At 37.5% G+C, this 57,671-nt stretch carries 57 protein-coding genes (1 of these 57 running past the window's edge); 27 read left to right on the plus strand and 30 right to left on the minus strand.

Annotated features, from left to right (window positions below; all coding sequences use genetic code 11):
- Positions 1–384: 384 nt before the first annotated feature.
- Positions 385–600, minus strand: a complete 216-nt coding sequence (locus tag HJG58_RS09740; protein ID WP_170248726.1) for a hypothetical protein — start codon at positions 598–600, stop codon at positions 385–387.
- A gap of 194 nt (positions 601–794) precedes the next feature.
- Positions 795–1,259, minus strand: a complete 465-nt coding sequence (locus tag HJG58_RS09745) for a MarR family winged helix-turn-helix transcriptional regulator (RefSeq protein ID WP_170248727.1) — start codon at positions 1,257–1,259, stop codon at positions 795–797.
- A gap of 751 nt (positions 1,260–2,010) precedes the next feature.
- Here HJG58_RS09745 and HJG58_RS09750 point away from each other — a divergent pair.
- Entirely contained in the window at positions 2,011–2,514 is a 504-nt protein-coding gene (locus HJG58_RS09750; protein ID WP_170248728.1) for a peptidase associated/transthyretin-like domain-containing protein, read from the plus strand.
- A gap of 60 nt (positions 2,515–2,574) precedes the next feature.
- Here the strand turns inward: HJG58_RS09750 and HJG58_RS09755 are convergent, their stop codons facing one another.
- The 4 genes from HJG58_RS09755 to HJG58_RS09770 all read right to left on the minus strand — a co-directional run bounded on the left by HJG58_RS09755 (position 2,575) and on the right by HJG58_RS09770 (position 9,270).
- Positions 2,575–4,293, minus strand: coding sequence for a fructose-specific PTS transporter subunit EIIC (locus tag HJG58_RS09755; RefSeq protein WP_170248729.1), 1,719 nt, complete (start codon positions 4,291–4,293; stop codon positions 2,575–2,577).
- Complete coding sequence (pfkB, locus tag HJG58_RS09760; protein WP_170248730.1) at positions 4,280–5,227, minus strand: 1-phosphofructokinase; 948 nt, start codon at positions 5,225–5,227, stop codon at positions 4,280–4,282. The genes HJG58_RS09755 and pfkB overlap by 14 nt, the downstream gene beginning before the upstream one ends.
- A gap of 15 nt (positions 5,228–5,242) precedes the next feature.
- Positions 5,243–8,095 (minus strand): phosphoenolpyruvate--protein phosphotransferase, encoded by a 2,853-nt coding sequence (gene ptsP, locus HJG58_RS09765; RefSeq protein ID WP_170248731.1) that lies wholly within the window; start codon positions 8,093–8,095, stop codon positions 5,243–5,245.
- Between the two features lie 314 nt (positions 8,096–8,409).
- Positions 8,410–9,270: an alpha/beta hydrolase family protein gene (locus tag HJG58_RS09770; protein WP_170248732.1), complete on the minus strand. Its 861-nt coding sequence runs from the start codon at positions 9,268–9,270 to the stop codon at positions 8,410–8,412.
- 143 nt (positions 9,271–9,413) lie between these two features.
- On the opposite strand from HJG58_RS09770, the gene HJG58_RS09775 reads away from it, so the two are divergent.
- Positions 9,414–9,899, plus strand: a complete 486-nt coding sequence (locus HJG58_RS09775; protein WP_170248733.1) for a hypothetical protein — start codon at positions 9,414–9,416, stop codon at positions 9,897–9,899.
- On the opposite strand, the gene HJG58_RS09780 is transcribed toward HJG58_RS09775, so the two are convergent.
- From HJG58_RS09780 to brnQ, 3 genes are all read right to left on the minus strand, one after another.
- A complete protein-coding gene (locus HJG58_RS09780; RefSeq protein ID WP_005068965.1) occupies positions 9,896–10,150 on the minus strand; it encodes a hypothetical protein in 255 nt (84 codons plus the stop codon). The two genes, HJG58_RS09775 and HJG58_RS09780, sit on opposite strands and share 4 nt — an antisense overlap.
- Positions 10,151–10,409: 259 nt before the next feature.
- Positions 10,410–10,829 carry a GlcG/HbpS family heme-binding protein gene (locus tag HJG58_RS09785; RefSeq protein WP_170248734.1) on the minus strand — a complete coding sequence of 140 codons (420 nt, stop codon included), beginning with the start codon at positions 10,827–10,829 and terminating at the stop codon, positions 10,410–10,412.
- A 189-nt stretch (positions 10,830–11,018) separates the two neighbouring features.
- A complete protein-coding gene (gene brnQ / locus HJG58_RS09790; RefSeq protein ID WP_170248735.1) occupies positions 11,019–12,320 on the minus strand; it encodes a branched-chain amino acid transport system II carrier protein in 1,302 nt (433 codons plus the stop codon).
- 352 nt (positions 12,321–12,672) lie between these two features.
- Here brnQ and map point away from each other — a divergent pair, with 352 nt between their 5' ends.
- The gene (map, locus tag HJG58_RS09795) at positions 12,673–13,467 is read left to right on the plus strand and encodes a type I methionyl aminopeptidase (RefSeq protein ID WP_170248736.1); all 795 of its coding nucleotides are present in this window, start codon (positions 12,673–12,675) and stop codon (positions 13,465–13,467) included.
- A gap of 48 nt (positions 13,468–13,515) precedes the next feature.
- On the opposite strand, the gene HJG58_RS09800 is transcribed toward map, so the two are convergent.
- Positions 13,516–14,415 carry a LysR family transcriptional regulator gene (locus tag HJG58_RS09800; protein ID WP_170248737.1) on the minus strand — a complete coding sequence of 300 codons (900 nt, stop codon included), beginning with the start codon at positions 14,413–14,415 and terminating at the stop codon, positions 13,516–13,518.
- A 242-nt stretch (positions 14,416–14,657) separates the two neighbouring features.
- Between HJG58_RS09800 and HJG58_RS09805 the strand changes: the two genes are divergently transcribed.
- A complete protein-coding gene (locus HJG58_RS09805) occupies positions 14,658–14,981 on the plus strand; it encodes a hypothetical protein (RefSeq protein ID WP_125740062.1) in 324 nt (107 codons plus the stop codon).
- A gap of 47 nt (positions 14,982–15,028) precedes the next feature.
- On the opposite strand, the gene grxD is transcribed toward HJG58_RS09805, so the two are convergent.
- Entirely contained in the window at positions 15,029–15,370 is a 342-nt protein-coding gene (gene grxD, locus HJG58_RS09810; RefSeq protein WP_002120913.1) for a Grx4 family monothiol glutaredoxin, read from the minus strand.
- A gap of 227 nt (positions 15,371–15,597) precedes the next feature.
- Between grxD and HJG58_RS09815 the strand changes: the two genes are divergently transcribed.
- Positions 15,598–16,806 (plus strand): aspartate aminotransferase family protein, encoded by a 1,209-nt coding sequence (locus HJG58_RS09815; protein WP_170248738.1) that lies wholly within the window; start codon positions 15,598–15,600, stop codon positions 16,804–16,806.
- 57 nt (positions 16,807–16,863) lie between these two features.
- Here the strand turns inward: HJG58_RS09815 and HJG58_RS09820 are convergent, their stop codons facing one another.
- The 3 genes from HJG58_RS09820 to HJG58_RS09830 all read right to left on the minus strand — a co-directional run bounded on the left by HJG58_RS09820 (position 16,864) and on the right by HJG58_RS09830 (position 18,462).
- Entirely contained in the window at positions 16,864–17,295 is a 432-nt protein-coding gene (locus HJG58_RS09820) for a CBS domain-containing protein (protein WP_170248739.1), read from the minus strand.
- 147 nt (positions 17,296–17,442) lie between these two features.
- Positions 17,443–17,817, minus strand: a complete 375-nt coding sequence (locus HJG58_RS09825) for a DUF2750 domain-containing protein (protein WP_025470625.1) — start codon at positions 17,815–17,817, stop codon at positions 17,443–17,445.
- A gap of 411 nt (positions 17,818–18,228) precedes the next feature.
- The gene (locus HJG58_RS09830) at positions 18,229–18,462 is read right to left on the minus strand and encodes an SEL1-like repeat protein (RefSeq protein ID WP_002121063.1); all 234 of its coding nucleotides are present in this window, start codon (positions 18,460–18,462) and stop codon (positions 18,229–18,231) included.
- Positions 18,463–18,678: 216 nt separating this feature from the next.
- Between HJG58_RS09830 and HJG58_RS09835 the strand changes: the two genes are divergently transcribed.
- The 5 genes from HJG58_RS09835 to HJG58_RS09855 all read left to right on the plus strand — a co-directional run bounded on the left by HJG58_RS09835 (position 18,679) and on the right by HJG58_RS09855 (position 22,376).
- Positions 18,679–19,038 (plus strand): hypothetical protein, encoded by a 360-nt coding sequence (locus HJG58_RS09835; RefSeq protein WP_170248740.1) that lies wholly within the window; start codon positions 18,679–18,681, stop codon positions 19,036–19,038.
- A gap of 99 nt (positions 19,039–19,137) precedes the next feature.
- Complete coding sequence (locus HJG58_RS09840; protein ID WP_002120920.1) at positions 19,138–19,464, plus strand: hypothetical protein; 327 nt, start codon at positions 19,138–19,140, stop codon at positions 19,462–19,464.
- Positions 19,465–19,584: 120 nt separating this feature from the next.
- A complete protein-coding gene (ftsY, locus tag HJG58_RS09845) occupies positions 19,585–20,697 on the plus strand; it encodes a signal recognition particle-docking protein FtsY (protein ID WP_170248741.1) in 1,113 nt (370 codons plus the stop codon).
- Between the two features lie 189 nt (positions 20,698–20,886).
- Positions 20,887–21,483 (plus strand): nitroreductase family protein, encoded by a 597-nt coding sequence (locus HJG58_RS09850; protein ID WP_031948528.1) that lies wholly within the window; start codon positions 20,887–20,889, stop codon positions 21,481–21,483.
- Positions 21,484–21,704: 221 nt separating this feature from the next.
- Positions 21,705–22,376, plus strand: coding sequence for a YccT family protein (locus HJG58_RS09855; protein WP_086265578.1), 672 nt, complete (start codon positions 21,705–21,707; stop codon positions 22,374–22,376).
- 64 nt (positions 22,377–22,440) lie between these two features.
- Here the strand turns inward: HJG58_RS09855 and HJG58_RS09860 are convergent, their stop codons facing one another.
- The 8 genes from HJG58_RS09860 to HJG58_RS09895 form a co-directional block, all read right to left on the minus strand.
- Positions 22,441–22,740 carry a cyd operon YbgE family protein gene (locus tag HJG58_RS09860; protein WP_004791954.1) on the minus strand — a complete coding sequence of 100 codons (300 nt, stop codon included), beginning with the start codon at positions 22,738–22,740 and terminating at the stop codon, positions 22,441–22,443.
- Positions 22,741–22,842, minus strand: a complete 102-nt coding sequence (gene cydX / locus HJG58_RS09865; RefSeq protein ID WP_002120988.1) for a cytochrome bd-I oxidase subunit CydX — start codon at positions 22,840–22,842, stop codon at positions 22,741–22,743.
- A 10-nt stretch (positions 22,843–22,852) separates the two neighbouring features.
- Positions 22,853–23,998 carry a cytochrome d ubiquinol oxidase subunit II gene (gene cydB / locus HJG58_RS09870; RefSeq protein WP_170248742.1) on the minus strand — a complete coding sequence of 382 codons (1,146 nt, stop codon included), beginning with the start codon at positions 23,996–23,998 and terminating at the stop codon, positions 22,853–22,855.
- Positions 23,995–25,581, minus strand: coding sequence for a cytochrome ubiquinol oxidase subunit I (locus HJG58_RS09875; RefSeq protein WP_170248743.1), 1,587 nt, complete (start codon positions 25,579–25,581; stop codon positions 23,995–23,997). Before HJG58_RS09875 ends, cydB begins: the two co-directional genes overlap by 4 nt.
- On the minus strand, positions 25,581–25,775 hold the full coding sequence (gene cydP, locus HJG58_RS09880; RefSeq protein WP_005073962.1) for a cytochrome oxidase putative small subunit CydP: 195 nt from the start codon (positions 25,773–25,775) through the stop codon (positions 25,581–25,583). Before cydP ends, HJG58_RS09875 begins: the two co-directional genes overlap by 1 nt.
- Positions 25,776–26,153: 378 nt before the next feature.
- Positions 26,154–26,762 carry an OB-fold-containig protein gene (locus tag HJG58_RS09885; RefSeq protein ID WP_002121106.1) on the minus strand — a complete coding sequence of 203 codons (609 nt, stop codon included), beginning with the start codon at positions 26,760–26,762 and terminating at the stop codon, positions 26,154–26,156.
- A gap of 25 nt (positions 26,763–26,787) precedes the next feature.
- Complete coding sequence (locus tag HJG58_RS09890; RefSeq protein WP_002121079.1) at positions 26,788–27,096, minus strand: Rieske (2Fe-2S) protein; 309 nt, start codon at positions 27,094–27,096, stop codon at positions 26,788–26,790.
- A 16-nt stretch (positions 27,097–27,112) separates the two neighbouring features.
- A complete protein-coding gene (locus tag HJG58_RS09895; RefSeq protein ID WP_017480985.1) occupies positions 27,113–28,117 on the minus strand; it encodes an adenosine kinase in 1,005 nt (334 codons plus the stop codon).
- A gap of 380 nt (positions 28,118–28,497) precedes the next feature.
- Here HJG58_RS09895 and HJG58_RS09900 point away from each other — a divergent pair, with 380 nt between their 5' ends.
- Together HJG58_RS09900 and HJG58_RS09905 are read left to right on the plus strand one after the other, a co-directional pair.
- The gene (locus HJG58_RS09900; protein WP_216076554.1) at positions 28,498–31,437 is read left to right on the plus strand and encodes an insulinase family protein; all 2,940 of its coding nucleotides are present in this window, start codon (positions 28,498–28,500) and stop codon (positions 31,435–31,437) included.
- Positions 31,438–31,457: 20 nt separating this feature from the next.
- A complete protein-coding gene (locus HJG58_RS09905; RefSeq protein ID WP_068557099.1) occupies positions 31,458–32,609 on the plus strand; it encodes a phospholipase A in 1,152 nt (383 codons plus the stop codon).
- Positions 32,610–32,647: 38 nt separating this feature from the next.
- Here the strand turns inward: HJG58_RS09905 and HJG58_RS09910 are convergent, their stop codons facing one another.
- The 3 genes from HJG58_RS09910 to ilvA all read right to left on the minus strand — a co-directional run bounded on the left by HJG58_RS09910 (position 32,648) and on the right by ilvA (position 36,345).
- On the minus strand, positions 32,648–33,985 hold the full coding sequence (locus HJG58_RS09910) for a TrkH family potassium uptake protein (protein ID WP_086265572.1): 1,338 nt from the start codon (positions 33,983–33,985) through the stop codon (positions 32,648–32,650).
- Between the two features lie 18 nt (positions 33,986–34,003).
- Positions 34,004–34,654, minus strand: a complete 651-nt coding sequence (locus HJG58_RS09915) for a potassium channel family protein (protein WP_033847250.1) — start codon at positions 34,652–34,654, stop codon at positions 34,004–34,006.
- A gap of 143 nt (positions 34,655–34,797) precedes the next feature.
- Entirely contained in the window at positions 34,798–36,345 is a 1,548-nt protein-coding gene (gene ilvA / locus HJG58_RS09920) for a threonine ammonia-lyase, biosynthetic (protein WP_170248744.1), read from the minus strand.
- Positions 36,346–36,446: 101 nt separating this feature from the next.
- Between ilvA and rpiA the strand changes: the two genes are divergently transcribed.
- The gene (gene rpiA, locus HJG58_RS09925) at positions 36,447–37,118 is read left to right on the plus strand and encodes a ribose-5-phosphate isomerase RpiA (RefSeq protein ID WP_170248745.1); all 672 of its coding nucleotides are present in this window, start codon (positions 36,447–36,449) and stop codon (positions 37,116–37,118) included.
- Positions 37,118–37,798, plus strand: a complete 681-nt coding sequence (locus tag HJG58_RS09930; RefSeq protein ID WP_170248746.1) for a YgjP family zinc-dependent metalloprotease — start codon at positions 37,118–37,120, stop codon at positions 37,796–37,798. Before rpiA ends, HJG58_RS09930 begins: the two co-directional genes overlap by 1 nt.
- On the opposite strand, the gene HJG58_RS09935 is transcribed toward HJG58_RS09930, so the two are convergent.
- On the minus strand, positions 37,795–39,315 hold the full coding sequence (locus HJG58_RS09935; RefSeq protein ID WP_170248747.1) for a hypothetical protein: 1,521 nt from the start codon (positions 39,313–39,315) through the stop codon (positions 37,795–37,797). The two genes, HJG58_RS09930 and HJG58_RS09935, sit on opposite strands and share 4 nt — an antisense overlap.
- A gap of 184 nt (positions 39,316–39,499) precedes the next feature.
- Here HJG58_RS09935 and argC point away from each other — a divergent pair, with 184 nt between their 5' ends.
- The 6 genes from argC (at position 39,500) to HJG58_RS09965 (ending at position 45,946) form a co-directional block, all read left to right on the plus strand.
- Positions 39,500–40,555 carry an N-acetyl-gamma-glutamyl-phosphate reductase gene (gene argC, locus HJG58_RS09940; protein ID WP_170248748.1) on the plus strand — a complete coding sequence of 352 codons (1,056 nt, stop codon included), beginning with the start codon at positions 39,500–39,502 and terminating at the stop codon, positions 40,553–40,555.
- 75 nt (positions 40,556–40,630) lie between these two features.
- A complete protein-coding gene (locus HJG58_RS09945) occupies positions 40,631–41,389 on the plus strand; it encodes a DUF6776 family protein (RefSeq protein WP_108010783.1) in 759 nt (252 codons plus the stop codon).
- 9 nt (positions 41,390–41,398) lie between these two features.
- Positions 41,399–41,812 carry an ATP-dependent Clp protease adapter ClpS gene (clpS, locus tag HJG58_RS09950; RefSeq protein ID WP_002121129.1) on the plus strand — a complete coding sequence of 138 codons (414 nt, stop codon included), beginning with the start codon at positions 41,399–41,401 and terminating at the stop codon, positions 41,810–41,812.
- 9 nt (positions 41,813–41,821) lie between these two features.
- Positions 41,822–44,098 (plus strand): ATP-dependent Clp protease ATP-binding subunit ClpA, encoded by a 2,277-nt coding sequence (gene clpA / locus HJG58_RS09955; protein WP_032036333.1) that lies wholly within the window; start codon positions 41,822–41,824, stop codon positions 44,096–44,098.
- 3 nt (positions 44,099–44,101) lie between these two features.
- Entirely contained in the window at positions 44,102–44,464 is a 363-nt protein-coding gene (locus tag HJG58_RS09960; RefSeq protein ID WP_086265565.1) for a YnfA family protein, read from the plus strand.
- A gap of 426 nt (positions 44,465–44,890) precedes the next feature.
- The gene (locus HJG58_RS09965) at positions 44,891–45,946 is read left to right on the plus strand and encodes a 3-deoxy-7-phosphoheptulonate synthase (protein ID WP_086265564.1); all 1,056 of its coding nucleotides are present in this window, start codon (positions 44,891–44,893) and stop codon (positions 45,944–45,946) included.
- A gap of 48 nt (positions 45,947–45,994) precedes the next feature.
- Here HJG58_RS09965 and HJG58_RS09970 read toward each other — a convergent pair whose 3' ends face one another.
- Entirely contained in the window at positions 45,995–46,912 is a 918-nt protein-coding gene (locus HJG58_RS09970) for an alpha/beta fold hydrolase (RefSeq protein WP_086265563.1), read from the minus strand.
- A gap of 2 nt (positions 46,913–46,914) precedes the next feature.
- Positions 46,915–47,475 carry a PadR family transcriptional regulator gene (locus tag HJG58_RS09975; RefSeq protein ID WP_213034441.1) on the minus strand — a complete coding sequence of 187 codons (561 nt, stop codon included), beginning with the start codon at positions 47,473–47,475 and terminating at the stop codon, positions 46,915–46,917.
- Positions 47,476–47,611: 136 nt separating this feature from the next.
- Here HJG58_RS09975 and HJG58_RS09980 point away from each other — a divergent pair, with 136 nt between their 5' ends.
- From HJG58_RS09980 to HJG58_RS09995, 4 genes are all read left to right on the plus strand, one after another.
- A complete protein-coding gene (locus tag HJG58_RS09980) occupies positions 47,612–49,636 on the plus strand; it encodes an NADPH-dependent 2,4-dienoyl-CoA reductase (protein ID WP_170248749.1) in 2,025 nt (674 codons plus the stop codon).
- 71 nt (positions 49,637–49,707) lie between these two features.
- Positions 49,708–50,115 carry a nuclear transport factor 2 family protein gene (locus tag HJG58_RS09985; RefSeq protein ID WP_170248750.1) on the plus strand — a complete coding sequence of 136 codons (408 nt, stop codon included), beginning with the start codon at positions 49,708–49,710 and terminating at the stop codon, positions 50,113–50,115.
- 38 nt (positions 50,116–50,153) lie between these two features.
- On the plus strand, positions 50,154–50,870 hold the full coding sequence (locus HJG58_RS09990; protein WP_170248751.1) for an SGNH/GDSL hydrolase family protein: 717 nt from the start codon (positions 50,154–50,156) through the stop codon (positions 50,868–50,870).
- A 19-nt stretch (positions 50,871–50,889) separates the two neighbouring features.
- Complete coding sequence (locus HJG58_RS09995; protein ID WP_170248752.1) at positions 50,890–51,984, plus strand: YheT family hydrolase; 1,095 nt, start codon at positions 50,890–50,892, stop codon at positions 51,982–51,984.
- Positions 51,985–52,047: 63 nt separating this feature from the next.
- Here the strand turns inward: HJG58_RS09995 and HJG58_RS10000 are convergent, their stop codons facing one another.
- Positions 52,048–52,893, minus strand: a complete 846-nt coding sequence (locus tag HJG58_RS10000; protein ID WP_216076555.1) for a metal-dependent hydrolase — start codon at positions 52,891–52,893, stop codon at positions 52,048–52,050.
- Between the two features lie 241 nt (positions 52,894–53,134).
- Positions 53,135–53,590: an internalin gene (locus HJG58_RS10005; RefSeq protein WP_170248753.1), complete on the minus strand. Its 456-nt coding sequence runs from the start codon at positions 53,588–53,590 to the stop codon at positions 53,135–53,137.
- Between the two features lie 223 nt (positions 53,591–53,813).
- Between HJG58_RS10005 and HJG58_RS10010 the strand changes: the two genes are divergently transcribed.
- The 3 genes from HJG58_RS10010 to eno all read left to right on the plus strand — a co-directional run.
- Positions 53,814–55,451: a CTP synthase gene (locus HJG58_RS10010; protein WP_002121060.1), complete on the plus strand. Its 1,638-nt coding sequence runs from the start codon at positions 53,814–53,816 to the stop codon at positions 55,449–55,451.
- A gap of 30 nt (positions 55,452–55,481) precedes the next feature.
- Entirely contained in the window at positions 55,482–56,339 is an 858-nt protein-coding gene (gene kdsA / locus HJG58_RS10015) for a 3-deoxy-8-phosphooctulonate synthase (protein WP_017400378.1), read from the plus strand.
- A 63-nt stretch (positions 56,340–56,402) separates the two neighbouring features.
- On the plus strand, positions 56,403–57,671 hold the 5' portion of the coding sequence (eno, locus tag HJG58_RS10020) for a phosphopyruvate hydratase (RefSeq protein ID WP_170248754.1). The gene runs 21 nt beyond the window's last position; only the first 1,269 of its 1,290 coding nucleotides appear in the window; its start codon is at positions 56,403–56,405; the stop codon falls past the right edge of the window.

Here is a 57,671-nt window from a genome sequence, read left to right on the forward strand (position 1 = left end):
TGCTGGCATATACAATTTAGATTGGGTGAAAGATAAACAATTAAATTGATTGAAAAATGATTTATGAAGGAAGTCTAATGTAATGATGAAAAGTAGTAAATTAAAAAATTAATAAATTTGATTTATCAAATTTTATTCACAATATATAAATAAAGGTATCCTAAACAGAGTTTAAATAAATACAATAAGCACTATTAAGTTTACAAAAGTAATATAAAATAATAGCTTATATTATCGTAAAATTCTTTTGTCAAAAAGGATATATATTTCCTTTTTGTGCATTTTATAGCCTACATTTTCCCCAAGATGTAGGTTTTTTTTATTCATAATTTTTAGTTTTTATAAACTAAATCTATATAAAATAAAAAAAGCCAAAAAGGCTTTTTATACGATTTCTGGTTTTTTCAACTGTTGTTGAATGTACAAGTTCATATAGTATTGTTCGATATAATCATCGGCGTAGTTGTTTGCTAAGGTTTTTGTTGCCACTTGCTCATGTTTTAAATAGCAGTTTGATTCAAGCTCTTTCTCGAGTACCCACCAGCTACGGTTAATACGACGTACCTGAAATTTGTCACTTTTGTATTTTCTTTTAGCCATTTTCCGAAATTTGCTATTCAGTTATTGAAAGAGAATTTCTACTGGACTTAAGAGCTCAAGTCAACAGATAGAAGGTTAATTGATTATTTTATGTGGGATGCTATTTCTCTCAATATCAAAGTAGAGACATTAAAATAGTTAAGCTCTCGTAATGAGAGCTTAACTATTGCTTATAAATAGATTCTTATTTCATCTTAGCGAGAAAGGTTCTTTAAAAGTAATTTTAAACTTTCCATCATTTTTTCTAACTGCAAAGGAGTAATACCTTCAAAAGACTGTTCAAGTACTACACTGGTTAGGTCATTGATCTTATTGATCATTTCAGTGCCTTTTTCTGTAAGTACTACACGAGTAATACGACCATCAGTCTGGCAAGAGTAGGTCTTAACCAATCCTTCATCTTTCAAACGATAAACAATTTTTGTGGTGGTCGACATTTTTGAAATAATCATATCTGAAAGTTCAGAAACACTCGCATGAGGCTTGCTGCTTAAGGCCAACATAATGCGTCGACGTGAGTTATCTAAACCATATTTTTTTAAAGCATTATCAATATTTTGTACATACTGAGCATGTACTTGAGTAATCCAATAATATGGAAAATCTTCAAGAGTGAAAGATTCTGTTGTAGGTAAAAAACGCGCATACTTCTTTGTCATTGACTTTTCCCCATACCTTGGTGGATCGCATTTCTGGTGAACTATCTTTAATAGTTGAAAAATATAGTTTCATCAAGCAAGTTATATCAGGACTTTACTTGTTGAGCAAAAGTTATATAGCTTCACTTAACAATGACATGGTTTAACTGTCCTTATCTTTATGAATACCACTTTACTTTGCATAGACTGCAAATATTCTTCCTCTATAATCAAAGATTATTAAAGGTTCATACTGCTTATCAGGGCCTGACCTAAAACTCTTTGAACAGATATATGAGATTACATCTAAACTTGCTTGCTCGTTAATTGAACGATGTTGCTTGCAAAGGCATCGTAGAAAAAAAATTATGATTTGACCGTGGCATTGAACGAGAAAGTTTTTGTCTCTAAAGTCATAACTATGAAAAATTAATATATTTAAATAATAAATATTTATGTATATCAATGGTTTGTATTGTTTTGATATTGGTAAAATTTACCATACATTTAACATGAAACATCTATTATTTAGTAAAATAAAATCAGCCTTATGTTTCAAGTATTTGATTTTTATTAATAAATTTCAACAGTAATTTGAGATAATGAGCTATTGAAATAGAGCTATTTTTATCTATAAATTATAATTTTAATAATATTTATGTTAGTAAATGTTCAATAGTTAATCTAAAGAAATGTATTTTAATTGTTATTTTTTGTTTCATTTATTATAGTGCGCGTTCCAATAAATATTGATAACTCTTTGAGCTTAATGATGAAAAAATTACTAATTAGTTCGTTGATTGCATTAACTGTGGGAATTAATGGTTGCGCAACTATAGTTTCTGGTTCTTCTCAAACACTTACTTTCACTAGTGTTCCAGAGTCTGCGACCATTGAGATTAAAAATCGTAAAGGAATAAAAATCCATACTGGACAAACTCCAGCAACCGTAAGTTTGAAAAAGGGAGCAGGCTATTTTAAACCAGAAAGTTATCAGGTCACTTTTAGTAAAGCAGGTTATCAAAGTAAGACTGTAGAAGTTACGGGTACATTAAGTGGATGGTATTTTGGTAATATTCTTTTTGGTGGGCTAATTGGCATTTTAATTGTAGATCCTGCAACAGGTGCCATGTTTAGATTAGCTCCAAAAGATGTAAGCGCAGTTTTAGAATCGCAAAATTTATCTACTAAGTCGCAAAAAGAACCATCTTTAACTGTAATGTTGGCAGAAGAAGTGCCTGCACACATTATGGCAAGAGCTGTTCAAATCAAATGATATAAGTTCTATAAAATGAATGACTATTAAAAAGGGAGAATTTATTTTCTCCCTTTTTAATTATGAAATAGTTGCTGTTTTATCTTCTATTTTTTTCTTAACAATAGCATAGCTTATGCCTGTAACCACACTCCCAGCAGCGATTGCAGCAAGGTATAGCCAAGCATGATTAATTGCATTTGGAATTAAAAGAACAAATACACCGCCGTGAGGAGTAACTAACTCGCAATGGAATAATGCAACAAGTGCGCCAGTCACAGCTCCACCTAAAATACATGTTGGGATTACACGCATAGGGTCTTTAGCTGCAAAGGGAATAGCACCTTCAGAAATAAAACATAAACCTAATACAAAAGCTGCTTTACCTGCATCTTTTTCTCCTGTACTAAATTTATTTTTAGCAATGAAAGTCGCAATAGCCATACCAAGAGCAGGGACCATACCACCGGCCATCGTGGCTGCCATAGGCATATAAGTATTTGTAGTCAGTAACCCCACAGTAAAAGCGTAAGCTGCTTTATTGATTGGACCACCCAAATCAATACACATCATGCTTGCTAATATAATTCCCATTAACACGGCATTTGTTGTACCCATGTTGTTTAAGAAATCTTTCATTAGCTCAAAAATATGCGCTACGGGCTGTCCAACCACATAAAACATGATAAGGCCAACAAATAATGTACCTAATAACGGAATAATTAAAATGGGCTTAAGTGCTTCTAAACTTGTAGGAAGTTTGAGTTTTTTTGCAATAAAAAGTGCGATATAGCCTGCAAGAAAACCAGAGACAATACCTCCTAGAAAACCTGCTTGTAGCTGAGAAGCGAGTAAGCCTCCAATTAAACCAGGTGCGAGACCAGGACGGTCAGCAATTGAGTAGGCAATATAACCAGATAACATTGGAACCATAAGCATAAATGCTGCGGCCCCGATTTGTTTTAATATGGCTGGTAAGCTGCCTGCTTGCTCAGCTGCATTGAGACCAAAGCATAAAGAGAGGGCAATTAAAAGACCTCCTGCCACCACCATTGGTAACATATAAGAGACACCTGTTAAGAGATGTTTATATACGCCAACTTTTTCGGCTTTATCTTTATTTTCTGTAGATGTTTGTTGCTTACCTTGTTCTAAAACTTGCGCATTACTGATTGCCTCGGCGAAAGCTTTATCTGTTTGCTTTAGAGCAAAACCTGTACTACATCTATAAACACGTTTACCTACAAAACGGTCTGTATTAACTTCAATGTCAGTCGCAAGAATAACGATGTCTGCATCAGCAATAGCTTGAGGTGATAAGATATTTTTTGCGCCAACGGAACCTTGAGTTTCTACTTCAATATCATAACCGTGTTTTTCTGCACCTTGCTGTAAAGCTTCGGCGGCCATAAAAGTATGCGCAACGCCCGTAGGACATGCAGTGATCGCAACAAATTTTTTAGCTGTAGATGCTGATAAGCTATTATCATTTTGCCAGTCTTGAGCAGACTTAAAATGATCTAAAGCAGTTTGAAGAGCTGACTGAGCATCACTTTTGATCTCTTCAATATTAATAAAAGATAAAGGGTGCGTACCAAAAATATTAAGATTTTTCGGGCGTTGTCCAACAACGATAATTTGGTCAAAGCTTTCATTCACTTCGAATTCATCAAGTGAAATAATGCTATTTTGATAACCCTGTTGGGACGCGACTTGTGCAAGCTTACGAGCTAAAATCAAAGCATTGACTTGCTGTTGCGGACTATTAATAACAAATAATAAACGTTTAGCAGTTGGCATCAGATTCACTCAATGAATTGATTGTTGTTTGGGCTTTTAATTGGTTTAGCTTTTCAGTATTAGGAATACGAAAGCCTACTTGTGTTACAGCGTGACTTGCAATTGCTGTAGCAGTTTTTAATGTTTCTTCAGCAGAGAAGCCACTCAATAAGCCATGAATCATACCTGCTAAAAGAGAGTCACCCGCACCAACTGTACTTTTAACTATTACTTTAGGTGCTGTGGCATGAAGTGGGTGAGTGTCATGTAACCAGTTTACACCGTCTTCACCCATCGAAATAACGACATGTTCAATTTTGGCTAGGTTTTCAAAAAGCATTTTTTGTTCAGCATAGGTTGTAGCAGGAAGCTGATAACTTTCTACTAACTCATCTGTATTTGGTTTAATCATCCATGGCTGACATTCAATGGCAGCAACCAACGCTTTACCACTTGTATCTAGTGCAACTTTTTTCCCTTGCGCTTGAATAAGTTTAATAAGTTGTTTTAACTCATCAACACTAAATCCCTGCGGAAGGCTTCCAGCAATAGCAACCACATCTACCAGAGGCAAAATCATTTCAATTTTTTGGAAGAGGTGCTTCTTATCTAGTTCAGATACGAAAAAACCTTTTCCATTTAAATCCGTCATACGTCCTGAATGTTCAGCAATTTTTATATTTTGGCGAGTTTCACCTTCAATATAAATAAATTCAGATTGAAATTGAGCTTCTTTAAAATGGTCATCGAAAATCTGTCTATTTATTGCTCCTAGAAAACCAGAAACAACAACTTCATGCCCCAAATCTTTTAAAACTTGTGCAATATTTAAACCTTTGCCTGCCGCATGTATTTCTACAGATTCTTGGCGGTTTACTTCACCTATCTGTAACTCATTGAGTTGTATAGTCACATCAATTGCAGGATTTAAAGTAATTGTTAAAACTTTAGCCATTACCATTCCTAATCTTTACATTTCTTGTTCGGATAACTGACGTACAGCAGTAGCGCTATCACATTCAAGTGCACGCTTTGCAAGCACTTGAGCTTGGCTATAGTTAAGTGTACGAATTTGGGCTTTAACCAAAGGAATACTATTCGGTGACATACTAAGCTCATCCACCCCTAAGCCCATTAGAATGGGCACAGCTTTTGGATCGGCTGCGAGTTCACCACATATACCAACCCATTTGCCATACTTATGTGCAGCTTTTACAGTTTGATCAATCAATTGCAAAATACTTGGGTGTAGCCCATCTGCTTCTGCCGATAGAATAGGGTGTCCACGGTCAATGGCTAATGTATATTGAGTTAAGTCATTTGTTCCGATACTGAAAAAGTCCACTTCTTGTGCGAGGATAGGTGCAAGTAAAGCAGCAGAAGGAACTTCAATCATGATCCCAATTTGTAAGTCGGCGCATGGATATGTCGCTTTAACTTCATCAAGAATAGCTTTTGCAGCACGCCATTCTTCTACACGTCCAATCATTGGAAACATAATTCTTAAAGGGCGGTCATCTGCAGCTTTAAGCAGAGCAATAAGTTGTTGACGCAACAGCTCTGGCTGTCTTAGCGTTAAACGAATACCTCTCAATCCTAAAAATGGGTTTTCTTCTTCAGCAATTGGAAGGTAAGGGAGTGGTTTGTCACCACCTACATCTAGCGTACGTACTACGAGGGGACGGCCTGCAAGAGCATCTAAAACGATGCGATAATCTGCTTCTTGGGTAGCTTCACTCGGAGCACTACTATGAGCCATAAAAACAAGTTCAGTCCTAAGTAGGCCAATTGCTTCGGCACCACATTCTACTGCATGAGGGGTCGCTTGAACTTTTCCTAAATTGGCAGCAATTTCGATTTGGTGTTGATCCAGTGTAATCGCGGGTTCGTGGCTATGACGTTCAGCTTCTTCACGAATTTTTTTCTGAAGCTCTCGCTCTTGTTTCGCTTGTTCGATTTGTTGAGCATTAGGATTTAAGATAAAAGCTCCAGTATCTCCATTAATTAAAAGAGAACTTTTTTGCTCAATATCTAGTACTTGATCGCCAGCGCCAACAATTGCAGGGATACCTAGAGCACGAGCAACAATAGCACTATGAGCGCTTGCACCACCTACGGCGGTCAAAATACCTGCTACACGATCTTTATTAAGGCGGGCTACATCACTTGGTCCCACGTCATACATGATCAATATATAAGGTTCTTTAGGTTCTTCAATGATGACCTCACCGCAGAGTTGAGCCAAAACGCGATCACCAATATCACGTAAGTCTGTAGCACGCTCAGCTAATAATCGATCTGGTAAAGCTGCTTGCTCTTTGGCTGCTGCTTCAATATGCTCATGCCAAGCAGCAGGAGCAGAAAGATTTAGGTTAATCTTTTGATAAACACCATTAATAAGATCTGGGTCATCAAGCATTTCCAAATGTGCTTGGAAGATTTGCTTAATTTCAGCCACTTCAGATTTTGCAATAACTTGGTGAATATTGTTTTTAACTGCGTGAAGTGCAATATCAAGTTTTTCTTTTTCTGCTTTGACACTTAAGCCCATGCGTTCATATTGGTAAACCTTAGGTTTAATTACATGTACAGGGCCAAAAGCTAAACCGCTTGAAGCAGCAATTCCTGTATTTGTGCTAAGTGGTTTTGAATGGCTTGGGATTTCACTAGATTGCTCTACTTTGATGTCTGAAGATTTTATAGGTTCAACTTCTTCACCTAAGCCTTGTTGCACTGCCAGAATAACTTTATCTAAAGCTTCAACTGCATCCGTTTCTGGTTCAGCAATGAAACGTAAAGTTTGGCCGCGTTTACAACCTAAAGCCAAGAGACGTGTCAAACTTTTAGCTGAAACAAAATTGCCTTCATCTACTGCGACTTGGATATCACCTTGAAAACTTTTTGTTAAGTTTACTAAATGAGTTGCTGGTCGAGCATGTAATCCATGTGCATTAGCGAGTACAACAGAACGGTGGGGCCAATCGGGAATAACATCTGCACCAATGATTTTAGCAATTTCATTTGGTGCTTGTGTTTGGTCTAATTGTGCAATTTGCTCTGGATTAAACAGAATATCAATCAGTCGATTAAATCTCTGGCTATCTAATTGTTCATTGGCAGCTATACAAACTAGCGTATTTAATTTTTGTCCGCCTAGGTCTAAAGCATGGCGGGGCTTTACAATACTGATTGCTGGTTGTTGAACAAACTTACTGCTTGAAATAGACCAGATTTGATCTTGTAGTTGAATAACTTGATCAGGGTCAAGTGAACTTAGAAAACCGCACTTTACGAAATTGTGTTTTTTTAGAATCTGAGAAGCAGACCAAAATAAATCTTCAATATCTTGAGATTCAATTTCAGTTTGAATTAAATTCTCATGTAAAGTTAAAGATAATGGTTGAGCTTGTAAGATTTCAATAATTTGTTCAGGTTGTTTAGCATTTTTTACCTGTTCACTTACATCATGCATTAAAGCTCGAGTTAATATTTGTAGAACTTGTAAATGTTCATCAGATTTTGCTGCAATCACGACAGCTAAATAAATTCTGTTTTCACCATCCCATATTATTCCTTCTGGAAAGTGAGCTAAACGGATACCTGTTTCTAAAATAAATTCGCGAGATTGGGGGGTACCGTGGGGAATAGCAATACCTTGACCTAAATAGGTGGCACTTTGCTGTTCCCGATTGATGAGTCCTGTAATGTAGTTAGGTGTAACTAACCCATCTTTTACCAATATATCTACTAGACACTGTAATGCATGCTTTTTATCAACAGCATGTTGATTCATATGAATATGTCGAGGCTCTAGTGCTAGCATACTTATCCTTGAACAATTTCTTTGGTTTAGCTAAACAGAAAAAAAGAAGCTGTTTGTATTAAAAATAGGTTAGTTTAACCGTTTTTAAACAACAGCTTCGTATAAATAACGATAGCAGAACTTTAAAGCTATATCGACGTATTTACGTAAAAAATGCTTGTTTTTAATACAAAGGAATGGGTGATTAATATATTTTAATTTCTTATGATAATTATTAGGTTAATAAAGTAACTTTATAAAAGAAGTGGGTAATAATATTAAAAAACCTCTATACCGGATTACGGGTATAGAGGCAAAAGTAAAAGATGAATAGGTTAGTATTGGATTTCCTGTTCTAAAAGTGACCATAAGTTTTGGTGTGATTTTTTAAACATTAGCATGTGCCCAATTGATTTATGCCCAAGTTTCACGGGATTTAGCTCTAGCATTTTTGTGGGTGCATTAGGATAAAGTTTTAATAAATCTTCAACGTTACGCTTGGTTGCAATTTCATCGTCACTTGCCCAAATAGAAGTAATAGGGCAGATAATTTCAGTATGAAAATCATGGTGGATTGTTTTACCAATAGCATTTTTCACATAGCCAGGATGGCTGCAAAATTCTCGCCATTGTTGGGCGACTTTTTTAGGTAAGTTTTCTCCCATTCCAATAAATTGAGTAGCACCATAACCTTTAAAAGCACTAGAAATTGGAAATATGACATTGAACATTACTGGTGCTAAAAACTTGGTTTTACCTTTAAGACCTTTTACATGGCCAGTGGAACCTGCGACCGCGATAACTTTTGCTACTTTATGAAAATTAGGCACAATTCCTAATAACTGTCCTCCAGCACTATGGCCAAGAAGAGTAACTTGCTGTGCTTCGGTTTTCCCCAGTAAGGTATCAATTGCACAAGGGATATCAAAAACTCCCCAATCATTAATACTTGCAGTACTTTGCTTTAACGGCCCATGCAATGAATCTCCAATTCCACGGAAATCAAAGCTTAATACATCATAGCCTTGATGACTTAACCAGTTAGCAAAAGAATGATAAAAGTTTTTGGTAATACCTGTTGCCGGACAGATCAACACGGGATTTGCTGACTTTGGGGATTGAGCTGGATAAAAATGTGCTGCAAGTTGATAACCGTCTTTGCAGGTCATCCAAAATGATTCAAAAGTGTTATCCATAATATTAAGTAAAGATTGGTTTATTGATGACTTTAAATTTACATGAGTTCCAAAATGAAACTTGATTAAAATGTGACTGCAAAGTCAATATTTATGTTATATAGCTCATTAAATTTTCAATAAAACGAATAATTGGAAAAAAGATGGATTTATCGAAAGCTGTACAGCTTGCAATTGTGTTTAGTGGCGTATTTTTATGGATAGGGATGTTAACTGGGGTATGGAAATATTGGCAAATACGCCGTTCAGCATTAAGTCGTGCGCATTATTATGTGGATATCGCTCATCGAAGTAGTTTGCTCTATGCAGCTGCTACCCTAATTCTAGCTGTATTAAGCTATTATACTGTTTTAAATGAAAATATTGCTCTGTTGTGTGTATTCGCAAATATTTTATTTTTTAGCCTTTCAATTTTGGTTTATATCATACACGGCTATTTACAGGATACGACAAATCAATTTAAACGTCCGCACAAGTTAGGTCGTTTTAGCTTGCCTTCATGGCTAATGTCTTTGATGATGTTAGGATTGATTGTGACTGAACTAGTAGCTACGGCTATTTTAGTTATCGGAACAATTTTTTTTATTTTTAGGTATGTAAAAATGGATGATCGCTCATCCATTTTTTAAGTATTCGAGTTTTGTTGACTAAGACGTCTTTTAGCTAGTTTTCGCATCTTATGATCGACAAAGGCCCACACACAAAATATGAAAGAAACAACCATCGCATACATAAAGTATTCGGGTTTCAGATTTCCTTTAATCATACCTTGAAACAGTAAAGTCAGCATAAGAGCAAGCGGTGTTACTCCATAAACAACTGAATCTTTGCTGTTCAGAGTGTTAATGAAGACTTGTTTGTTGAAATGTAATGATAACATCTCCATCCCTCCTTGTGGTTGCGCTAAAACCGAATGTTTTAGTCAAGAATAAGTTTAATGTTGTACTTCTATTTTTAGTTCAATTCAATAGTCAATAGAAAAAATTTTAAGCAATTTTATAAAAAGCTCTATGTTTATAAATAGTTAAGGTATAAAAAAGGTAAATATTAAATATTTTTGTATAAAATGTATAATATTTTTGAAAAGAGAAATATTTAAGTGAAAATTATAATAATTTCTCTTTTCTGCAAGAATTGGTTTAATTACTTTGTTTTTTCAAAAAAGTATCAATCGCATGTTGAGCAATTTCTGCATCTTCAAAAGATTGAACGCCAGAAACACCAATAGCCCCTAGAATTTGGCCTTCATAAATAATTGGTTTTCCACCTTCTAACATTCCTTGCGCGCTAGGCATGCTTAAAAAACCTAAGCGCCCACTTTGTAGTAGTTCTTCATAGAATTTTGAAGGTCTACCTGATATTGAAGAACATTTTGCTTTTTCTAAACATAAATGTGAGGATAAAGGTGAAGCGCCGTCTAATCTTTTCATAAATAGTAGAGAACTTGTTTCATCAACAATAGCGATACTGACTTTAAAGTTGTGCTCAATTGCATATTTTTGAGCTTCTTCCATTAAAAACTCTGCATCGGCTTGTGTGAGGTAATATTTACTTTTCATTGTTGCTCTTCTTTCCCAGTAAGCTAAAAATTATTTTAGTGTAATTTTACAGTAAAAAATGATTATATCTATAGTTGATTTGTCATTGAAAGTAGTGTGGAAATAAAATGCCGGTTGGGTAAACTCAGCATTTTATTCAATATATAAAATCATGTTTGGGTAAAACTCGATTTCAAAAGAGACACTAAATTAAATGTTTTTAAATTTAACTTTGTCGATAATTACGGTAATTGCTAGAACAATTAAAGATGGGATCAACCAAGCTAAGTTTTGTTCATTTAAAGGTAAGTGTTGAAGAAATTCAGGTAAATAATCTCCAAAACCAGCAACTTTAATACCGTCAATAATACCGAAAATTAAAGCAATACTTGTTACCGAACCGACAATAAAAGAAGGTTTTTGCCAAAATTTCCAAAAGAAGCTCAGCATAATCACAACAATTGCAGGGGGATAAATTGCGCTTAAAACAGGTACTGATACAGCAATAAGTTTGGTTAATCCAAGATTAGAAATAATGAAAGAGAAACCAACTAAAATGAATACTAAAAGTTTGTAAGGCAATTTAGTTAACTGTGCAAAATACTCACCGCAAGCACAAGTTAAGCCAATCGCTGTCACCATACATGCCAGAAAAATTAGGCCAGTTAAGAATAATGAACCCATATTGCCAAAAGCATGTTGAACATATGCATGTAAAATTACTGCACCATTTGCTGCATTTGGCGCAACTTCGTGACTACCTACACCTAATTTGAATAAGCTTAAATAGACTAAAGTAAGACCTGCACCGGAAATAAGGCTGGCAATAATTGCATATTTAGTTACTAATTTTTTATCAGTAACACCACGCGAATAAATCGCTTGAATAATTACGATACCGAATACTAGTGCGCCTAAAGTATCCATAGTGAGATAACCATTTACGAAACCTTCCGAAACTGGAGATGCAACGTAATGGTTGATTGGAGCAGGAACATAACCCGCAGGAATCATAACTGCTGCAATGCCTAAAATTGCTAAAGCAATAATTTTTAGAGGGGCCAGTACATGTCCAACTGTATCCAATAACTTGTTAGGATAAAGTGAAACTACAGTTACAAAAGAAAAATAAATTGCGCTGTAAATTAAAAGGCTAGTACTTGATGTCCCAAAATAAGAAGAAAAACCAATTTCGTAAGAAACAGTAGCTGTACGTGGAGTAGCAAATAAAGGGCCTACTGATAAATAACAAACTACGGTTAAAATCAGACTTGCTACACGACCTAAAGGAGAGCTAATAATTTCAATGGAACCCTGCATACGAGAGAGTGCCATGATGGTAATTACGGGTAAACCAACTGCAGTAATCAAAAAGCCTATAGCGGCTAGCCATACATGATCACCGGCTTGTTGAGCGACAATGGGAGGAAAGATAATATTGCCAGCCCCAATAAAAAGAGCAAAGGTCATAAAACCTAGGGCAATAATATCTCCAGTACGAAGATGTTGCATAAATTAAAATTAATAAAAAAGAAGGAATTTTAGAGCAAAAGAGATCATGATCAAGCGGTATTTTATGTGAAAAAGATTTTTTTCAGAGCATAAAAACCTTTAGTAGATATTAAAAATATCAACTGGTTAAGGTATCTAATTGAAAAACCATTGAAAGAAATTAGGAAATTATTTTTTATATCTGACTTTTTAAAGAAATTATGCAAGAATAAAAATATAAATTTCTATTATGACTGTTGAATATTTGGGCATATAAAGCTTCCAGCCTATCCTATATCCGTTCTAAAATATTCTAAATTAACTTACATTTTTGTAGGTATTGTAAAAGCAGTATCTACGAGGATAAAACCGAATGAGAGCTTCTACTGTTACAATAAAAACTGAACAAGATCTAGAAAAGTTAAGAGTTTCTGGACGTCTTGCTGCGAAAGTTTTAGAAATGATAGGGGCATATATTAAACCAGGTGTATCTACTGAATATTTAGATAACCTGTGTAATGACTATATTGTAAATACTTTAAAAGTTATTCCTGCGAATGTGGGTTATCATGGTTTCACTAAAACAATATGTACATCAGTAAATGAAGTTGTTTGTCATGGGATACCATCACCCAATAAAATTTTAAAAGATGGCGATATTATTAATATTGATGTTGCCATTATTAAAGATGGCTATTTTGGTGATACGAGCCGTATGTATTTTGTGGGTAATGTAAATCCACAGGCAAAAAAACTTGTCGAAACAACATATGAGGCAATGGTTGCAGGTATTCATACTGTTAAGCCCGGAGCTACGTTAGGCGATATTGGCTATGCTATTCAGTCGGTTGCTCATCGAGAGGGATATAGTATTGTCCGCGAATATTGTGGACATGGGATTGGTAAGGTTTATCACGAGCAACCCAATATTTTGCATTATGGGCAACGCGGACAAGGCATGGTCTTAAAGAAAGGTATGGTATTTACTATTGAACCTATGATTAATGCAGGTAGGCCACAGGTAAAAGAGTTAAATGATGGATGGACCGTCGTTACTCAGGATCTTTCGCTATCTGCTCAATGGGAACATATGGTTGCAGTAACAGATACTGGCTTTGAATTATTAACGCCTTGGCCGGAAGGTGTAGGAAACTACCCTACAATTTGAATAATAAAAAAGTTCGATAATTGTCGAACTTTTTTATTTTCATTCATTTTAATGCTCGGAAAGATGTTCTACCAAATAATCAATAAATACTCGTACAGCAGGTAGTAACCCTCGGCGTGATGGATAAACTGCATGGAATACACCATGTGGTGCTTTCCATTCGGGTAAGATTGGTAGGAGTTGCCCAGATTTTACAAAATCTTCTGCTGCGCTCTCAGGTAATAAAGCGATGCCACAGTTTTGACTCGCTAATTGCGCCAACATATGGATATTTGTACCCATTACGATAGGACTGACTTTGATTTTCTTTTGCTGATTGTCTGGACCGTGCAAAAGGAATTGTTGATCAAGATGCTCTTCCGACAAACTTAAAATGCGATGCTCACTAAGTTGTTCTGGATTTTTTATATCTCCAAATTCATTTAGATATGCCTGACTTGCAAATAGACTCTGTTCAATAAGTGCAAATTGTCTAAGAACTAAACTTGGATCGTCATCAAGTTTTGAGCGAACACGTAAAGCAATATCAATTCCTTCATTAATGACATCTACTCGACGATTGCTGACCATAAGTTGCAAACGAATTTCTGGATATTTTTTTAAGAAAGCAGGCAAAATTTTAGGCAGTTGATTTTGAGCAATATCAACAGGAACACTAACCTTTACAACACCTCTAGGTTGAATGCTTAGATGATCAACCAAATCATGAGCAGCTTGTGCAGCATTCATCATGACTTGAGCATGTCTATAAATATCCATCCCAATATCTGTAACAGCAAAATGACGAGAGCTGCGTTGAATCAGGCGAACACCTAAGTTTTCTTCTAGGCTATATACACGACGACTTAGTTTTGATTTTGGTATATCCGTTACACGCTCAGCGGCACTAAAACCACCATGCTCAACGACGAGAGCAAAACAATAAAAATCATCAAGATCAGTGAGCATTAAAATATCCTATTTCTGCAACAACCATGATTTTACATTATTATTTTTGCAACGATAATTCTTAAACTAAATTTTTTGTAATTAAAACATATACTAAGATATTTCCTTTAACTGAGAATTTGAAATTATATTGTCATTACAATGTAATTTTATTGTGTGTTTTTTGATGAGTGGTTCTAGCCTTTTCTAGAACTTTCAATTAATTTCTTTTACACTAGAATTTTCTATTCTTTTCAAATCTAATGCATTATCAATTGATTGAACTTAACGATGCTTCTGCGAATATTGAATGTCCATTTTGCAAACAAGCAATAATTGACTGGGCGCAAGAACAATATATTCAGCCATGTGAACATACTTTATTTATTGCTATGGATTTGGGGTTTGAATTTATTGCTGATCGATTTGAAGAGTGTATGAATCAAAATGTGGATGAGTTGCACGAAGATCCGAATATGAATATTTTTGAAGCTCTCACGACAACAACTTATGAAAATCTAATTATTTTAAAATCTGATTTAGGTGTGGAAAATTTATTTCGCTATGTTGGCGTAAGTGATCGTTGAAATTGAGAGTATAAAAAAGCCAATCTATTGATTGGCTTTTTTATTATTTACGCTTCTGGCGCTGCGCTGTATTGCTCAACTAATGGTTTTAATTCGCCATTTTGGAACATTTCGAGCATGATATCGCTACCGCCAATAAGTTCGCCATTTACCCAAAGTTGCGGGAATGTTGGCCAGTTCGCAATTTTTGGTAAGGTTGCACGAATATCAGGGTTTTCCAAAATATTTACATATGCAAATGGACGACCAATTTGACTGAGCGCCTCTACAGCACGTGCAGAGAAACCACATTGTGGAAACTGTGGAGTGCCTTTCATGTAAAGTAAAACGGGATGCTTCGCAATTTGATCGCGGATTAACGCTTCAGTATCACGTGCTTGTTCAGTCATAAAGAGATCCTCAACTAATCTAGCAGCATTATAGGGGGTGTTTACATCGCTTTGCAAACCACCTGATTACTTAAAGTTGCATTGAATATTCAATATTTTATTGTATAAACCGAAGTGATAGCGGAAAGCGGACGAAATTTTAGATAAATGAGTGATGAGACTTTTCATCAGAGCTAGTTTTTGCTTATATAAACCCTTCCTAAAACCTCATACAGACAGAGTTCGTTATGAATGATATTACCCTAGCTCCAATACAACCTGATCAACCATCACATTTAATGGCTACTTATGGTCGCCAAGCGATCAGTTTTGTACGAGGCCGAGGAGCATATCTATATACCGAAGATGGCACTGAGTATTTAGATGCTTTAACCGGTATTGCTGTATGTGGTTTAGGTCATGCGCATCCAGTCATTGCAGAAGCAATTGCTGAACAAGCTGCAACACTTGTGCATACAAGTAACTTATTCGAGATTCCTTGGCAAACGGCAGCTGCTCAGAAGCTTGCTGAAGTTTCGGGGATGGAAGAGATCTTCTTTTCAAACAGTGGTGCTGAGTCAAATGAAGGTGCCATTAAAATTGCTCGTAAATTTGGTACTCAACAAGGTGTAAGCTCCCCAAAGATAATTGTGGCAGAGCAATCATTTCATGGTCGTACTTTAGCAACACTTTCAGCTACTGGTAATAAGAAAGTACAAGATGGTTTTGCTCCTTTAACCAAGGATTTTATTCGCGTGCCATTTGGTGATGTAGAAGCAATTCAAGAAGCTGCTTTACAGCACCCAGATATTGTTGCGATTTTGATTGAACCTATTCAAGGTGAGGGCGGTATTAATACAGCACCTCAAGGCTTTAGCTATCTTGAAGAAGTCCGCACCATATGTAATCAACATAACTGGCTAATGATGCTAGATGAAATCCAAACAGGTAACGGTCGTACCGGTAAGTATTTTGCTTATCAGTATACAAACATTGTGCCTGATGTTTTGACGACTGCGAAAGGACTTGGTAATGGCTTTCCAGTAGGTGCGGTAATGACCCAAGGTAAAGCTGTTGGCTTATTAGGACCTGGTAGCCATGGGTCTACTTATGGTGGCACAGTGCTAGGTTCTCGTGTGGTTTATACAGTAATTGATACAATCCAAAAAGAGAATGCTGTAGAAAACGCGGCAGTTGTTGGTGGTTATATTGTTGATCAATTACGTGCGCAATTGGCACATAAAAATGTGCAAGTACGTGGCTTTGGTATGATGATTGGTATTCAATTGCCTAAAGACTGTGCTGAGCTCGTTGCAATTGCTCGTGATCAACACAAGCTTATTATTAATGTTACAGCTGGTTCTGTAGTGCGTTTATTGCCACCAATTAATATGACTCAAGCACAGGCTGATGACTTACTAGAGCGTTTAGTCGCTTTAATTAATAATTATCTTTAAGTTTTTTATATCAATAAAAAATGGGCATATAAATGCCCATTTTTTTATGCGAAATAATTAACCAGAAATGTACTGTTTTAACTGTTCAATGAGATTTTTCTGATCTTCCATTGCTGCTTTTACTAAGTCACCAATAGAGATAAATCCAACTAGTTTTTCATTGTCTAATACAGGTAAGTGACGTAAATGACGATCTGTCATGAGCTGTAAACATTCTTCAACCGTGTTATTTAAGCTTACTGTAAGTACTTTGGATGTCATAATTTCAGCGACTGTGGTGCTATATGATGAACGTTCCATAAGCGTTACTTTTCGCGTGTAGTCACGTTCAGATAAAATTCCGACAACTTTTTCTCCTTCAGCTACCACGAGTGCACCAATCCCTTTATCAGCCATGATCTTAATTGCTTCAAGGACAGTGGCTTCTGGAGAAATTGTAAAAATATCTTGCTCTGATTTGTTCGTGATTACTTGTGCAACGATTGTCATTTCTTCTGTCCTGTGTTTTATCATTTTGATTTAAATTAGCTTGATTTTATAAAAATGCAAAGACTTGATAGTCATTCAAATACAAGTTTCACATTCAAGCGTTCAAAAAGCATTCTATATTGATCAGTAGGAAACTAAAGAAAAGTTTTATGCTCCTTGCCAATGCGGATGTTTGAAAAAGAAATGTTGCATTTGCTGTGTAGATAACTTTAATTTTCTATGAGATGAATTAAACAAAGCAGGAGTGACGTTGAGTCGAGTTAAAGTTGGTAGTAAAGACTCATGGAAATCTTTAGGTGTAATTCTTCTTGGTTTGTAATGTGGCCAATGCTCTTTTGCGTAGCGATGTGCCTGCAAACCATTAAGCCAAAAAGGAAAAATAAAGTCTTCCTGATCTGATTTAATTGCCCATCCTTGATGAAATAATCCCCAAAGAACCCCGCAATACATCATGGTTCTTAAAATATAAATCTTAATCATCAAGTCTCTTGAAACCGGTTGTAGATTACTTAAACTTTTCATTGTGAATTTAAAGGTTCTAACTTGTCTTGCTTATTATAAAAAAATCAGATGACATTTCAGTTTAAACAGGTATCAAATCGTAAACAAATATTCCAACTGTGAAATTCATGTCCTTTACTTAAAGCGGCTAAAGCCTATGGTGTAATACAATACAAACCAAGTCCGTAGTGAATTATATTTAGAGAAATTTTTATTCAGGCATAAAAAAACGCCACCTGAGCCATGACTGAAGTGGCGAAGTAAGGCTTTAGACAAATTGATAACTTTGGGTTTTTTACAGGTATAGAAAAACGCCACCTGAGCAAAACAAAGCGATTAAAGCTTTAGTGAAGCGCAAGAAGAGATAAGGGATAAATTGGTTTATATCAAATTTTTACAGACATAAAAAAACGCCACCTAAGTGACGTTTCTTTATGCTTGCATTGTGGCTAACTTTTGCCAATATTGTGCTTTAAGTGAGTCACGTTCAACACGGAAACCTTGATAATACAATTCTGCTAAAAACAGAGCAGCTTTACCGTGCCCAGCGCGAGCAACTTCTTCTAACTGTGCAACCGCATCCTGAAAATTCATTTGAGAGTGAATTGTGTTTACTGCAGTTGCGTACACATGTTCTAAATCATGATGAGAGATACGTTGAATCATAGAAAACTCCTTATTGTAATTATGATTACTTTTTCTAAAGGCCACTGCCTTTAAATTAATTTAACTTAGAATTATTAAACTAATATTACAAATTAATGGATTTGTCAACTATTGGTGCATACCAGTTAATTCACTATTAGGATACATGATTAAACATTATTCACAAATAATTTTGAGTAAAATCAATATGAGAATAAAAGACAAGGAGAATAAAATATGACAAATACTATTGATGGCTTTGTTTTTGATACTCCACCAAGAGAGGAACAAATCATAGAACTAGCCCATTATCATCGTAAGCTATTAGACGAAGCGATCTTTCATCAAGAGATCCATTTAGGGGATTATTGTCTTGCTCAGCGCAAAAGGGTATTTGACTTTGCACGGCATTTGGAACCTTCACAAAAAAACTGGTTTTATCAAGTTTATGATGGTGAACTGAGAAAAATCGCCGACGAAGATGAACTGCATCCAGCAGATGCTGAAGAAGGGTTAAGTATTTTTGCGATGTTTTTAGTCTTGGTGATTATTGCAGCAATTTTATACTTTTCCGTTATTCGTTCGCTAATAAGCTAAGTATTATGATCCAGTAAGGTATGATTCTTGGCCTTACTGGATGTTTGATCTTGTGCTTATGAGTATTGAACCCTACACTACACTAATTCGAGGTAGGTCATGCTCATATTCAAACAAAATTTTCTTAAATTAAAGTCTGAGTTAAAAGTTGATCAATGTTTTAACCTATTTGTGGTTATTGTCATTGGTTGTATTTTTGTGCTGTCATATTTAGCATTACTTCGGCCTATTAGTCCGGAACAATATCAACGAATTATACAACTCTCTCATCAGGCCACTTATCCTAAAACTCAGGATATGGCTGAGCTGCTAATAGCTCAATCTGAAATTCATAGAGCAGAGTATTTAAAGTTAATGCATGCATATCAATTTGAAGGTGCTCATATTAGACAATATCCAGCACTTGCTCAGGAAGATACTCAGTAAATAGGTTAATCAGGTTAAATCTTGGTTTCCAAAGCTTTTTGAGCACTATTGTGACAGGCAAAATTTTGAATTTATGCTAAACTTTATCTTTTTAAACACGCTGCTTTTCAAGGAATCCGCATGGAGCAACAATCGAATATGCAAAATAAATTCTTGATAGATGCTGAGATCGGTGATGACGATGTCACATTACCTAATTTACCTGCTATCGATGTTCCCATCGTTGAATCTCCTGTTAAATCACAAGAAAATATTCAAGTAGCCAAAGTTGAATTAGCTTCTACAGAAACAGCGGCTGAACAACCAAAAACTGGTTTTTTTGGCCGGATGAAAGAAGGTTTAACCAAAACTCGTCGTAATTTCGCTGATGGTATGGTCAATATCTTGATTGGCGGAAAGGAAATTGACGATGAGTTACTTGAAGAAGTCGAAGAGCAATTATTGGTTGCAGATATTGGTGTTGAAGCAACAAAAACGATCATTACCAATTTAACAGAGCGTACAGCTCGTGGTGATTTGATCTATTCCCACTCTTTATATAAAGCGTTACAAGAAGAGTTGGTTGCTTTGTTGGCTCCACGTGTTAAACCATTGCATATTGACCCTAATAAATCACCGTATGTGATTTTAATGGTTGGGGTAAATGGAGTGGGTAAAACTACAACTATTGGCAAGTTGGCCAAACGTTTACAAGGTGAAGGTAAAAAAGTGATGTTGGCCGCTGGTGATACATTCCGTGCCGCAGCAACTGAGCAATTACAGATCTGGGGCGAACGTAACGATATCTCCGTAGTAGCGCAAGGTCATGGAGCTGATAGTGCTTCTGTTATTTTTGATGCCTTTGAAAGTGCTCGTGCTAAAGGAATTGACGTATTAATTGCGGATACGGCAGGTCGTTTACATAATAAGAGTAACTTGATGGAAGAACTCAAGAAAGTTAAACGTGTTATGCAAAAAATTGATGCAACTGCACCTCATGAAATTATGTTGGTAGTAGATGCAGGCACAGGTCAAAACGCGATTAACCAAGTACAAGAGTTTGATCAAGCCGTAGGTTTAACGGGTATTACCATTACCAAACTGGATGGAACTGCGAAAGGCGGTGTACTCTTTAATATTGCAAGCCGTACCCATGTGCCAATTCGTTTTATTGGTGTAGGTGAAAAAATTGATGATTTAAGACCATTCTCGGCTAAATCTTTTGTTGCTGCACTGTTTGAAACCGATAAGTAAATTGGTTGGTAACCTTAAAAAGCTTCACTAAATCGTGAAGCTTTTTTTATATGTATATCTTTTTTTATTGTTGCGAAAATAAAACGAACTGTCATATTTTTAATGCTGACTATGAAAAATGACTTTAATACACTGTATTCATTCCCAAACAACGGCCCTTGGTCAAATCAATAGGTAGGAAATAACAAAATGTCTACTTTCTTAGATAAAATTAAAAACCGTCGTACAATTTATGCAATTGGTAAAAACGTTGCATTAGATCGCACTAAAATTGAAGAAACTATCCGTGAAGCAGTTAAGCATAGTCCTTCAGCTTTTAACTCACAATCTTCACGTGTAGTGACACTATACGGTGAATCTCATGCTAAATTCTGGAATTTAGTTCGTGAAGCTTTGCGTAAAATTGTTCCTGCCGATGCTTTTGCAGGTACAAATGCAAAAATTGATAGCTTTGTAGCTGGTGTTGGTACGGTTTTATTTTATGAAGACCAAGCTGTTGTAAAAAGCTTACAAGAGCAATTCGAATTATATGCAGACAACTTCCCAGTATGGTCTGAACATTCAAGTGCAATTGCTCAATTTGCAACTTGGACTGCACTTTCAGAGCTTGGTTTAGGTGCATCTTTACAGCACTATAACCCAATTGTTGATGCAGATGCAGCTGAAGCATTTGATGTTCCTGCAACTTGGAAATTACGTGCTCAATTAGTATTTGGTTCAGTTGAAGCACCAGCAGGTGAAAAAGCATTTATTAATGATGCTGATCGTTTCAAAACTTTCAATTAATTTAATTGAAGTTAAAAAAGAGCACCTATTTTAGGTGCTTTTTTTATATTTTTAGAATGAATAGGAGGAATACATAAAACGAAAATTTATGAAATTCAAATACATATTTCAAAATAATAAATCAAGAAATTAGTCGATAACTGCTTTGTCATAAAATAGTCACAATCATATTGCATATTGCTCATGATTTAATAGCTTATCAAACACAGAGAAAGAGACAGATGACTTTAAGATTAGGTGTTGCTGCAATTGGTTTATTACTCAGCGGTTCGGTATTTTCAGCAGTTACAATTACAGCGCCAGAGGAAATTGTAATCCTTGCGGTGAATGGTCAGGAAGTCAACTCTGGGTTATTTCGTTCATCTAAAAATAATTATAAAGTCGATGCTGGTGAAACAAGCTTAAGTGTGCGCTACCAAGAATACTTTGAACATTTAAGCGGGGAACATGACATTGTTAAATCTGGAGTAGTTACAATTCAAACTCCGGCTCTCAAAGATGGGCAAACTTATAAGCTCGCAATGGTAGATGCACCAAAACAATTTGAACAGGCTAAGAAATATGCTGAGCAACCAACAGTGGCTTTGTACAGCGCTAATAATGAATTAATCGTACAACAAACTGGTGCAAACAATGAGGCAAAACCATGGTTTGCAACTGGCTTGTTGGGTAAAGTCACTGACTTTACGACTAAATCATCTAAATCGCAGCCTGAGGCAGTGTATGCCTCTGCTAAACCTACTTCTGCTCAGGTGGCTGTACCAGCTCCAACATCTATGCCTGTAACAGGTGTAGCCCAAACGAATGATCAACGTTTAGTTGAAACTTGGCAAAAAGCTTCTAAAGCTGAGCGTCAAAAATTTATGGCATGGTTAGCTGAACAATCAAATTAATTTAATATTAGTACCTATTAAGTTGGTTGAAATGAAAAAAGACCTCAGATGAGGTCTTTTTGATTTAGGTTAGGAACCAGATGTAATAGCCTAAAAGCATGAGAGGCCAAGCCACCCATGGGCTAAATAACCACTTCCATAACCAGAAGTTTGGTACGAAACCCACTCCGTAAATAAATCCACCAGAAATACCAATCATGACCAGCATAAGTTGGCTATGATTGTAGTGCCCATTAGCATCTAGCATGAGTGAAGGGTAAACCAATAAAATTGCAGCAAGAGGCAATGCCAACAGAAAAGAAAGGGCCATTGCAAATGCTTGAGCTTTTCGATGATTTGATGCTGTCATTGCTTTTGCCATCATTTATTCCTCATCTAAATCTTGATGATGTTCGATATAAAGCGCGCTGAGTACACCCGCAAAACATGCCATCAAAATGCCTAGGATCCATGCGAAATACCACATAGTTTTCTCCTTAATACAAGCTATGCGAGTTTGACTCGATATGTTTGTTAGTGATGACTCCCCACATTTTGTAATAAGACCAACTGGTATAGATCAAAATAAGAGGAACAAAAATGCAGGCAGCAACCGTCATAACGCCTAAAGTAAGGTGGCTTGATACAGCATCCCACATTGTCAAGCTAGAGTTAGGATTAATACTAGACGGAAGTAGAAATGGGAATAGGGCAAAACCAGCAGTTAAAATTGCTCCTACAATCATTAAACTTGTACCAGTAAAACTTAGGCCTGCTTTTGCTTTTGAAGATGCAACAATTGCAATGATTGCGCCTAATATGGCAAGAACAGGGGCAACTTTAGTGATTGGATAGGTGCTGTAATTGTTCATCCAACCTGGATTGCTATTGGTAATCACCTCTTTAGCTAAAGGGTTGAGCGCAGCATTTGGATCTATAGCAACAGCATAGCTATAACCTGGCACTTGCCCGAAATACAGCCATGCTCCGATTACAAGGAAACAAATTAAAAAGATAATTGCCATAATTTGAGTAGCTTTAGCAGAGCGCTGTTTTAAAGCTTCATCAGTACGTAGCATGAGCCACGCACCTCCATGTGCACAAAGCATAGACAAACTTACTACACCGCAAACTAGAGCAAAGGGGTTAAGAAGAGCAAAAAAGCTGCCTGTATATTCAGAGCGTAAAGTGCTGTCTAAACTAAAAGGAATACCTAAAAACAAATTACCGAATGCCACACCAAACACAAGCGCTGGAACAGCACCACCGATGCACAGACCCCAGTCCCAAGAGTTACGCCATTTGGTATTTTCAAGTTTAGAGCGATAATCGAAACCTACTGGTCTTAGGAAAAGTGCAAATAGAACTAATAAGAGTGCCCAGTACATGCCTGAGAAAGCGACTGAGTAGACCATTGGCCATGCAGCAAATAATGCACCACCCGCCGTAATAAACCAGACTTGATTACCATCCCAGTGTGGGGCAATGGTATTGATTGCAGCACGACGCTCGTTATCGGTTTTTCCAACGAAAGGCATAAGAGCCATAGACCCCATATCAAAGCCATCGGTAAGTGCGAAGCCGATGAGTAGTACACCAACTAACACCCACCAAATGACTTTCAATAATTCATATTCAATCATGATAAAGCCTCCCCATTAACAGCTGTTTTCGGCTCTTGCTTTTCAAAATGATATTTACCAGTGTGTAGAGAACTTGGTCCTAAACGAGCAAATTTGATCATTAAATACATTTCAATAATTAAAAGAGCGGTGTAGAACGCTGCTAGCGCAATAATTGAACCCCACACGTCACCAGTACTTAAACTAGAAGCAGATAGATGTGTTGGTAAGATTTCACCAATAGACCATGGTTGACGACCACCTTCAGCTACATACCAACCAGTTTGTGCAGCAATCCAAGGAAGCGGCAGAGCAAACAATGCATATTTAAGTAGCCAAGGTTTGTTTTCAGCATTTCTTTTTGCTACGGCCCAAGTCGCTAAAATGAAGAGTAATAGCATCAAGAAGCCAGAGGCAACCATTGCACGGAAAGAGAAAAATAGCGCTGTAACATTTGGAATAGTATCTTTTACAGCAGCTTTAATATTTTGCTCGCTTGCATCAACTACATTTGGTGCATATTTCTTAAGAAGTAGGCCATAACCTAAATCTTTTTGATTTTTTTCAAAAGAGGCCAATAACTCTGGTGAACGATCACCTGCACGTAATTTTTCAAGTTCAGCATAGGCCAGCATACCATTGCGAATACGAACTTCGTGCTGTTGCATGAGATCTTTAAGACCAGTAACTTCTTTGGTTGTTGAACGAGTTGCAATTAAACCTAATGCATATGGAATTTTAACTGCGTAATCTGTCCGCATCTCTTCATGGTTTGGTACACCAAACAAAGTAAACGGAGCAGGGGCAGGATGAGTATCCCATTCGGCTTCGATCGCAGCGAGTTTAGTTTTTTGAACATCACCTAGCTCATAACCAGATTCGTCACCCAACAAAATCACTGAAAGCGTAGATGCGAGACCGAAAATGGCAGCAATTGCAAATGAACGACGTGCGAAAGGAAGATCACGTTTTTTAAGTAAATAATAGCTTGAGATGGCGAGTACAAAAATTGCACCAGTTACATAACCCGCAGATACAGTGTGGACGAATTTCACCTGAGCTACAGGGTTAAAGATAAGCGCGCCGAAATCAACTAATTCCATACGCATCGTTTCGAAGTTAAATGCAGCACCTACAGGGTTTTGCATCCAACCATTCGCCACTAAAATCCAAAGCGCTGACATATTCGACCCGAGAGCGACTAACCATGTTACGCCTAGATGCTGAACCTTACTTAAACGATCCCATCCGAAGAAGAATAAACCAATAAATGTAGACTCAAGAAAGAATGCCATAAGGCCTTCAATTGCTAATGGAGCACCAAAAATATCACCTACATAGTGTGAGTAATAAGCCCAGTTTGTTCCAAATTGGAACTCCATGGTTAAGCCAGTTGTTACCCCTAAAGCAAAGTTAATACCAAATAATTTTCCCCAAAACTTAGTCATATCCTTGTAAATTTCTTTACCTGAAATGACATAAGTGGTTTCCATGATGGCAAGAATAAATGCCAAACCTAGAGTTAAAGGGACGAAAAGAAAGTGATACATTGCGGTCATCGCAAATTGAAACCGCGAAAGATCAACCACGCTTTCAGAAATCATCAACGGGTCTCCTTAATGTGGGAAATGTTATCGCCAGCAATATGCTCGGCGACCTGATTGTCAAAATTTTTGGGGATGGTGGGAGCATCAAACCAAATATGTTTGATCGTTAAGAGGAGCACTATTTTTATTATTAGAATAATAGTGATTTCTTTAACTAAACGACCATTAAGATTTTTAAAATTAAGGCTCATAAATTAAACCTCATTTGATATTATTTTTATTATTAATCAAAATATAATAAAAATAAACATTAAATATATTTTAAATGAATATTTAAATAATTAATTTATAAAAAACAATCACTTAATATTTTAAAATAAATACTATACTAAAATAGTTTGAATTAATTATTAAATCCTACTAAAACACTTGTAAATAAAAATATTAAGTTGATTAAAATGGTTTGTTTTAATTTAATACCGACTAAAATGGTTGTATATTATATTTATAAATTATATTTCAAACTAAAATGGTTGGAATAATAAATAATTAATTAAAAAGAAAATAATAAAATATAGGCGTAATAAAGCCTGCTCAAAGCAGTAAGTAAATAGAATAGTAGTAAGAATTTAATCGGGGGCGAAAAGATCGTTTGATACAGAAATTTTCTTGGCTACATAATGGCTTTTATGCACTCTGACAAGGATAACTTGAGAGTATAATTCGAGTTCGCCGTATTCTGGTTCGACTTGAACGTAATGGAGCTGGCCAAATTCATCACGCACTCGCGCTTGGGCAGAAAACCCAGGTCTAGCATTACCACTGGAAACCGTCGCTAATCGTCCTAAAAGATTATAATTTGTATGAGTAAGCTTTGGTTTAATTACTTGGTCAAGGCAGTGAATCATGAATACAGTAAAAAAGATTGCGATGACAAGGGCTGGGACGATTAAATAAAATGGTGAAATAAAATAATGTTGGATTGCAAAGAAAGAAAGCTGTAAAAAATAACCTGCAAAACTAAAATTTATAAGTAAAAAAACGAAAATTAAGGCTTTAGAAAATTTAACGTTAAGTAGTGGTGAGTTAGAAAGCCAAACAGGCGCAATTTTTTTGAGTAATTGACTTGGACGAAGTCCAATATACATACCAATGGTTTCTACCACGCTGAGTAATATCAAAGCCACTACACTTAAGTGAAATGGCATAAGATAATAATTGAAAAAGAAATCAGCCATGGCAGAAACTCTAATGTTGATCGCTTCAGTCTACGATATAGATACCGCCATCTGAATGTACTTTAATCTCAACTTTATTTAAAAAATCACCTAAACATGGTCCTGAGATACATTCGCCTGTTTCCACTGTAAATAAAGCACCATGGGTAGAACATTGAATATATTCTTGGTCCTGATCGAGAAATTGATTTTCTAAATATTCAAGCTCTGTTTGCAAATGAGGGCATAAGTTTTGATAAGCATAGAATGCGCCATCACGTTGCGTAATGAAAATAGTAGTTCCTTGTAAAGTGTCAAAAGCTCTAGCTTCACGCTCAGGAACTTCTTCCGTCATACAGATCCTTTCCATTTCAAGCACATTCCTTCTGAAAATTTTCAAGAAGTTTAGCATAATCATTAATCGCTAAACGTGGGCCAAATTGAGAAACAACTTCACTAGAAATCAAGACAGCCAACTGTGCAGCAGCATTCAAATCTTGATGATGGTTTAGGGCATAAAGGAATGCGCCTGCAAATGCATCACCTGCACCATTGGTATCAACCGCTTCTACGTGGCGACCTGCAACATGGAAATGTTGAGTAGAATTAGAAACCAAAGCACCTTTAGCGCTTTGTGTAATGACTACTGTATGATTTTTAAAACGTAATTGCGCAAGAGCGTCTTCTACAGTTGTTGTATTTGTATACATTAAGGCTTCTTGTTCATTACAAAATAGTAGATCTACGCCATCATCCATAAGTTCTTCTAAGCCTTCGCGAGCGTATTGCACCATCGCAGGATCTGAAAGGGATAAAGCAATCTTAACACCATTTGCTTTTGCAATTTCTCTGGCTTGTTTTACAGCTTTACGCGCTGTTTCACTTGTAGAAAGGTAGCCTTCAATATAAAGCCATTTTGCTGTTTTTAATGGTTCAAAGTCGATTTGATCTTGAGAGAGTTCAGCAGTGATACCTAGATAAGTATGCATCGTACGTTCAGAGTCAGGGCTAATGAGTACCATACAGGTACCTGTCACGCCTTCACTGATTGATTTTGGAGTGGTTTGAATGCCAGCTTCATTTAAACCTTGCAGATAAATTGAACCCAAATCATCGTTACCAACGCGGCAACCATAAAAAGCACTTCCACCTAATGCACTAAAGGCCACAGTCGTATTTGCAGCAGAACCACCACTTGCTTGACCTTTGTAATCTTGATGCTGTTTTAACTCTGCATAAAGAGCAGACTGAGTGTCGCCATCGGACAACTGCATTGTGCCTTTTTGCAAGCCTTGCTGACTAAGAAAATCATCAGACACTTTAAATTCTTGGTCGATTAATGCATTACCAATTGCAAAAAGATCTACAGTTGCCATATGTGTTGTCACAAAATAAAAAATCAGGTTGCTAAGTTTACACCATTGCTTGGGTTTGCTGTAGTTTGTTGAATAAAATTCAGTTAAATCAAAAGTTAGTGGAAAAATATTGTTGTATGAATATTTTTTAGATTCGAGGTAGGTCAGCCAAATAAAATTGATAAGCTTTTTTATTCAATGTCTATCATATACATAGAATTAAAAGCTTTTGTTCTGGTAGGATAAAACATTCATCGCTATGTGCTTGATATCAAAGCTATGCCAATGAAAACTAATACTCAACAAAAACATAGTATTTTACTTGGTTTTTGTTCGCCAATCTCAAGCTGACTCAGGCTATAATGAGACTTATTCACTTATCCGATATGTTAGGAGATCACATGACTGTAGATGTCACTGAAACCATTTCTCAAACTGTTCACCCTGCGTTTCAGTTGCTACGTCAGCACCATGTAGAAGCATTAGATATTTTAGTGTCTGAATATAAGCATAAAGTCACAGGTGCGGTGCATTATCACTTGGCAACTGATTATGATGAAAATGTATTTCTTGTTGCTTTTAGAACACAGCCTATGGACTCTAAAGGCACGGCACATATTTTAGAACATACGGCTTTGTGTGGCTCTGAAAAGTTTCCGGTACGTGATCCGTTCTTTTTAATGATTCGTCGTTCTTTAAATACTTTTATGAACGCGTTTACAGCAGCAGATTGGACTGCGTATCCATTTGCTACTCAAAACAAAAAAGATTTCCAAAACTTACTCTCTGTTTATCTGGATGCGGCATTTGCTGCTAATTTGAATCCACTTGATTTTGCTCAAGAAGGTATTCGTATTGAACTTGAAAATGGGCAACCTGTATATAAAGGTGTTGTTTTTAATGAAATGAAAGGTGCGATGAGTGCACCGTCTGACCAACTTTACCATCAGTTGGCTCATCATTTATTCCCTGAAACCACCTATCATTACAACTCAGGTGGTGACCCGAAAGATATTCCTGATTTAACGTATGAGCAGTTAGTCGATTTTTATAAGGTACATTACCACCCAAGTAATGCTGTATTCATGACCTTTGGTAATCAAACAGCATACGAGCTGCAAGACCAATTTGAAAAACTAGCCCTACATAAATTTTCTGCGGGAACAACTCTATATTCTAAGCCCGAAAAGCGCTTAGCAGCGCCAATTGAAGTAACGGAAAACTATGGTGTTGATAGTGATGATTTAAAGGATAAAACTTATCATGTTCTATCTTGGTTATTACCAGAAGCAAACGACATTAAATTGCGTTTAGGAATGCGTTTAGTTGAAGGGATTTTATTAGAAAATTCAGCTTCGCCACTACGTCATTACTTAGAAACTTGTGGTTATGCTCAATCTACAGGTCCATTAATGGGCGTAGATGACAGTAATTTTGAAATGACTTTCTACTGTGGCGTTCAAGGTTCAAATCCTGAACATGCTCAAAGCTTTAGAGATGGTGTTTTAAATATTCTGCGTGATGTTGCTGCTAAACCAATTGATAGTAATTTAGTCGATGCAATTTTGCATCAAATCGAGTTACATCAACGTGAAATTAATGGTGATGGTACACCGTATGGTTTAAGTCTAATTTTAAATGGTTTAAGTGGTGCGATTCACCATAATGACCCAATTCAAATTTGGGACGTCGACAGCGCAATTGCGCAGGTTAAAGAAGAGTTGAAAGACCCAATGTGGCTATCAAATCTGATTCAAACACATTTGCTCGACAACCCTCATCGCGTACAGATGACTTTAGTTCCAGATCCGACCAAGTCTGTAAAAGAGCAGGAAGCGGAAAAAGCTCGTTTAGCAGCTATCGGTGAAAAGCTAACAGACGCTGATAAAGCTGAAATCATTGCTAAAACCAAGGCCCTAGAGGAACGTCAAGATACTCCTGATAATCTGGAGTTATTGCCAAAAGTAGGTTTGGAAGATGTACCTGCTGACTTACATATTGTGCAAGGTCAGTTACGTGAAATTATTTGTAATCGTATGGATACGCCGTTGAACTTGTATCATGCGGGTACTAACGGCATTTACTATCAACAAGTACTCATTCAGATTCCTGAAGATATTGTGAAGTCACCTTACTTCAATTTGCTTTCTATTTTGATGGGTGAAGTAGGTGCAGGCGAATATGACTATCTTGAACTACAAAACTTGCAAACCGCTGTAAGTGGTGGTTTAGGAATGGGCGCTTCTTTACGTAGTAAAGTTGATGATAAAGATAAAATTAGTGCTTGGCTGACTTTAACGACTAAATCGTTGACTCAGAAATTTGATGCAATTCATTTATTAAAATTAGCATTTGAACAGCTTCGATTTGATGAAAAAGAACGAATTATCGAGTTACTGCAACAACGTAAAACACGTTGGCAATCTCGTTTATCTGGTTCAGGTCACAGCTATGCGATGCAGATTGCTTCTCGTAACATGAGTGCCCTGGCTCAACGTGACTATCAAAACACGGGTTTAGGTGCATTGAATTGGCTGGGTGAGCTTGTTACTAAAATTACCCAAGATGATGCCGCTTACGATGAGCTGATTGCAGAATTAAAACGTATTCATAGTAAGTTGTTGCAAGCACCTAAACAGTTCTTACTTGTATGTGAAGAACATCAATCTGAACGTTTGGTTGAAGAAATTCAGAATGTTTGGGATAAATTGAACGTTAATCCAGCTACAACTGAGTTAACTCAAGTAGAACAAACCAATGATAATAACCATGAAGCGTGGTTAATTCAGGCAAATGTTCAATTCTGTGCTTCTGCATATCAGGCTGTGGAAGTGTCGCATCCAGATGCAGCTCCATTAATGGTATTGGCAGCTTATTTACGTAATGGATTCTTACACAGTGCTATCCGTGAAAAAGGTGGTGCTTATGGCGGCGGTGCTAGTTATGATGGAAATGCCTGCTCATTCCGTTTCTTTAGCTACCGCGATCCACGTTTAGCAGAGACTTTTAAGGACTTTGAAGCAAGCGTGCAATGGTTATTAAATACAGAGCAACAACCTTATCAACTTGAAGAGGCGATTCTTGGTTTAGTGGCAAGTATGGATAAACCAGGCTCTCCAGCAGGTGAAGCGATTACAGCATGTTATGCATTGTTGCATGCAAGAACACCAGCTTTCCGCCGTACTTTGCGTGAAAGATTGTTGCATGTAACATTGGATGATTTAAAACGTGTTGCTCGTCAATATTTAGTAGAGCAAACTCCTGTAAAAGCTGTAGTTGCGCCATTTGCAAAACGCGATGAATTGCAGCAGTTAGGATTTACCATTCAACAAGTTAATTAAAATAAAAATTGGAGATGAACATGGCGTTCAGACAATTTGAACGCACATCTTTACAGCTGAGCATGGGAATCGTGCTTAGCTGTTTATGTGCGTCTGTGACATATGCTGACACGTTGGCACCTGTAACCCCTGCGACAGTTGATGCATGTGTTGCTCTTGCTTCAAATGCTGATCGTCTGGCTTGTTACGACTCTGTATTTAAACCAGCAGCTCTACCAGTTGTGCAAGCCGCGGTAGTACCTGAGCCTGTTAAAAAAATTGATCAGCCTGCTGTTCAGCCAACAACATTGAAAGAGAAGGTTGTAGATACGGTTAGTAATATTAAAGTGATTGGTAAAGCGCCTACACTTGAACCTACTACTTCTTTGTTGGATCAACGTTGGGAGTTATCAGAAAAAAGTAAGCTAGGTGTTTGGAATATTCGTGCTTATCAGCCAGTCTATTTATTACCCGTATTTTGGACCAGTGATAAGAATGAATTCCCAAGTAGTCCAAATCCAAATAATACTGTAACGGATGCTCAGAATCTGAAATCAACAGAAAGTAAGTTTCAGATTTCTTTGAAAACGAAAGCTTGGGAAAATATTTTTGGAAATAATGGCGATTTGTGGGTGGGTTATACCCAATCTTCACGTTGGCAGACGTTTAATGCTGAAGAATCTCGTCCATTTCGTGAAACGAACTATGAGCCAGAAGCAAGTTTAATGTTTAGAACGAACTACGAGTTGCTTGGTTTAGATGGGCGTTTGCTTGGAGTTACCTTAAACCATCAGTCAAATGGTCGTTCAGATCCATTATCTCGTAGCTGGAACCGTGTCATCTTTAATGTTGGATTGGAGCGGGGTAACTTTGCTTTAATGCTTCGTCCATGGATTCGTCTTGAAGAAGATAGTAAAGATGATAATAACCCGGATATGGAAGATTACATCGGCCGTGGTGATTTAACAGCGTTTTATAAGTGGAAGCAGAATGATTTCTCTCTAATGCTGCGTCATTCGTTGAAGGGTGGTGATGATTCTCATGGCGCTGTTCAGTTTGACTGGGCTTTCCCGATTAGTGGCAAGCTGCGTGGACATTTCCAATTGTTTAACGGTTATGGTGAAAGCTTGATTGATTATAACCATCGAGCAACTTATGCTGGTTTGGGTGTATCACTCCTGAATTGGTACTAAAAACCTATAAAAAAGCCGCTTTTAAAGCGGCTTTTTTATTATCCAATTTGAATATTGGCTTGAGGATGTTTGAGTCGACTCTTTTTCGGAGTAGCGATTAAATAGGCGAGTGTTAAAGGGCCAAGCCGTCCAGCAAACATGAGTAAGCTTAAAATGAATAAACTACCATTATGTAAATCTGGTGTGATTCCACGAGAAAGACCTACTGTACATGCTGCTGAAACAACCTCAAAAAGCAAATTCATAAAATCTGCTTTAGGCTCTAAAAGCAAAAGAATAAAGAAGCCCATGAAGATGAGGATGCTCGTAATAGCAGTTACCGCTAATGCTTTATAGGTCGTTTCATGAGATACAGAGTGGTTAAATATTCTAATTTCATCTGTACGGCGTAAAAATGAAATTACACTAAGTACTAAAATGACAAAGGTTCCAACTTTGATTCCACCAGCTGTACTCAGTGAACCACCACCAATAAACATCAGTAACATCATCAGTAAGGAACTACTGTTGGTCATTGCACCCGTATCAATGGTATTAAAGCCTGAAGATCGTGGAACTGTTGCTTGAAACCAAGCATTTAATGCTTGTTCTCCTGAGTTTAACATCCCTAAAGTTGCCGGATTTTGAGCTTCTAAAGCCCATATTAAAATAAAAGCGACTAGGTTAATAATTGCAATAGTGATAAGAATAAGCTTGCTATTTGGTGTTAGTTTTTTCCATTTTTTGTTTTGTTTAATATCCATGAGCACTAAAAAACCAAGACCACCTATAGTGTAAAGAATGCTAATTGTTATACAAATAATATAGTTGCTTTGAAAATTCATTAAGCTATTTGAAAACAATGAAAAACCAGCATTGTTGAATGAGGAAATGCTGTAAAAAACTGCATAATATAAACCACGTGCAAACCCGTATATTGGTGTAAAAGCAGTCGTGAGAATAATTGTACCAATCAGTTCAAAAATAAGGGTGTAGGTAACAACTCCTTTAGCAACAAAAGTAACTTTTGATAGACTCGTTTGTCCGAGACTATCTTGAGCCATCATTTGCTGTTTAAGACCGACTTTAGGAGACAAGCTTAATGCCGCCAATATCGCAAAAGTCATAAACCCCAAACCGCCAGATTGGATTAGTAATAAAATAATAGTTTGCCCAAACAGGGTAAAAGACTCATGAATATTTAAAACAGATAAACCCGTAATTGTTACTGCTGAAGTGGCTGTAAACAGCGCATCCATCCAACTGACATTGCCTGTATTGGCAAATGGCAGTTTAAGCAATAAAGTACCAAAGATAATGAAGCCTAAAAAACCTAACGCTAAAAGTGAAGGCGGGCTTAAATTTAACGTTTTATGGGGCTTGGGATATATAGACATATTCTAGAGTTCGTTTTCTTATATGAAGCAGTTAGAAAGTTTCTTTAACTGAGGTAGATGACCTTCTAAAATAAGAATATCATGTGTTTGCAAAGTGAAATTTTCTTCAGTCTCAAACAAAATCTGTTGCTGTCTTTTCACGAGCAATGTTTTGACTTGAGGCGCTTGCTGCATAATGCCATATAAATTGATGCCATTAAGTTTGTCTGGGATCTCAATTTTGATAATGTAATGATCATCTTCTAAAGACATATAACGGCTTACCATAGGGTAGTTCAGAGCTTGAGCAACTCTTACCCCCATATCTTCTTCAGGATGAATAATCTTATTGATATTAAGGTGCGACAAAATGGTGTGATGAGCTTTGGTCTTTGCTTTAACCCAAATTTTCTCAATTCCCAGATTTTTTAAATTCAGCACACACAAAATACTGGCTTCAATATCTTCACCAATTGCGACTACAACTGCGTCACAATTTTGTATATTCAGTTCGTCAAGCACATGTTCGTCAGTGGCATCAGCAATGACGGCATGAGTTAAAACATCGGCAAGATTTTCAACATTCTTTTTCACCGTATCGATGCCAATAACATCATGATTTAATTTTGTGAGTTCTTGGGCAACTGTTGCTCCAAAACTACCTAAGCCAATGACTGCGAACTGTGCCATGTTGGTCCTTTTTCCCGAGTTAGATCATTATTTTTAAGGATATTTTCTTTAAGATAAAGAGCGGCAATGTAAAGATGATAGAAATATAAAAGAATTGTATAAAAAAGCCGACAACTTTGTCGGCTTTTTATCAAAACTAAAGATTATTTTAAGAAACGTTTATAGCCGACGTTATCAGTAATTTCTGCATACGGATAATTAATCTGCTCGAGTGTTTCAATCAATCCATCAGGATTTTGTTTCGCATCAGTTGCTTGTAAGCCCACTAACACACGTCCTTCTGCCGCACCATGGTTACGGTAATGGAAGAGGGTAATGTTGTGGGTTGGACCTAAACGAGTTAAGAATGTTAAGAGCGCACCCGGACGTTCAGGGAATTCAACACGGAACAATCTTTCATCATCTAGATTTGCGTGACCGCCAATTAAATAACGAATATGTAATTTTGCAACTTCATCGTCAGAAAGGTCATCAACTACATAGTTTTGCTGTTTAAGTTGCTCTAAAATTTCATGACGCTCTGCATCTCCACCTTTTAAACTAATACCGACGAATACTTGCGCTTCGTCTGTATTGTTTGCGCGGTAGTTAAACTCAGTGATATTGCGACCTTGTAAAGCACGACAGAAGCCTAAGAATGCGCCTTTTTCTTCAGATAAGGTAACTGCATAAATCGCTTCACGTTGCTCACCTAACTCGGTGCGTTCGGCAATATAGCGTAGGCGGTCAAAATTCATATTGGCGCCGCAAACAATCGACACCATATTTTTATTACTGATTTTATGCTCTTGAATATATTTTTTGATACCCGCTAAAGCCATTGCTCCAGAAGGTTCAACAATGCTGCGGTTTTCATCAAATGTGTCTTTAATTGCTGCACAGATTTCATCTGTATTCACAGTGACAATATCAGGATCAACAATCGGTCCTGAATTATCAGATTTGCGCAAACGAATAATATCAAATGGTAAAGCACCAATTTGTGCAACAGCTGTACCATCTGCAAATAGGCCTACATGTGGTAAAATTACACGTTCATTTGCTTCTAAAGCTGCTTTTAAACAAGCAGACTCTTCATATTCAACACCAATAACTTTTACGTGCGGTGCAACTTCACCAAGGTAAGCCGCTACACCTGAGATAAGGCCACCACCACCTACAGCAACAAATACGTATTCTACATCGCGCCATTGACGTAATATTTCATTGGCAATTGTGCCTTGACCTGCAATGACAAGTTCATCGTCATAAGGTGGAATAAATACAAGACCTTCAACTTCAGCACGTTGTTGAGCATATTTATTTGCGATATCAAAGCTATCGCCATGTAACACAACTTGGCCACCTAAGCGTTTAACAGCCTGAACTTTAATGTCAGGTGTTGTGCTCGGCATAACAATAATAGCGGGAATTCCTAGTCTTTGACCTGACAAAGCTACGCCTTGAGCATGGTTACCAGCAGAGGCGCAAATTACTCCGCGTTCAAGTTGTTCTTTTGGTAATTGACTAATACGGTTATAGGCACCGCGTAATTTAAAAGAAAAAACGGGTTGTAAATCTTCACGCTTAAAACGAATTGTATTGTTTAATTTTTGACTAATTCGTGGAGCTGCTTCGAGAGGTGTTTCAATTGCAACATCATAAACCGTTGCTTGTAAAATTTGTCGTACCACACGAGACAGCATGTTCATCTTCCCTATTACAGTTTAAAATAGGAAATTATTGTAGCAAACCCTTGTGCATTTGCGCCGTTTATTGGCGCATAAATGTCAAAAAATAGTTGAGTGATGTAATGAGCCTATATGGAACCCAAGATGAAAAGAAACAAGCAGCTGCGAAAGCTGCTTTAAAACACTTACCCAAAGGTGGCATTTTGGGTGTTGGGACTGGAAGTACCGTAAACTTTCTAATTGATTTATTACCTGAATTACAATTAGAAGCAGCTGTGGCAAGTTCTCAAGCAACAGCTGATCGTCTTAAAAAACTTGGTATTGAAGTGGTTGATATGAACCATGTAGGTAGCCTAGATGCCTATGTTGATGGTGCAGATGAGATTGATCGCCATATGCATATGATTAAAGGTGGTGGTGCTGCATTAACACGTGAGAAAATCGTTGCATCAATCGCTAAGAAATTTGTGTGTATTGTTGATGATTCAAAATGGGTTGATCAACTTGGACGTGATTTTCCACTTCCAGTAGAAGTGATTCCAATGGCGCGTTCAGCTGTAGCCCGTAAATTGGTCAGTTTAGGTGGTGATCCGGTTTATCGTGAAGGTGTAGTTACAGATAATGGTAATGTTATTTTAGATGTATTTAATTTGAACATCTTAAACGCAATTGATTTGGAAAAGACCATCAATAATATACCAGGTGTTGTGACTAACGGTATTTTTGCGTTAAATCCAGCAACGATCGCAATTGTTGCGACAAATAATGGTATTGAAGAGCGTACAGCACAGTAATGTCTGTGGAAATGCCAGAGATTAAAATCGTTCGACACGTAAGAGCACGAAAATTGCGCTTACGTGTTGAGCCTGCGTCTATACGACTTACTGTTCCGCTATTTTGTAGTAAGAAGCAAATTCAGCATTTTTTAGCGCAATCTGAACAATGGTTAACCGAAACGTGGAATAAACAACAAAACGTCCAATCGGCGTCCATTGATATTCCTTCTGAAATTTATTTCTTTAATAAAGAACAGCCATTTCAAGTGATTGTTCAAAAGCAGCATCGTGTTTTTCAATTCGACTGGGAAAACAACTCTTTATTTATTAAAGATACACAGCCTTATTTGGCATTGCAAAACGCAGTTATTTCCTATGCGAAACAAGAATTACCAGAGTTTTTGAAAGAATTAAGTGAGCACACTCATTTGGCTTATAGGGAGTGTACAATTCGCCGCCCGAAAACTCGGTGGGGAAGTTGTAGTAGCCAGCATAATATTATGCTACATGCGGGATTGGTGCTGATGTCGCATCAAATTGCTCGCTATGTGGCTATTCATGAATTGGCGCATACCAAACATTTTGACCATAGTCCTGCATTTTGGGCAGAAGTCGAAAAATACGATCCATATTTTCAAAAACACCGCAGACAACTTAAATCAAATCCATTGCCTGCATGGTGGTATGTTTCAGCTTAACTAAAGCTACATTCTAGTTGAGGTGTTTGTAAGCTATCGGGTGCTTTTCGGCTATCTAAACCTGCTGTAGCACTAATGATCTTATTTGCTTTAATAGACAATTGGATAAAGTTGTATTGTTGCGTCGTGTTATTTGGTTCGGCTGAACTTGAATTGAGTAAATAACTTGAACTAGCAGCATCTGTTTGCAATAAATTATCGGTACTATCAGCACTTAAAGCAGCACGATAAATTTGTGAACCTTTACTTAAGTCGATTTGACCGTTCGCGCGAAAATTAAGCTGACATCCAGTTGAGGTGTCTTCATAGTGACCCACTAAATAGTCTGTAGCTGGTAGGTTTGGATCTGATAGGTTAATGCTGGTCAAGCCTTGCTTGCATGGATAGTTTGCTCCATTACACGTCGCTGTGGTGGTAAATCCAACAGCTCTACGGTAATCTCCAGCACCGTCAATGCGAATGAAGGTAGTGGAATTTACGGTAGGAACAATTCCTGAATATTGTTTCTTGTCCAGTAGATTATAACCTGTTTGATCTAAAGACTGTTGTGAATTATCTGTAGCTAATTGCAAAGTAGATGCTTTTAGGTTGGTTCCAAAGTAATCGCGCGTTACTTTTTGATTAGCTGCAATATCTAACAGTGTATTTTTGATTGGATCAATATTATCGGGGGCAGCAGTAAAAATAGGGGTGAAGGATGTTTGATCTCCATGAAGTTTTTTACCATCCAAAAATCCATCTTTCAAATCAGTTGCTAAACTTTTAACGAGTTCTTGGTAAATGTTTGTTCCGCCATGAGCCATTGCCCAATATTTTAAATAGCCAAAGCTAAGGTAGCTATCCACATATGTGATAGGTTGTTTGGTTGAATACTGCTGTAAATTTAAAATTGTTAATGTATTAGCTGGGCTTAAACTGGGAATAGCTGAGTCTTTAAATGCGTTCATTAACGATTTGTAGACATCTTGAGCTGCTAAATCAACATGTAATTGTTCAATACGGGTTGGGTCAACCGTTTCTTGAGGAAGTTGTCCCGAACGTATGACAGCTCGTTGATAAACCGCTTCACTGCTTGGGCTGATGAATTGGGTTCTGTTACTTACCGTATTTGGTGTAATAAATGCATGATAAATACCTGACAAATTTTGATATTGTGAAGTAATTGGGTCAAACACTTGAGATGAGCTTTGAGTTGTAATTTCTACGCGATATAAACGATTCAATTTTGCAGTAGGAATTTTGACATTAAAGCTGTTTAAACTCGCAATTGAAGTACCCACTAAAACAGCATTGTTGGTGTTGTCATATACTTTAAGCTGGATATTACGCATTTCTACAGGGGTTTTTAAAGTAACATCAGTTGTTGCTTCAGGTGTAGGATCCACGGGTGCCGGAGTACTTGGTGAGCTGCCACTACTACTACCTCCACCTCCGCAACCAGTAAGGGCTACACTTAAAATTAATGTGCTCAAGTCAAGGTAGTTACGTAATTTTCTTTCTTTTGATTGTTGAAGCATCCTAGCTCTCCAAAAATTAATCTGGTATTTATTTGCTGATATTTATGTGATTATGACAGTTCAGTATGTGCTATCTGATTGTCGTTAAAATTAAAAAAATTAAAATTACCAAGCATGAAATGGTTTTGTAAGCTTGGACATCCTGTCATACTACTGCCCAAGTATAGATTCAAAAATTGAGGTAATGCACGTGATTTCTGTCGGAATTGTTGGTGGAACGGGTTATACAGGCGTTGAACTATTACGTATTTTATTACGACATCCTAAAGCGCAGGTTCGAGTTCTTACTTCACGTACAGAAGCGGGCAAACCAGTTGCAGATATGTTCCCTAATTTACGTGGACATACAGATCTTCAATTTTCAGATTTAAACATTGATGCATTAAAAGAGTGTGATGTTGTATTTTTTGCAACTCCACATGGTGTTGCGATGCAGCATGCCAAAGATTTGATCGCAGCTGGAACTAGAGTTATTGATTTAGCAGCAGACTTTCGCTTACAAGATCTTGAACAGTTTGAAAAATGGTATGGCATGGAGCATGCTTGCCCAGATGTATTAAAAGATTCTGTATATGGTCTAACTGAGTTAAACCGCGAAAAAATTAAACAAGCTCAAGTGATTGGTAACCCTGGGTGCTATCCGACGACTGTTCAATTAGGTTTAGCGCCACTGTTAAAATCAGCACAAGCACTGATTGAAACAAAAAATATTATTATTGATGCGAAATCTGGTGTTTCTGGTGCTGGCCGTAAAGCAAGCTTAGGCATGATTTACAGTGAAAATGCAGATAACTTTAAAGCATATGGTGTTGCAGGACATCGTCATCATCCGGAAATTGTAGAAGCACTAGAAAAGATTGCAGAACAAAAAGGTGGGTTTGAAGGACTCTTGTTTGTTCCGCATTTAGTACCGATGATTCGCGGTATGTTAAGTACAATTTATGTAGACTTAACGGAAGCGGGTAAGCAGGCAGACTTACAAGCTTTATATGAAAACTTCTATGCTAATGAAAAATTCGTAGATGTGATGCCTGCGAATAGTTCACCTGAAACACGTAGTGTACGCGGTGCAAACGAGCTTCGTATTGCTTTGTATAAACCACAACCAAATAAACTGATTATTTTGGCGGCTCAAGATAACCTTGTAAAAGGTGCATCTGGTCAGGCTGTACAAAATATGAACCTTATGTTTGGCTTTAATGAAGATGAAGGCTTACAAGGGATTGGTTTATTACCATAAAAAACTCTTTTTTGCTTCACACACATTTAAATTTCGATTTAAATGTGTGTCTTGACTCTGATCTTGAACACTGAGATGACGATGCAAAACTCTGGACAGACGACTTCAGTAGAAAGTTCGTTGCAAAAGAAAAATTTTTTAAACACCAACAAGCCTTTGTTTATTGGTGCTGCCATTTTAATGAGTGGTTGTTTTGCGCTCGGCTATACAATTGGACACCGTCAAGGTTTAACTGTTGTTGGTTACGATGCAGATGCGGAGCAATTGGTTGAAGTGGTGCAAAAGCAAAAAACAGCTTTAGACGCAGTTAACAAAAGCCTTAATGCAGCAGTGCAAGAGCGTGATGTGGCTGTGACCAATGCAAATGATCTGTTTGAGGCACTTAATCAAGCAAACGCCGATAAGACTCAGCAAGAGGGTATGAGTAATATCTATCGTGAGATTTTGAGACAGCGCGGTGGTTTAAGCTTAACGATTCAAAATCTGGCAATTAAGCCCTTGCCTGAAAATGCTTATGAATATCAGTTAGATTTAGTCCAAGTTAGTCCAAGTAAGCGTCGTGCTTTGGGATCGGTTGAAATCAGATTGATCAAAGATAGTGAAGTTTTAGTCGTGCCGCTTGAAGCGAAGAACTTTAACTTTACTGACTTTGAGCGTTTAACAGGTCGTTGGACAATGCCTAAAGGTTTCACGCCTCAATTTATTGAAGTGCGTTTAACAGGTAGCTCTGATACACCTGTCATTAAACGTTTTAGTTGGCAGCGTGGTAAACCTGTCGAAACATCTTCTGCTTTCGTGGCAGAAATTCCTCAAGCTGAAGCAAATTCACAATAGTAACATCCTATGCGAACAAATAAGCGTCAAACAAACTTAAAAGATATCAAGGCTTCTTTCCAGCAGTCTGGCTATGTCGATTGGCACTTCCACCCACGCTTAAGTGATTCGCAAAACGAAGATCATGATGGTGAAGTTGTTGTACAAACAGCTCCTCCTGAACTCAAGCGTCCCCCATTATATGCAGTCGTATTAATGAATGACGATTACACTCCAATGGACTTTGTAATTGAAATTTTACAACAATACTTTGCAATGAATCTTGACCAAGCAACTCAAGTAATGCTAACAGTACACTATGAAGGTAAAGGTATTGCCGGAGTCTATCCAAGAGACATCGCGGAAACTAAGGCAAACCTTGTTAATAATTACGCTCGATCGCAAGGTCATCCATTACTTTGCCAGATTGAGCCTAAAGCATAAGGGGGTTACATGCTCAGTCGTCAATTAGAAGTATCATTACGTTTGGCTGTTAGCATGGCTCGTCAAAAGAGACATGAGTTTCTTACAGTCGAACACTTATTATTAGCACTACTCGACAACGATTCAGCCGTGAATGCATTAAAAGCATGTGGGGCTGATATAGTTTCTTTGCGTAAAGAATTAGAAGAATATGTAGAACAACATACTCCTAAGCTTGGCGAAAATAGCGAGCAAGCTCCTCATCCAACAGAAAGTTTTGACCGCATTTTGCAACGTGCTATTTTCCACGTGCAATCAAGTGGCGGCGATCGTACTGTTGAAGGTGCAGATGTTTTGGTCGCAATGTATTCAGAGCGTGATTCTTTTGCTGTGTATTTACTTAAACGTCATCAAATCAATCGTTTGACATTGACTCAATACTTGTCTCATGGGACACGTAAAGACGAAGTACAAGTTGAAGAAGAGGTTGAGGATATTGAGGGTGAAACTAGCGCAAGCAATGCAGGGCCATTAGAGCTTTATACACTGAACCTAAATGTTGAAGCGCAAAAAGGCAAAACTGACCCACTAATTGGTCGTGAAAAAGAAATTGAGCGTACAGCACAAATTCTATGCCGCCGTCGTAAAAACAATCCATTGCTTGTAGGTGATCCAGGTGTGGGTAAAACTTCGATTGCTGAAGGTTTGGCATGGTTAATTGTGAACGGTAAAGCACCTAAACCTTTAAGTCAGGCTGAGATCTATAGTTTAGATATTGGTGCATTGGTTGCTGGAACTAAATATCGTGGTGACTTTGAAAAACGTTTAAAACAATTGCTTAATGCATTGAAGAAAAATCCAAATGCGATTTTATTCATTGATGAGATTCATATGATCATTGGTGCAGGCTCAAGTATGGGCAGCACAATGGATGCGTCAAATCTTATTAAGCCAGCTTTAGCTAATGGTACTTTACGCTGTATTGGTTCAACGACTTTCCAAGAATATCGTCAGGTTTTTGAAAAAGACCATGCGTTATCACGTCGTTTCCAAAAGATTGATGTCAATGAGCCAAGTATTGCTGAAACGATTGATATTTTACGTGGATTGAAAACTAAGTTTGAAGATTTCCACCACGTGCAATATGACGATAAGGCTTTGGTATCCGCTGTAGAGCTTTCTGCTAAATTTATTAATGATCGTTTCTTGCCAGATAAGGCAATTGATGTCATCGATGAAGCAGGTGCTCAACGCCGTTTGAAAGCTGAAACTGATGATAGCTTGATTACTGTTGAGAATATCGAAGATATCGTTTCTAAGATTGCTCGTATTCCACCAAAAACTGTGTCTAAAGACGATAAGTCAGTGCTTGAAAATCTTGAGCGTGATTTAAAACGTGTGGTTTTTGGTCAAGACGAAGCAATTACTGCATTAGGTTCAGCGATCAAGTTATCTCGTGCTGGATTGAAGTCACCAGATAAACCAGTGGGTAGTTTTGTTTTTGCTGGTCCAACAGGTGTAGGTAAAACCGAGGTTACTAAGCAGCTCGCTAAATTATTAGGTGTAGAGCTTGTACGTTTCGATATGTCTGAATATATGGAACGTCATGCAGTTTCACGTTTAATTGGGGCACCTCCAGGGTATGTGGGTTATGACCAAGGTGGTTTGCTCACTGATGCGATCCATAAAAATCCGCATTGTGTCTTGTTGCTTGATGAAATTGAGAAAGCACATCCAGATGTGTTTAATCTATTGCTACAAATCATGGATCATGGCGCTTTAACGGATAACAATGGACGCAAGTCAGATTTTAGAAATGTGATTATTGTTTTGACTACGAATATTGGCGCGGAAAGTATTTCTCGCGCGAGTATTGGTTTCACTGAACAAGATCATAGTTCTGATAACCAAGAAGCGATGAAACGTGCTTTCTCTCCAGAGTTCCGTAACCGTCTAGATGGTGTTATTCAATTCAAAGCATTACCAACTACTGTGATTGAGTCTGTAGTCGACAAATTCTTAACAGAATTACAAGCGCAATTGGATGAAAAACAAGTTGTTCTTGATGTTGATCAAAGTGCGAGAGATTGGTTGGCTACAAATGGTTATGACCGTTTGATGGGTGCTCGTCCAATGCAACGTCTCATTCAAGAGCACTTGAAGAAACCACTCGCTGAAATGATTCTGTTTGGTGAACTTGCAGATCATGGTGGTAATGTGGCTGTATCGGTGAAAAAAGAAGATGGCAAAGCTGTCGGCTTAAAACTTGAAGTATTTGAAGATCATCATACGGCAGAACCAGCATAAGTTATGTTAATTGAGAGTTTTACTATAACCCGAATACTGAGCGTATTCGGGTTATTTATTATCACGGCAATTGCTGAAATTCTTGGTTGTTATTTTCCTTATCTGATTTTAAAAGAAGGGAAGTCGGCTTGGTTATGGCTACCTACTATTTTAAGCTTGGCGGTCTTTGTATGGCTGTTGACTTTACATCCGGCAGCTTCTGGACGCATTTATGCGGCCTATGGTGGTATCTATATTTTTACTGCGCTTATGTGGCTACGCTTTGTTGACCAGGTGGGATTAACAAGATGGGATATATTAGGTGGTCTAATTGTGCTTTGTGGAGCTGGTTTAATTATTTTGCAACCTCAAGGGTTGATTCGTTAATGCATCATTGAATCAAATCGTAAGCGAGAAAAATAAGAAGTTTTTTTCAAAAAAAAGACTTGTCAAACTCATCAACAATGCGTATTTTAGATTTAAGGAACATTTTTTAATATTTGAGATAAAGATGTTAAATCAATCTGTGAACACTAACGCTTACTATTACTTTTGGCAATTTAGATAGTTGCCTGAGCGTATTCGGGCATGAGAAAGTTGCCCATCACAGTTAATACCTGATCGGCAACCCCGATCAGGTTTTTTTATGCTTTATCTTTTTAGAATCGAGGAACTTAAAATGAACAACATGACTTATTCATACTTTAGCAACTTTTATTGGTTTTACTTTTGCTTACCTTTACCAACGAATAGATCCAAAACGCTCAAATAAATGATCGGACTGAGTAGATTGCAGTCCCAAGGAAAAAACCAATGAATGCCCTAAATACTTTACTGACTCAAACCAATACAAAAGAAACACCAGTTAGTTTACCTATCCAGTTAAAAGCGAAATACCCGCTTGCATACTCTTTCGCACGTCAAATTGCCGAACACCGCCAAATTATTCAAAATATTCTTAACGGCAACGATCATCGTCTAATGGTAATTACAGGGCCTTGTTCAATTCATGATCCAGTTGCAGTACTTGAGTACGCTGAAAAACTGCAAAAATTACAAGAAAAAGTTAAAGATCAGATTTTTATCGTGATGCGTACATACATTGAAAAACCACGTACGACAGTGGGTTGGAAGGGGTTCATGTATGATCCAAATTTAGATGGTTCATCAAATTTACAACTTGGTTTAGAAAAGTCTCGTGAACTCTACCTACAAATCATTGAAAAGGGTTTGCCAATTGCGAGTGAAATTTTAAGTCCTATGGCAACTGGCTATTTTGATGATTTATTGGCTTGGGGTGCAATTGGTGCTCGCACAAGCGAATCTCAGATTCACCGTGAAATCTCAAGTCATATGCCATACAGTATTGGTTTCAAGAATGGTACTGATGGCTCAATTCAGATTGCATTAGATGCGATTCAGTCCGCGCAAAATGAACATCAATTTTTAGGAATGAATCAACAAGGCTTGCCTTCAGTGATTCAAAGTGCTGGGAATCCATTACCGCACTTGATCTTGCGTGGTGCAAATCATGGGCCAAATTACGATTTAGCTTCAATTCAGGCGATACGAGAAAAACACAAACAAAATCTACCTGCACTGGTGATTGATTGTAGTCATGGTAACAGTGGGAAAGATCCGTTGCGTCAGCCAGAAGTTTTACAGCAAATCGTTGCTGAACGTTTAAAAACACAAGTTCGAGGTGTCATGATTGAAAGTCATTTGGTTGATGGTAACCAAAAGATTTCTTGTGATATGACTTATGGCCAGTCAGTAACTGATGGTTGTTTAGGATGGGAAAAAACAGAGCAGCTTTTATTAAATGTTTCTAAGCAATTAAAGACAAAAGAATTAGCTCATTCCGCTTAATTATTTTTAGATTTTAAAAAGGGATCTATAAATAGATCCCTTTATTTTTTAAGAAGCATGTTTGAGTTCGGATAGGAATGTATTGATTTCATGTCCAAACTTTTTAGGCTCGGTTAATAAAGGTGTATGGCCTGAACGTTCAAAATATATGGCTTTTGCATGCTCGACACTATGTGCAATCAGCGTCTGACCAGTTTCTGGATAAAGTGTAGAATTGCGACCAATAAAGAAGGTGGTAGGACATGCTAACTGCTGAATTGCTTCTCGATAATCTTCATTGTGATAAAGATAATTTTCAACATACCAAAACAAGTAATCCAATCGTTGAATAGGTAATAAATATTTTTGTAAAAAAGGCTGTTTTAAAGCTGTTTTAAAAACTAGCGGACTAAAAGGATTGCTACTTTGCAATTCAATAAAATCTACCCATAGACGGACTAGTTCTTGTCGATCTGGAAGTGAGAGCTCATAAAGATATTTTGCGTTTTTATGCTTTAACAATAATTGATAAATATCATTTAATAATTGTTTGAACTGGGTGTGAAGAGGGCCGAATAAACCATATTCCCAAGTCGAATCTACTGATATTTTCGGTGTCTGATCAATATGTAAATAGGCTTTTAACTGTTGTGCCAGTTGCGCATGTTTCATACCATGCATGGCGGTCGTTGCGCCCATTGAATAGCCCATCAAGATAAAGTTATTAAGTTTTAATTGATCTATTAAATGAGCAACATCTTGCCAATGGCTAGAAATAGCATCTTGTTCGGGAATTGCACAATTCTTTGAACCACCGAAACCACGCCAGTCTGGAATAATAAATTCATATTCTTTGCGGTTTGCATAAATAAACGGTAGCCACTGCCAACTTTGCATGCCAAGGCCAGATAAAACCAAAACAGGCTCACCACGACCAACACGGCGTACAAATAAATTTTCCTGATCGGGCATGGTGTAATACGGCATGGCTATTCTCCAGATGGGTTATCTTGGGCAAAGCGTTTTAATTGAGGGATGACTTGTTCCAACCATTTGATCCATTCACTTTCCATCGTAATTCCAAGTTCTAAGATCATTTTATGGATGTATAACACACGGTCATTTAGATCATCACTGTCTTTAAAATCTTTATCATAAATACTTTGATAAAGTTTGAGCTTCTCGTGGTGTAAACCAAGATGCCTTAACAGTTCAGGTAATATCTGATTATTGCTCAATTGTGCTTCTGCACGCAATCTAACCATCAAATCATCACGAAGCTGCGCAGGTTCACTTTGTTGCGTCATCCATGAAGCCAGTTCTATACGACCCAGTTGTTCGACCTGATAGGTTTTTTTACGACCATTATCCATTTCATTTTCTAAAGTGGAAACCCAGCCTTTTTTCAGCATGTTATTGAGTTCACGATAAATTTGCTGGTGAGTGGCATTCCAGAAAAAGCCCATTGATCGGTCAAAGCGGCGGGCGAGTTCAAACCCTGTACTTGGACGTTCAAGCAAGCTGGTCAATAAAACATGAGGAAGTGACATGGCAATCCAGTTTGTAAGCAAAAGTAAAGTGTGACTCATGAGATTATGCAACATGTTGCATAAAAGTCAAAATTTGATTATAAATTTATGCAACAAGTTGCATTAGCAATGCTTATTGCTAGCCATAGGAGAAAATATGTCAGCTTATCCACATTTATTAAAGCCACTTGATTTAGGCTTTACTACTTTAAAAAACCGTGTGCTTATGGGGTCTATGCACATTGGCTTAGAAGAAGCACCACAAGGATATGAGCGCATGGCTGCGTTTTATGCTGAGCGTGCAAAAGGTGATGTGGGGCTGATTGTAACTGGTGGTGTTTCTCCAAATGATGATGGTGTTGTCTTTAGCCACGGAACCAAACTAGATACAATTGAAGAAGCTGAAAAACATAAAGTAATTACCCAAGCTGTTCATGAAGCTGGGGGTAAAATTGCTATGCAGATTTTACATACGGGTCGTTATTCTTATCAGGCAAATAACGTTGCACCTTCAGCAATTCAAGCACCGATTAACCCGATTAAGCCTAAAGCTTTAAGCTCTGCGGAAGTACAACAAACCATTGATGACTTTGCCAACTGTGCCAAACTTGCTCAATATGCGGGCTATGATGGTGTAGAAATTATGGGCTCCGAAGGTTATTTAATTAATGAGTTTATTGCAGCTCGTACGAATCATCGTGATGATGAATGGGGCGGTAGTTACGAAAATCGTATACGCTTTCCAATTGAAATTGTAAAGCGTACGCGTGAATTAGTGGGTGAAAACTTTATCATTATTTATCGTCTATCCATGCTTGATTTAGTTGAAGGCGGTTCAAGTTTTGATGAAGTGATTCAGCTTGCAAAAGAAATTGAAAAAGCGGGTGCAACAATTATCAATACAGGTATTGGCTGGCATGAGGCACGTATTCCAACAATTGCGACCAAAGTTCCACGTGCTGCATTTACTTGGGTGACTGAAAAACTTAAAGGTGAAGTCTCTATTCCTTTAATTACTTCTAACCGAATTAATACGCCTGAAATGGCTGAGCATGTGTTGGCATCTGGTCATGCTGATATGGTGTCTATGGCACGACCAATGTTAGCTGATGCTGAGTTTGTCTTGAAGGCAAGTCAAGGCCGGAGTGATGAAATTAATACGTGTATTGGGTGCAACCAAGCTTGTTTAGATCATATTTTCTCAATGAAAATTGCAACTTGTTTAGTAAACCCGCGTGCATGTTATGAAACTGAACTGATCTTTAAAGAAGCTCAGGTTAAAAAGAATATCGCTGTTATTGGCGCGGGTCCGGCAGGTTTAAGTTTTGCGGTATATGCAGCTGATCGCGGGCATCAAGTTAAAATTTTTGAAGCAAGTCATCAAATTGGTGGTCAGTTTAATATTGCAAAAACGGTGCCTGGAAAAGAAGAGTTCTACGAAACTTTACGTTACTTTAGTCGTCAAATTGAATTGCGACCAAATATTGAACTTGTGTTAAATCATCAAGCAACTTATGAAGAATTAAGTCAAGCAAATTTTGATGAAATTGTGGTTGCAACAGGTGTAACGCCTCGTCAATTACAGTTTGAGGGAATTGATCATCCTAAAGTACTGAGCTATTTACAGGTTTTAAAAGAGCGTGTGCCAGTAGGACAACGTGTTGCCATTATTGGAGCGGGTGGTATTGGTTTCGACACAGCTGAATATCTTACTCATGAAGGTGAAAGTGGCAGCTTAAATCCAGAAAAGTTTTATGAAGAATGGGGAATCGATACTCAATATGAACATGTAGGCGGTTTAAAACAGCCAAAAGTTGAGGCCTCTGAACGAGAAATCTATTTACTACAACGTAAAACTGCTGCTGTAGGTGCTGGTTTAGGTAAAACAACAGGCTGGATTCATCGCACAGGACTAAAAAATCGTCAGGTCAAAATGTTTGCAGGTGTGCAATACAACAAGGTAGACGATCAAGGTTTACATATTACTGTGGATGGGAAACCAAGTGTACTTGAGGTTGATAATGTGGTGATTTGCGCAGGCCAAGAGTCATTTACCGCAATGTATGATCAATTAAAAACAGATGGAAAAAATGTTCATTTAATTGGTGGCGCTAAAGAGGCAGGTGAACTAGATGCAAAACGTGCAATACGCCAAGGTGCTGAATTAGCAGCGACACTATAAATTTTTATGGGCATTTTTTTAAAGAGAAATGCCCATTACTTCTTTGGTTAAATTATAGGATATAAAAAACAATGACACTCGAAACAACAAAACAGTCTTTAGAAAAATGGCATGAAATGGTTCAGGCTGGTAACTTATCCGATCTAAATGATTTGTTGGCAGATGAAGTAGTTTTTCGCTCACCAGTTGCTTACAAACCCTATGAAGGAAAGCAGGTCGTTTTCTTCATTCTTACCAACGTGATTCAGGTGTTCGAAGACTTTACCTATCATCGTGAGTTCTACACAGAAGACGGTGAAAGTGTAGTGCTTGAGTTCAGTGCCAATGTCAGTGGTAAATCACTAAAAGGTATCGATATGATTCGTTTTAATGAACAAGGCAAAATTATTGATTTTGAAGTAATGATTCGTCCAATGAGTGGCTTAGCTGCATTGGCTGAACAAATGGGTATAAGAATTGCTAAGTTTCAACCTCAATAATTTTAGTAAATAGCCTAAGTAAGATAGAGATCAATAAAATGTGGTTAAAGCTTTCAACTCTAGCATTGCTTCCAGTACTGTTTGTACAGGGAACAAAGGTTCGTAAGAATACACCACGCTTGCTAGAAGCCAGTGGTGAGAGACAAGGCATCGTTGGTAAGGGAAGACCTCTATCATTACTTATTTTAGGAGATTCTGCCGCAGCAGGTGTTGGGGTAGAAACCCAAAAAGATGCTTTATCGGGTGCGATTATTTCTGAGTTGCAAGATCAATATTCGATACGCTGGAAACTGCATGCAAAAACAGGTGATACAACTAAGCAGGTTTTTCAAGCAGTACAGCATTTAGAGCAGCAAAATTACGATGTGGTGGTTACGTCGATTGGTGTTAATGATGTCACGAAACTAACCTCAGCAAGTTCATGGATAAAACAACAAAAACAATTATTTCAATACATACAGGCACGTTTTCAGCCTAAGCTCATTATTGTTTCTGGTGTTCCGCCAATGCAGCATTTTCCAGTGTTACCAAATCCATTGGCTTGGTTGTTTGGAAAATATGCGGAACAAATGAATCAGACATTAGATAAATGGTTACAATCACAAAACCAATTTAGATTCATTCAATATGATATTGAGCATTTTCAAGCGATGAATCTGCCTATGGCAAGTGATGGCTTTCATCCGAGTAAAGAAATTTATGCAATTGGGGGACAACAGGTTGCAGCCTTAGTGCGGCAATCATTTAACTCATAATCAGAGGTAGTGATTGAAAATGGGCATATCTACTTTAAATAAAATTAAAGCTTTCGGTTCAGAATTGTTCGATTCGGTATTAGGTGCTGAACAGCCAAAAATCTATTATGACCCAAATGGGAAAATAAAAGATATTCTTGAGAAATTGCCCCAGCTCAAGCAAAAATATCGGCCCACACCGTGGTTGAGCAACAATCACGTTCATCTTTTGTATTTTGATATTATTAGAAAAAAAACCATTAAGCTTGAATATGATCGTATTGATCAGCTCACCATGAAAGATGGGGGCGTAACTGCGATCGCGTGGTATGGCTATGATCTTCCTCCAGATACTCCAACAGTTGTCATTATGCATACCATTACAGGGACCCCTGAAAGTATGCGTGAACTTGTGAAAGATATACATCACTATACAGGATGGAGAATAGCTTTATGCTTACGCCGTGGGCATGCTGGCTTACCTATGCCTGTACCACAGATTTCTCTTTTTGGGTCAACAAGCGATCTTAAAGAGCAACTTGAGCATATTCAAAATTTGTTTCCTAAATCGGATTTATACGCTGTAGGTTCCTCTGCTGGAACAGGACTACTGGTTCGCTACTTAGGAGAGCAAGGTACTGACACGCCATTTAAAGCTGCTTTTGCAATGTGTCCAGGCTATAACACAGAGATTGGCTTTAAAAATGTTCATCCGTTTTATAGCAAAATGATGACCAAAAAGTTATTCAAGTATTTTATTCATCCTTATCAAAGTACTTGGAACCAGATTGCTTCTTTAGAAAAGGTTCTTGCAACGACAAGTCTGGAAGAATTTGAGAAAGAATATTTTGAAATGGCTGGCTTTGAGGATTATCAAAGTTATTGCCAAGCCATTAATCCAATTTATGTATTTGAGAATGTAAAAATACCATTAATGATTCTTAATGCTGAGGATGATCCAGTCTGTTCTATTAAAAATTTGGAGCCTTACAAAGAAACGATTCAGCAAATGAGTAACATTGCGGTAATCACCACAAAAAAAGGAAGTCATTGTGGCTTCTACGAAGGCTGGAAAAGTACCTCGTGGGCGGCCAAATTAATATCAAATTATTTTTTGGTCGAACATAAGCAATAACGGTAACTTTGCAATATGTTAAATAAAGCCCATTCAACAGATGGGCTTTATAATTTCATTAGATCAAGATAAAAGCAATTTGGGATCTTTTAGTCCAATTTTGATTTTTGTGCTAGCTACGAGGTCTTTTTCATCTGTTTGGTTGGGATGAAAGTCAAATCGATAATAATCAAAAAATTGAGGGATCAATGTTCTATATTGTTTATTCGCAAAACTAAAGAACTTACGCCATGATTTGAAATTTAAGAGTTGATGATCCTGTTTCATAAGAACGAATTGATAAATTGTTGAAAAACCAGTAATCAAAAATAGACTTAAAGTAAAGACTGTAATGCGAGGAAGGTATGCGCTTAAGCCACTACCATATAAATGTTGATAGAGATCAAAGGCCACAGCTTTATGTTCAGTTTCTTCAATACTATGCCATAGCCATAAATTGCGAATAGTTGAGTCCGTCATCAATTCATTAACAGATTGCATCATACTAACCACAAGTACTGCGGTGTAGTGTTCTAGACCTACTGTTACAAGCAAATTCCATTTCTTACTAAAAACTTTTTCAATAGCTTTTAAAACGATGCCAGTTACTTTTTCTAAAGATTGAGGATCTAAACCATATTGCTGTGCACTTACATGAAAAGCATGATGTTCTTTAGAGTGCATTGCTTCTTGGCCAATAAAAGCACTGATTTCCCGATCTAAAATTTCATTCGACTTTGCTTTGGCGCGTAAAGCTCGAACAGAGCGAACAAAATATGATTCACCTTCAGGGAATAATGTTGATAAACCCGTAAAATAATGTGTAAAAGTAGGCTCGTTATTACACCAGTAGCGAGGTACGTTTTCAAAATTATAGTCCATATGACGGACTGGAAATGAGGCGGGGACACGATTTGATACTGTATTCATTCTAGGCTCCAATCTTCTTTTAATTAAAGTTCCAAAAAGGAACTTGATCAAAAACTACATCGCCCTATATCTATCGTCAATGCTTTTTTTGGCAGAAAAAGTAGATTGTCCTTAATTGATAACTGGGCAAACTTTAAAGATAAATAGCAAGAAAAGTAAAACTTATTATTGTGTTGATAACTTAAATAATATTTAAAAAGCCCAAACTGATGGTTCAATTTGGGCATATTCGCATACGAACTTAGTTTTTAAGCGCTGGAGTGGCAGCCGCAATTGCAGCAGCAACAGCATCATCTTCACTTTGAGCTGGTTCAGCTGGCTTAGATGGTTTTGGCTCTGCTTTTGGCTCAGGCTTAGGTTCAGGTTTTGGCTTTGGTTCTGCTTTAGGTTGCTCAGAAACATTTGTTTGTGAATTTTGCTCAGCTTGGGTAGGGCGAGTTTCACGGCGAATTTCAGTTGTCGTATTTGCTGTTTCTTCGTGATGCACCTCAACTTGCGTTGGTTCCTGAGTTTGAGCTTCTTCAGTTTGAACACTTTCTAGAGACTCAAATTTTGCAGGTTCAGCAGGTGCAGGTTCTGAAACAGCAGTTTCAACCTTTTCTTGCTCTTCTTCTTTAGGTGTTTCTTTTTTGACACATGCGGTTAACAATAGTCCAGCAGCAATTGCAGCACAGATTAAAAGTTTTTTATTTGCCATTGTCCTAAACAACATTTAATTGAGGAACTGGCATTATAACAGCAAAAGAGAATGAAAAAATCATGTGAGATTGACCTAAATTTTTATTAAAAATGCTGATAGAATAGCCAGTTGTTTAATGATCTTTGAATTGATGCGGTTTGACTTTGCTTTATAGGGGCAGAGTACAGTAAAATTGCCAAACATTGTAGGCCGATTTCGGCTTGATTGTACGAGAAACTTAATGACCCATTTTATTTTTGTCACTGGTGGTGTAGTTTCATCGCTAGGTAAAGGTATTTCTGCTGCTTCAGTTGCTGCACTTTTGGAAGCCCGTGGCTTAAAAGTCACAATGGTTAAAATGGATCCCTACATTAATGTCGATCCAGGGACAATGAGCCCTTTCCAACATGGTGAAGTTTTTGTCACAGAGGATGGTGCCGAAACTGATCTAGACTTGGGTTATTACGAACGTTTCTTACGTCGTGCGAAAATGACCAAACTTAATAACTTTACCAGTGGTCGTGTATATCAGGACGTTCTAAATAAAGAACGTCGTGGTGACTACCTTGGTGGTACGGTTCAAGTTATTCCTCATATTACTGACAACATTAAAGAACGCGTACTTCGCGCAGGTGAAGGCTACGATGTTGCTATCGTAGAAATTGGCGGTACGGTAGGTGATATTGAATCACTTCCATTTATGGAGTCAGTTCGTCAGTTAATGGTTGAGCTTGGTCATAAAAGAACCATGCTTATGCATTTAACTTTGTTGCCATATATCAAATCTGCAGCAGAGCTTAAAACAAAACCAACTCAACACTCTGTAAAAGAGTTGCTTTCGATTGGTATTCAGCCAGATATTCTTATCTGCCGTACTGAATATGATGTGGATGTTGACACTAAACGCAAAATTGCATTGTTCACTAACGTAGAAGCGCGTGCTGTAGTGGTATGTAAAGATGCGAAAACGATTTATCAAATTCCACGTACATTCTATGAACAAAACGTTGATGACTTGATCTGTGAGCGTTTTGGATTTAATGATCTTCCAGAAGCAAACCTGGAAGATTGGGACAATGTAGTCGAAGCATTACTAAATCCTGAATACACTTTACGTGTAGCTATGGTTGGTAAATATGTTGAATTACCAGATGCTTACAAGTCTGTGAATGAAGCGTTATTACACGCAGGTATTAAAAATCGCGTAAAAGTACAAATCGATTATGTCAACGCTGAAGAACTTGAAAGCCAAGACGTATCTATTTTAAGTACAGCTGATGCAATTTTAGTTCCAGGTGGTTTTGGTGAACGTGGTACTGAAGGCAAAATGAAAGCTATTCAATACGCACGTGAAAACAAAATCCCATTCTTGGGTATTTGTTTAGGCATGCAATTGGCTGTTATTGAATACGCTCGCCATGTTGCAGGTATGCCAGAAGCTTCTTCTACAGAATTTAACCGCTCTACAAAATATCCACTCATTGGTTTAATTACTGAATGGTTAGATGAGCGTGGTGAATTACAACAACGCAGCCTTGAGTCTGACTTAGGTGGAACTATGCGTTTAGGTGCTCAAAAATCTGAATTGGTTGAAGGCACAAAAACACGTGAAGTCTACGGTAAAGCTGAAATCACTGAGCGTCATCGTCACCGTTATGAAATGAATAACCGTTTCATCGAGTCGATTGAACAAGCTGGTATGAAGATTTCAGGTTACTCTTCAGCACAACATTTAGTTGAAACTGTAGAAATTCCTGAACATCCTTGGTTTATTGCTGTACAATTCCACCCGGAATTTACAAGTTCACCACGTGATGGACATCCATTATTTGCTAGTTTTATTGACGCTGCAAAAACACAGCATCAAAAAAGTAAATAATGCGATTTTAAATAAACTGGGAAAGTTTAAATGTCACAATTAAAACCACAAGAAGTTGTACGTTTAGGCGATATACAAATGGCAAATCATTTGCCATTTGTATTATTTGGCGGAATGAACGTACTTGAATCAAAAGATTTAGCTTTTGAAATTGCAGAAACGTATGTTGATATTTGCAAACGCTTAGATATTCCTTATGTATTTAAAGCGAGTTTCGATAAAGCAAATCGTTCTAGTCTACATTCATTCCGTGGTCCTGGACTTGAAAAAGGTATTGAATGGTTAGGTGATATTAAAAAACATTTTAATGTTCCTATCATTACTGATGTGCATGAGCCATATCAGGCTGCACCGGTCGCAGAAGTAGCCGATATTATTCAATTACCCGCTTTCTTAAGTCGTCAAACTGATCTTGTAGAGGCGATGGCAAAAACACAGGCTATTATTAATATTAAGAAAGCCCAGTTTTTAGCACCTCATGAAATGCGTCATATCCTGCATAAATGTTTAGAAGCAGGAAACGACAAACTTATTCTTTGTGAACGTGGTTCAGCATTTGGTTATAACAATCTTGTTGTAGATATGCTTGGCTTTGACACAATGAAAGAAATGAATGTGCCAGTTTTCTTTGACGTGACACATGCGTTACAAACCCCTGGTGGTCGTGCTGACTCAGCAGGTGGTCGTCGTGCTCAAATTACAACTTTAGCACGCGCTGGAATGGCAACTGGTTTGGCTGGATTGTTCTTGGAAGGACACCCAGACCCAGAACATGCAAAATGCGATGGACCTTGTGCATTACGTATGTCCCAACTTGAACCATTTTTGGCACAAATAAAAGAATTGGATACTTTAGTTAAAGGATTCAAAAAGTTAGACACCCATTGAGTTGTTTTATAACCCTTACGCTGCTTTAACCGCAGCTCATATTCATTCAAAGAGGAATTGTTCATGAGCCAAATCGTTGACATTCGTGCACGTGAAATTTTGGACTCTCGTGGTAACCCAACCATCGAAGCAGACGTAATTTTAGAATCTGGGGTTGTTGGTCGTGCATGTGCACCATCTGGTGCTTCAACTGGTTCTCGTGAAGCTTTAGAACTACGTGACGGTGATAAATCGCGTTACTTAGGTAAAGGCGTTCGTACAGCAGTTAACAACGTTAATACATTGATTCGTGATGCTTTGTTGGGTAAATCAGTTTTTGAGCAAAAAGACATTGATAACACAATGATCGCGCTTGACGGTACTGAAAACAAAGAAAAATTAGGTGCTAACGCAACTTTAGCTGTGTCATTGGCTGCTGCGCGCGCTGCTGCTGAAGAAAAGAAACTTCCTCTTTTCCAATACATCGCAGATCTTCGTGGTCAAACAATTTTGACAATGCCTGTACCGATGATGAACATCTTAAATGGTGGTGAGCATGCGGACAACACTGTTGATATTCAAGAGTTCATGATTGAGCCTGTAGGTTTCACTTCATTTGCTGAAGCTTTACGTGCTGGTGCTGAAGTATTCCATTCTTTAAAATCAGTTTTAAAGAAACAAGGTTTGAATACTGCTGTGGGTGATGAAGGTGGTTTTGCTCCTAACTTACGTTCTAACGAAGAAGCAATTCAAATCATTTTACAAGCAATTGAATTGACTGGTTACAAAGCTGGTTCAGACATGATGCTTGCGTTAGACTGCGCATCTTCAGAATTCTACAAAAACGGTCAATACGTTTTAGAAGGCGAAGGCAACCGTGCATTTACAAGCCATCAGTTTGCAGATTATTTAGCTGGTCTTGTAAATCAATATCCAATTATCTCAATCGAAGATGGTTTAGATGAGTCTGATTGGGAAGGCTGGAGCTACTTGACTTCAATCCTTGGTGATAAAATCCAATTGGTTGGTGATGACTTGTTCGTAACTAATCCTAAGATTTTACAACGTGGTATTGATGAAAAAGTTGGTAACTCAATCTTAATCAAATACAACCAGATCGGTACTTTGACTGAAACTTTAGACGCAATTTATCTTGCTAAAGCAAATGGTTATTCGACTGTTATTTCTCACCGTTCTGGTGAAACGGAAGATTCAACAATTGCTGACTTAGCAGTAGGTACAGCAGCTGGTCAAATCAAGACCGGTTCACTTTGCCGTTCTGACCGTGTGTCTAAGTACAACCAATTACTTCGTATTGAAGAAATGACTAAAGCTGCTTACCGTGGTAAAGCT

Source organism: Acinetobacter geminorum (genome assembly GCF_013009345.1).
Lineage (GTDB): Bacteria > Pseudomonadota > Gammaproteobacteria > Pseudomonadales > Moraxellaceae > Acinetobacter > Acinetobacter geminorum.

Coding starts and splice junctions, on each gene's coding strand:
- HJG58_RS09740 (WP_170248726.1), bottom strand. CDS start 600: ATGGCTAAAAGAAAATACAAAAGTGACAAATTTCAGGTACGTCGTATT.
- HJG58_RS09745 (WP_170248727.1), bottom strand. CDS start 1,259: ATGACAAAGAAGTATGCGCGTTTTTTACCTACAACAGAATCTTTCACT.
- HJG58_RS09750 (WP_170248728.1), top strand. CDS start 2,011: ATGAAAAAATTACTAATTAGTTCGTTGATTGCATTAACTGTGGGAATT.
- HJG58_RS09755 (WP_170248729.1), bottom strand. CDS start 4,293: ATGCCAACTGCTAAACGTTTATTATTTGTTATTAATAGTCCGCAACAG.
- pfkB (WP_170248730.1), bottom strand. CDS start 5,227: ATGGCTAAAGTTTTAACAATTACTTTAAATCCTGCAATTGATGTGACT.
- ptsP (WP_170248731.1), bottom strand. CDS start 8,095: ATGCTAGCACTAGAGCCTCGACATATTCATATGAATCAACATGCTGTT.
- HJG58_RS09770 (WP_170248732.1), bottom strand. CDS start 9,270: ATGGATAACACTTTTGAATCATTTTGGATGACCTGCAAAGACGGTTAT.
- HJG58_RS09775 (WP_170248733.1), top strand. CDS start 9,414: ATGGATTTATCGAAAGCTGTACAGCTTGCAATTGTGTTTAGTGGCGTA.
- HJG58_RS09780 (WP_005068965.1), bottom strand. CDS start 10,150: ATGTTATCATTACATTTCAACAAACAAGTCTTCATTAACACTCTGAAC.
- HJG58_RS09785 (WP_170248734.1), bottom strand. CDS start 10,829: ATGAAAAGTAAATATTACCTCACACAAGCCGATGCAGAGTTTTTAATG.
- brnQ (WP_170248735.1), bottom strand. CDS start 12,320: ATGCAACATCTTCGTACTGGAGATATTATTGCCCTAGGTTTTATGACC.
- map (WP_170248736.1), top strand. CDS start 12,673: ATGAGAGCTTCTACTGTTACAATAAAAACTGAACAAGATCTAGAAAAG.
- HJG58_RS09800 (WP_170248737.1), bottom strand. CDS start 14,415: ATGCTCACTGATCTTGATGATTTTTATTGTTTTGCTCTCGTCGTTGAG.
- HJG58_RS09805 (WP_125740062.1), top strand. CDS start 14,658: ATGCATTATCAATTGATTGAACTTAACGATGCTTCTGCGAATATTGAA.
- grxD (WP_002120913.1), bottom strand. CDS start 15,370: ATGACTGAACAAGCACGTGATACTGAAGCGTTAATCCGCGATCAAATT.
- HJG58_RS09815 (WP_170248738.1), top strand. CDS start 15,598: ATGAATGATATTACCCTAGCTCCAATACAACCTGATCAACCATCACAT.
- HJG58_RS09820 (WP_170248739.1), bottom strand. CDS start 17,295: ATGACAATCGTTGCACAAGTAATCACGAACAAATCAGAGCAAGATATT.
- HJG58_RS09825 (WP_025470625.1), bottom strand. CDS start 17,817: ATGAAAAGTTTAAGTAATCTACAACCGGTTTCAAGAGACTTGATGATT.
- HJG58_RS09830 (WP_002121063.1), bottom strand. CDS start 18,462: ATGATTCAACGTATCTCTCATCATGATTTAGAACATGTGTACGCAACT.
- HJG58_RS09835 (WP_170248740.1), top strand. CDS start 18,679: ATGACAAATACTATTGATGGCTTTGTTTTTGATACTCCACCAAGAGAG.
- HJG58_RS09840 (WP_002120920.1), top strand. CDS start 19,138: ATGCTCATATTCAAACAAAATTTTCTTAAATTAAAGTCTGAGTTAAAA.
- ftsY (WP_170248741.1), top strand. CDS start 19,585: ATGGAGCAACAATCGAATATGCAAAATAAATTCTTGATAGATGCTGAG.
- HJG58_RS09850 (WP_031948528.1), top strand. CDS start 20,887: ATGTCTACTTTCTTAGATAAAATTAAAAACCGTCGTACAATTTATGCA.
- HJG58_RS09855 (WP_086265578.1), top strand. CDS start 21,705: ATGACTTTAAGATTAGGTGTTGCTGCAATTGGTTTATTACTCAGCGGT.
- HJG58_RS09860 (WP_004791954.1), bottom strand. CDS start 22,740: ATGATGGCAAAAGCAATGACAGCATCAAATCATCGAAAAGCTCAAGCA.
- cydX (WP_002120988.1), bottom strand. CDS start 22,842: ATGTGGTATTTCGCATGGATCCTAGGCATTTTGATGGCATGTTTTGCG.
- cydB (WP_170248742.1), bottom strand. CDS start 23,998: ATGATTGAATATGAATTATTGAAAGTCATTTGGTGGGTGTTAGTTGGT.
- HJG58_RS09875 (WP_170248743.1), bottom strand. CDS start 25,581: ATGATTTCTGAAAGCGTGGTTGATCTTTCGCGGTTTCAATTTGCGATG.
- cydP (WP_005073962.1), bottom strand. CDS start 25,775: ATGAGCCTTAATTTTAAAAATCTTAATGGTCGTTTAGTTAAAGAAATC.
- HJG58_RS09885 (WP_002121106.1), bottom strand. CDS start 26,762: ATGGCTGATTTCTTTTTCAATTATTATCTTATGCCATTTCACTTAAGT.
- HJG58_RS09890 (WP_002121079.1), bottom strand. CDS start 27,096: ATGACGGAAGAAGTTCCTGAGCGTGAAGCTAGAGCTTTTGACACTTTA.
- HJG58_RS09895 (WP_017480985.1), bottom strand. CDS start 28,117: ATGGCAACTGTAGATCTTTTTGCAATTGGTAATGCATTAATCGACCAA.
- HJG58_RS09900 (WP_216076554.1), top strand. CDS start 28,498: ATGACTGTAGATGTCACTGAAACCATTTCTCAAACTGTTCACCCTGCG.
- HJG58_RS09905 (WP_068557099.1), top strand. CDS start 31,458: ATGGCGTTCAGACAATTTGAACGCACATCTTTACAGCTGAGCATGGGA.
- HJG58_RS09910 (WP_086265572.1), bottom strand. CDS start 33,985: ATGTCTATATATCCCAAGCCCCATAAAACGTTAAATTTAAGCCCGCCT.
- HJG58_RS09915 (WP_033847250.1), bottom strand. CDS start 34,654: ATGGCACAGTTCGCAGTCATTGGCTTAGGTAGTTTTGGAGCAACAGTT.
- ilvA (WP_170248744.1), bottom strand. CDS start 36,345: ATGAACATGCTGTCTCGTGTGGTACGACAAATTTTACAAGCAACGGTT.
- rpiA (WP_170248745.1), top strand. CDS start 36,447: ATGAGCCTATATGGAACCCAAGATGAAAAGAAACAAGCAGCTGCGAAA.
- HJG58_RS09930 (WP_170248746.1), top strand. CDS start 37,118: ATGTCTGTGGAAATGCCAGAGATTAAAATCGTTCGACACGTAAGAGCA.
- HJG58_RS09935 (WP_170248747.1), bottom strand. CDS start 39,315: ATGCTTCAACAATCAAAAGAAAGAAAATTACGTAACTACCTTGACTTG.
- argC (WP_170248748.1), top strand. CDS start 39,500: ATGCACGTGATTTCTGTCGGAATTGTTGGTGGAACGGGTTATACAGGC.
- HJG58_RS09945 (WP_108010783.1), top strand. CDS start 40,631: ATGACGATGCAAAACTCTGGACAGACGACTTCAGTAGAAAGTTCGTTG.
- clpS (WP_002121129.1), top strand. CDS start 41,399: ATGCGAACAAATAAGCGTCAAACAAACTTAAAAGATATCAAGGCTTCT.
- clpA (WP_032036333.1), top strand. CDS start 41,822: ATGCTCAGTCGTCAATTAGAAGTATCATTACGTTTGGCTGTTAGCATG.
- HJG58_RS09960 (WP_086265565.1), top strand. CDS start 44,102: ATGTTAATTGAGAGTTTTACTATAACCCGAATACTGAGCGTATTCGGG.
- HJG58_RS09965 (WP_086265564.1), top strand. CDS start 44,891: ATGAATGCCCTAAATACTTTACTGACTCAAACCAATACAAAAGAAACA.
- HJG58_RS09970 (WP_086265563.1), bottom strand. CDS start 46,912: ATGCCGTATTACACCATGCCCGATCAGGAAAATTTATTTGTACGCCGT.
- HJG58_RS09975 (WP_213034441.1), bottom strand. CDS start 47,475: ATGTCACTTCCTCATGTTTTATTGACCAGCTTGCTTGAACGTCCAAGT.
- HJG58_RS09980 (WP_170248749.1), top strand. CDS start 47,612: ATGTCAGCTTATCCACATTTATTAAAGCCACTTGATTTAGGCTTTACT.
- HJG58_RS09985 (WP_170248750.1), top strand. CDS start 49,708: ATGACACTCGAAACAACAAAACAGTCTTTAGAAAAATGGCATGAAATG.
- HJG58_RS09990 (WP_170248751.1), top strand. CDS start 50,154: ATGTGGTTAAAGCTTTCAACTCTAGCATTGCTTCCAGTACTGTTTGTA.
- HJG58_RS09995 (WP_170248752.1), top strand. CDS start 50,890: ATGGGCATATCTACTTTAAATAAAATTAAAGCTTTCGGTTCAGAATTG.
- HJG58_RS10000 (WP_216076555.1), bottom strand. CDS start 52,893: ATGAATACAGTATCAAATCGTGTCCCCGCCTCATTTCCAGTCCGTCAT.
- HJG58_RS10005 (WP_170248753.1), bottom strand. CDS start 53,590: ATGGCAAATAAAAAACTTTTAATCTGTGCTGCAATTGCTGCTGGACTA.
- HJG58_RS10010 (WP_002121060.1), top strand. CDS start 53,814: ATGACCCATTTTATTTTTGTCACTGGTGGTGTAGTTTCATCGCTAGGT.
- kdsA (WP_017400378.1), top strand. CDS start 55,482: ATGTCACAATTAAAACCACAAGAAGTTGTACGTTTAGGCGATATACAA.